Annotated in this window: 46 protein-coding genes (2 of these 46 cut by a window edge); 24 read left to right on the top strand and 22 right to left on the bottom strand. The window is 44.4% G+C overall.

Annotation, left to right across the window (positions count from 1 at the left end; all coding sequences use genetic code 11):
- Window positions 1-784 carry the 3' portion of a helix-turn-helix domain-containing protein gene (locus tag AB4482_RS06180; RefSeq protein WP_029235520.1) on the top strand. 5 nt of this gene lie to the left of the window's left edge, so 784 of the gene's 789 nt are visible here — the last part of the coding sequence; the start codon falls outside the window, past its left edge; it ends in the stop codon at window positions 782-784.
- Between the two features lie 100 nt (window positions 785-884).
- Here the strand turns inward: AB4482_RS06180 and AB4482_RS06185 are convergent, their stop codons facing one another.
- From AB4482_RS06185 to AB4482_RS06205, 5 genes are all read right to left on the bottom strand, one after another.
- On the bottom strand, window positions 885-1,067 hold the full coding sequence (locus tag AB4482_RS06185) for a hypothetical protein (protein WP_372180686.1): 183 nt from the start codon (window positions 1,065-1,067) through the stop codon (window positions 885-887).
- On the bottom strand, window positions 1,064-1,273 hold the full coding sequence (locus AB4482_RS06190; protein WP_048609786.1) for a hypothetical protein: 210 nt from the start codon (window positions 1,271-1,273) through the stop codon (window positions 1,064-1,066). The genes AB4482_RS06185 and AB4482_RS06190 overlap by 4 nt, the downstream gene beginning before the upstream one ends.
- A gap of 204 nt (window positions 1,274-1,477) precedes the next feature.
- The gene (locus tag AB4482_RS06195; RefSeq protein WP_371721032.1) at window positions 1,478-2,599 is read right to left on the bottom strand and encodes a lipocalin-like domain-containing protein; all 1,122 of its coding nucleotides are present in this window, start codon (window positions 2,597-2,599) and stop codon (window positions 1,478-1,480) included.
- Between the two features lie 11 nt (window positions 2,600-2,610).
- A complete protein-coding gene (locus tag AB4482_RS06200) occupies window positions 2,611-5,145 on the bottom strand; it encodes an ABC transporter permease (protein WP_372180708.1) in 2,535 nt (844 codons plus the stop codon).
- 8 nt (window positions 5,146-5,153) lie between these two features.
- Complete coding sequence (locus AB4482_RS06205; protein ID WP_372180688.1) at window positions 5,154-5,852, bottom strand: ABC transporter ATP-binding protein; 699 nt, start codon at window positions 5,850-5,852, stop codon at window positions 5,154-5,156.
- Between the two features lie 541 nt (window positions 5,853-6,393).
- Here AB4482_RS06205 and AB4482_RS06210 point away from each other — a divergent pair.
- Window positions 6,394-7,023, top strand: coding sequence for a hypothetical protein (locus tag AB4482_RS06210; protein ID WP_107898355.1), 630 nt, complete (start codon window positions 6,394-6,396; stop codon window positions 7,021-7,023).
- 190 nt (window positions 7,024-7,213) lie between these two features.
- On the opposite strand, the gene AB4482_RS06215 is transcribed toward AB4482_RS06210, so the two are convergent.
- The 3 genes from AB4482_RS06215 to AB4482_RS06225 form a co-directional block, all read right to left on the bottom strand.
- Window positions 7,214-9,118 carry a bifunctional UDP-sugar hydrolase/5'-nucleotidase gene (locus tag AB4482_RS06215; protein ID WP_372180690.1) on the bottom strand — a complete coding sequence of 635 codons (1,905 nt, stop codon included), beginning with the start codon at window positions 9,116-9,118 and terminating at the stop codon, window positions 7,214-7,216.
- 301 nt (window positions 9,119-9,419) lie between these two features.
- The gene (locus tag AB4482_RS06220) at window positions 9,420-10,409 is read right to left on the bottom strand and encodes a zinc-dependent alcohol dehydrogenase family protein (RefSeq protein WP_017059992.1); all 990 of its coding nucleotides are present in this window, start codon (window positions 10,407-10,409) and stop codon (window positions 9,420-9,422) included.
- A gap of 20 nt (window positions 10,410-10,429) precedes the next feature.
- Window positions 10,430-11,218 carry a phytanoyl-CoA dioxygenase family protein gene (locus AB4482_RS06225; RefSeq protein ID WP_102332708.1) on the bottom strand — a complete coding sequence of 263 codons (789 nt, stop codon included), beginning with the start codon at window positions 11,216-11,218 and terminating at the stop codon, window positions 10,430-10,432.
- 319 nt (window positions 11,219-11,537) lie between these two features.
- On the opposite strand from AB4482_RS06225, the gene AB4482_RS06230 reads away from it, so the two are divergent.
- On the top strand, window positions 11,538-12,728 hold the full coding sequence (locus tag AB4482_RS06230; RefSeq protein ID WP_372180692.1) for a GGDEF domain-containing protein: 1,191 nt from the start codon (window positions 11,538-11,540) through the stop codon (window positions 12,726-12,728).
- Here AB4482_RS06230 and AB4482_RS06235 read toward each other — a convergent pair.
- Both AB4482_RS06235 and AB4482_RS06240 read right to left on the bottom strand, forming a co-directional pair.
- A complete protein-coding gene (locus tag AB4482_RS06235) occupies window positions 12,715-13,596 on the bottom strand; it encodes a multidrug transporter (RefSeq protein ID WP_372099890.1) in 882 nt (293 codons plus the stop codon). The two genes, AB4482_RS06230 and AB4482_RS06235, sit on opposite strands and share 14 nt — an antisense overlap.
- A gap of 191 nt (window positions 13,597-13,787) precedes the next feature.
- Entirely contained in the window at window positions 13,788-15,119 is a 1,332-nt protein-coding gene (locus AB4482_RS06240; protein WP_017059988.1) for an MFS transporter, read from the bottom strand.
- 317 nt (window positions 15,120-15,436) lie between these two features.
- Between AB4482_RS06240 and kduD the strand changes: the two genes are divergently transcribed.
- Together kduD and AB4482_RS06250 are read left to right on the top strand one after the other, a co-directional pair.
- Window positions 15,437-16,198: a 2-dehydro-3-deoxy-D-gluconate 5-dehydrogenase KduD gene (gene kduD, locus AB4482_RS06245; RefSeq protein ID WP_017067926.1), complete on the top strand. Its 762-nt coding sequence runs from the start codon at window positions 15,437-15,439 to the stop codon at window positions 16,196-16,198.
- Between the two features lie 53 nt (window positions 16,199-16,251).
- Window positions 16,252-16,890, top strand: a complete 639-nt coding sequence (locus AB4482_RS06250; protein WP_017067927.1) for an RpiB/LacA/LacB family sugar-phosphate isomerase — start codon at window positions 16,252-16,254, stop codon at window positions 16,888-16,890.
- A 122-nt stretch (window positions 16,891-17,012) separates the two neighbouring features.
- On the opposite strand, the gene AB4482_RS06255 is transcribed toward AB4482_RS06250, so the two are convergent.
- Both AB4482_RS06255 and AB4482_RS06260 read right to left on the bottom strand, forming a co-directional pair.
- A complete protein-coding gene (locus AB4482_RS06255) occupies window positions 17,013-19,622 on the bottom strand; it encodes a response regulator (RefSeq protein WP_372180694.1) in 2,610 nt (869 codons plus the stop codon).
- The gene (locus AB4482_RS06260) at window positions 19,615-20,901 is read right to left on the bottom strand and encodes an acyl-homoserine-lactone synthase (RefSeq protein WP_372180696.1); all 1,287 of its coding nucleotides are present in this window, start codon (window positions 20,899-20,901) and stop codon (window positions 19,615-19,617) included. Before AB4482_RS06260 ends, AB4482_RS06255 begins: the two co-directional genes overlap by 8 nt.
- 668 nt (window positions 20,902-21,569) lie before the next feature.
- Between AB4482_RS06260 and AB4482_RS06265 the strand changes: the two genes are divergently transcribed.
- Window positions 21,570-21,962, top strand: a complete 393-nt coding sequence (locus tag AB4482_RS06265) for a cystatin domain-containing protein (protein WP_017059983.1) — start codon at window positions 21,570-21,572, stop codon at window positions 21,960-21,962.
- Between the two features lie 103 nt (window positions 21,963-22,065).
- Here the strand turns inward: AB4482_RS06265 and AB4482_RS06270 are convergent, their stop codons facing one another.
- Both AB4482_RS06270 and AB4482_RS06275 read right to left on the bottom strand, forming a co-directional pair.
- Window positions 22,066-22,644 (bottom strand): hypothetical protein, encoded by a 579-nt coding sequence (locus AB4482_RS06270; protein WP_017059982.1) that lies wholly within the window; start codon window positions 22,642-22,644, stop codon window positions 22,066-22,068.
- 196 nt (window positions 22,645-22,840) lie between these two features.
- On the bottom strand, window positions 22,841-24,439 hold the full coding sequence (locus AB4482_RS06275) for an isocitrate lyase (RefSeq protein ID WP_012600243.1): 1,599 nt from the start codon (window positions 24,437-24,439) through the stop codon (window positions 22,841-22,843).
- Window positions 24,440-24,580: 141 nt separating this feature from the next.
- Between AB4482_RS06275 and AB4482_RS06280 the strand changes: the two genes are divergently transcribed.
- Together AB4482_RS06280 and AB4482_RS06285 are read left to right on the top strand one after the other, a co-directional pair.
- A complete protein-coding gene (locus tag AB4482_RS06280; RefSeq protein ID WP_012600244.1) occupies window positions 24,581-25,534 on the top strand; it encodes a LysR family transcriptional regulator in 954 nt (317 codons plus the stop codon).
- A gap of 174 nt (window positions 25,535-25,708) precedes the next feature.
- On the top strand, window positions 25,709-27,892 hold the full coding sequence (locus tag AB4482_RS06285; protein WP_372132692.1) for a malate synthase G: 2,184 nt from the start codon (window positions 25,709-25,711) through the stop codon (window positions 27,890-27,892).
- A gap of 210 nt (window positions 27,893-28,102) precedes the next feature.
- Here the strand turns inward: AB4482_RS06285 and AB4482_RS06290 are convergent, their stop codons facing one another.
- Window positions 28,103-29,530: an NAD-dependent succinate-semialdehyde dehydrogenase gene (locus AB4482_RS06290; RefSeq protein ID WP_372132695.1), complete on the bottom strand. Its 1,428-nt coding sequence runs from the start codon at window positions 29,528-29,530 to the stop codon at window positions 28,103-28,105.
- Between the two features lie 230 nt (window positions 29,531-29,760).
- Window positions 29,761-30,549 carry an IclR family transcriptional regulator gene (locus AB4482_RS06295; RefSeq protein WP_017065657.1) on the bottom strand — a complete coding sequence of 263 codons (789 nt, stop codon included), beginning with the start codon at window positions 30,547-30,549 and terminating at the stop codon, window positions 29,761-29,763.
- A gap of 154 nt (window positions 30,550-30,703) precedes the next feature.
- On the opposite strand from AB4482_RS06295, the gene pta reads away from it, so the two are divergent.
- Entirely contained in the window at window positions 30,704-31,777 is a 1,074-nt protein-coding gene (gene pta / locus AB4482_RS06300) for a phosphate acetyltransferase (RefSeq protein ID WP_372180698.1), read from the top strand.
- Between the two features lie 73 nt (window positions 31,778-31,850).
- Window positions 31,851-32,615, top strand: a complete 765-nt coding sequence (locus AB4482_RS06305) for a TSUP family transporter (RefSeq protein WP_017081887.1) — start codon at window positions 31,851-31,853, stop codon at window positions 32,613-32,615.
- A gap of 84 nt (window positions 32,616-32,699) precedes the next feature.
- Here AB4482_RS06305 and AB4482_RS06310 read toward each other — a convergent pair whose 3' ends face one another.
- Window positions 32,700-34,418: a cobaltochelatase CobT-related protein gene (locus AB4482_RS06310; protein WP_372180699.1), complete on the bottom strand. Its 1,719-nt coding sequence runs from the start codon at window positions 34,416-34,418 to the stop codon at window positions 32,700-32,702.
- Between the two features lie 3 nt (window positions 34,419-34,421).
- Window positions 34,422-35,405 carry a MoxR family ATPase gene (locus AB4482_RS06315; protein ID WP_048614697.1) on the bottom strand — a complete coding sequence of 328 codons (984 nt, stop codon included), beginning with the start codon at window positions 35,403-35,405 and terminating at the stop codon, window positions 34,422-34,424.
- Window positions 35,406-35,667: 262 nt separating this feature from the next.
- Between AB4482_RS06315 and xsc the strand changes: the two genes are divergently transcribed.
- The 10 genes from xsc (at window position 35,668) to AB4482_RS06365 (ending at window position 47,910) form a co-directional block, all read left to right on the top strand.
- Complete coding sequence (xsc, locus tag AB4482_RS06320; RefSeq protein WP_372132704.1) at window positions 35,668-37,479, top strand: sulfoacetaldehyde acetyltransferase; 1,812 nt, start codon at window positions 35,668-35,670, stop codon at window positions 37,477-37,479.
- A 359-nt stretch (window positions 37,480-37,838) separates the two neighbouring features.
- The gene (locus AB4482_RS06325; protein ID WP_372132707.1) at window positions 37,839-38,654 is read left to right on the top strand and encodes an FRG domain-containing protein; all 816 of its coding nucleotides are present in this window, start codon (window positions 37,839-37,841) and stop codon (window positions 38,652-38,654) included.
- A gap of 264 nt (window positions 38,655-38,918) precedes the next feature.
- A complete protein-coding gene (locus tag AB4482_RS06330; RefSeq protein ID WP_102313822.1) occupies window positions 38,919-39,356 on the top strand; it encodes a nuclear transport factor 2 family protein in 438 nt (145 codons plus the stop codon).
- A gap of 48 nt (window positions 39,357-39,404) precedes the next feature.
- Window positions 39,405-40,871: an NAD(P)/FAD-dependent oxidoreductase gene (locus AB4482_RS06335; RefSeq protein WP_372180701.1), complete on the top strand. Its 1,467-nt coding sequence runs from the start codon at window positions 39,405-39,407 to the stop codon at window positions 40,869-40,871.
- 117 nt (window positions 40,872-40,988) lie between these two features.
- Window positions 40,989-41,990, top strand: a complete 1,002-nt coding sequence (locus AB4482_RS06340; RefSeq protein ID WP_017059971.1) for a TRAP transporter substrate-binding protein — start codon at window positions 40,989-40,991, stop codon at window positions 41,988-41,990.
- A gap of 164 nt (window positions 41,991-42,154) precedes the next feature.
- The gene (locus AB4482_RS06345; RefSeq protein ID WP_017059970.1) at window positions 42,155-42,697 is read left to right on the top strand and encodes a TRAP transporter small permease; all 543 of its coding nucleotides are present in this window, start codon (window positions 42,155-42,157) and stop codon (window positions 42,695-42,697) included.
- A gap of 37 nt (window positions 42,698-42,734) precedes the next feature.
- Window positions 42,735-44,075, top strand: a complete 1,341-nt coding sequence (locus tag AB4482_RS06350; protein ID WP_372180703.1) for a TRAP transporter large permease — start codon at window positions 42,735-42,737, stop codon at window positions 44,073-44,075.
- Between the two features lie 11 nt (window positions 44,076-44,086).
- The gene (locus AB4482_RS06355) at window positions 44,087-45,007 is read left to right on the top strand and encodes a cache domain-containing protein (RefSeq protein WP_372180704.1); all 921 of its coding nucleotides are present in this window, start codon (window positions 44,087-44,089) and stop codon (window positions 45,005-45,007) included.
- A 236-nt stretch (window positions 45,008-45,243) separates the two neighbouring features.
- Window positions 45,244-45,816: a malate synthase gene (locus tag AB4482_RS06360; RefSeq protein ID WP_017059967.1), complete on the top strand. Its 573-nt coding sequence runs from the start codon at window positions 45,244-45,246 to the stop codon at window positions 45,814-45,816.
- Window positions 45,817-46,302: 486 nt separating this feature from the next.
- Window positions 46,303-47,910, top strand: coding sequence for a BCCT family transporter (locus tag AB4482_RS06365; RefSeq protein WP_136980001.1), 1,608 nt, complete (start codon window positions 46,303-46,305; stop codon window positions 47,908-47,910).
- 203 nt (window positions 47,911-48,113) lie between these two features.
- On the opposite strand, the gene AB4482_RS06370 is transcribed toward AB4482_RS06365, so the two are convergent.
- Entirely contained in the window at window positions 48,114-49,040 is a 927-nt protein-coding gene (locus tag AB4482_RS06370; protein ID WP_372153024.1) for a M14 family metallocarboxypeptidase, read from the bottom strand.
- A gap of 175 nt (window positions 49,041-49,215) precedes the next feature.
- On the opposite strand from AB4482_RS06370, the gene AB4482_RS06375 reads away from it, so the two are divergent.
- Window positions 49,216-50,121 carry a DUF808 domain-containing protein gene (locus tag AB4482_RS06375; protein WP_372180705.1) on the top strand — a complete coding sequence of 302 codons (906 nt, stop codon included), beginning with the start codon at window positions 49,216-49,218 and terminating at the stop codon, window positions 50,119-50,121.
- 117 nt (window positions 50,122-50,238) lie between these two features.
- Here AB4482_RS06375 and pyrC read toward each other — a convergent pair whose 3' ends face one another.
- The 3 genes from pyrC to AB4482_RS06390 all read right to left on the bottom strand — a co-directional run bounded on the left by pyrC (window position 50,239) and on the right by AB4482_RS06390 (window position 53,869).
- The gene (gene pyrC, locus AB4482_RS06380; protein ID WP_372180706.1) at window positions 50,239-51,267 is read right to left on the bottom strand and encodes a dihydroorotase; all 1,029 of its coding nucleotides are present in this window, start codon (window positions 51,265-51,267) and stop codon (window positions 50,239-50,241) included.
- A gap of 192 nt (window positions 51,268-51,459) precedes the next feature.
- On the bottom strand, window positions 51,460-51,618 hold the full coding sequence (locus AB4482_RS06385) for a YqaE/Pmp3 family membrane protein (RefSeq protein WP_017059962.1): 159 nt from the start codon (window positions 51,616-51,618) through the stop codon (window positions 51,460-51,462).
- 286 nt (window positions 51,619-51,904) lie between these two features.
- Entirely contained in the window at window positions 51,905-53,869 is a 1,965-nt protein-coding gene (locus AB4482_RS06390; protein ID WP_372180707.1) for an adhesion domain-containing protein, read from the bottom strand.
- A gap of 467 nt (window positions 53,870-54,336) precedes the next feature.
- On the opposite strand from AB4482_RS06390, the gene AB4482_RS06395 reads away from it, so the two are divergent.
- The 3 genes from AB4482_RS06395 to AB4482_RS06405 all read left to right on the top strand — a co-directional run.
- Complete coding sequence (locus tag AB4482_RS06395; RefSeq protein WP_372102742.1) at window positions 54,337-54,867, top strand: hypothetical protein; 531 nt, start codon at window positions 54,337-54,339, stop codon at window positions 54,865-54,867.
- Between the two features lie 66 nt (window positions 54,868-54,933).
- Window positions 54,934-55,461: a hypothetical protein gene (locus AB4482_RS06400; protein ID WP_240800848.1), complete on the top strand. Its 528-nt coding sequence runs from the start codon at window positions 54,934-54,936 to the stop codon at window positions 55,459-55,461.
- Window positions 55,461-57,671, top strand: the 5' portion of a protein-coding gene (locus AB4482_RS06405; protein WP_102321324.1) for a CS1-pili formation C-terminal domain-containing protein. Its footprint extends 591 nt past the window's final position; 2,211 of the gene's 2,802 nt are visible here — the first part of the coding sequence; it begins with the start codon at window positions 55,461-55,463; its stop codon lies beyond the right edge, outside the window. The genes AB4482_RS06400 and AB4482_RS06405 overlap by 1 nt, the downstream gene beginning before the upstream one ends.

Below are 57,671 nucleotides of genomic sequence, written 5' to 3' on the forward strand. Positions count from 1 at the left end.
AAAACACTCCAGAAACCTTCATCCATCCTTATTAATTGATAAGGCACCATCCAACGTATTTATGAATTTTGAAGCGTTTCTTTCGAACACTGAAACCCGAGTTCATAGCCACTCATGGGGACAGGTTCAATTGATCAGTGGTGGTATATTAGAGATGGAAGCGGAAAGCACTCGATTTCTAGCGCCACCACATCTAGCGATTTGGGTACCGGCCGGGGTGATGCATTGCAGTTATAACCGTAAGCCTTTGGACTACTGTTCACTAAATATCGCCCCAGAACTCACGCAACACCTGCCAGATAAAACCAGCCTTATAAAGATCACGCCGATTGTGTCTTCTATTATCGATGATTTTCGCGATCGTGGGATCAATGTTGCGGAAACCGAGCAAGACCAAAGGCTCGTTCAGGTACTGCTTGACCAACTTGCGCAGCGTGAGGTTGAACACCACTTCTTGCCTTCAACCGATAATAAGTATCTAGCGCCTATATTGGCTTCTGTTGAAGAGAACCCAACCGATGAAGTGACGCTGAAAGATTGGGCTGAACGTGTCCACACCACGGAAAGAACCCTTTCTCGCCACTGCCAGACCGAGCTTGGAATGAGCTTTACCGAGTGGCGACTGCGAGTGCGCTACCTATACTCAATGGACTTGTTGAGAAACGGCCAATCGGTTAAAGAGGTCGCTCTTACATTGGGTTATAACCAAGCAAGCCCATTTATCACCATGTTCAAACGTTACGCGAACCAAACGCCAGAGCAGTATAAGAACCGTTTGTTGTAGCTCGGTCTTGTTGCCAAAAGAACGGATGTTTGCGCTAGTTAGTGCGTAGATAGACCACAAGTGAATAGATAGACCATAAGTGAATACGTGCAGTATGAGCTTATGGAATCGCCCCTAACAGCCCATATATTTCGCTCTGTTGTTCGGTGACATCCTCATAGTGTTGGTTAAATAGAGCACTGTTGCTGCCCACTTTGAACAGTATGTACGTTTCTCCGTCGACCTCGAACCAATTGAAGGTTCCATGCTGGTTATACGTGGTCATTGTTTTGTTTATCTTCATGAGATATACATTAGCAGCGCAAGACATGCAGACGTACATAAGCCAAAGAAAGAAAAGAAAAACCACGAGCCTAATACTGTTTTTTCTTTTCCTACCTCTTCATTACTTTGCTGCCAACCAAGTTCACGAACCTGATCCTTGGTAAGGTTTAAGTCTAGTTTCTCGATGTATCTGTTGAGTTCGTCATTGTGCACTGAGCTAAGCATGTTCTATCTCCTCTAACCATTTGATTGGTATTTTAGGGGAGCCCAGTGTTTGGTTAAATTAGATATTTTTCAACAGGCGTTAAGGTAAATAGAACATATGGAATAACAAAAAACCTCCGTGGTGGAGGTTTTGGTTGAAAGTGTTTTAGTTGATGGTTATCGCGATGTATTTGTTGTTAGATTCCACCTGTATTAATACACAATCTAATACCCAGTCAACTCCATATAGCCAGACCCAGAATGAGAACCTTTGATTTCAATTGGCCCTTCCCAATAAGGAACCGACAGCGGCATTTTGGCATTTGGATTGAGTGCCGAGACGGTCAGTTCTATTTGCTGGCTTGGAATCGAAACTTGCCACTCTGTTGGGTAGTCACGCCCGTCGATTTTAGTTTGCTTGATGGCGGTTAAGCTGATGTCTTGCTGCTTAATCGCGATGCCGGAGCCATCTTGATTCATCAACCTCGCATGAGAATAGCTGGCTTTGCCTGTAGTTGAGTTTCGAAGTTGAAATACCACCAAGCTGGTTTCATCACTCAGCCTTAGCGCAAACCAATCCCAACCTTGTTGCGAGTCGAGTAAAAACTGCGAGCTCCATTCTCTGTCTATCCAACCTTTGCCGGAAACTTGATGGGTGACGCCATCAATAGTTACCTCGCCCGATACATTGATGAATGGTTGGCTGTAGTAATAGGAAGCCACTTTGCCATCGCTACTTTTAGTGCTGTAGCCTTGTTCGCCTTGCTTTTGATATGGCGCGTTGTTGGTTAACTTAAGCGAATATCCAAATTGACCCGAGTTAGCGACCAATGTAGCTGGGAACAGGTCATCGGTCGTCGACGTCCATTGCCAATCATCGAGGTAAACACGAAACGGCGAATCGCTTACACCCGCCAGTTCAGCTTGGTCACGTGACCATTTTTCATCGGCATAGTGTTTATTTTTAGTGGTGACAGCGCTGTGCGCCATGTAAATCTGCTGACTTTGCCACGTAGTTTCCTTGGTGCTATTGCCACTTTCATGTGGTGCAGCCGCAAAGCGGAACTGTGTCCATTGCACACCTAACACATTGTCTTCTTCATCAATTAAGTTTGCGGTTAAATACCACCATTCATGACGAAAATCTGGATGTGCTTGATGGTCGGCAGGGAAGGCGATGTCGATACCTTTAACTACCGGTGTGAATTGATCAGTCTCTTTTTGTGTTTCATCGTCGGTTTGTTTTCCAGTGCCAAGTATTGAGCCCATATTTTGAGCTGATGGTTGAGTGGATTCATCGCACCCTAAAAGGAGCAAGATGCCAAGTGTGAGAACGAAAACTCTCATTGTTCGATTCATCACAACACCTCACTCTGTAAACTGGATACCACGGGTTTGCTGACCAAACGCCACAGTGGAATCAAGGTCGCAATCACTGCCACTAAAATGGTGATGGTTGCGATGCTGAGTGCATCACTCCAATTCCATACGTAATTTAAGCTCCAACCAAAGGCGCGTAGGGTAACGATGTCCGTCAACACATAACCGACCATAGCGCCGAGTGGTAAAGCGATAACCAGAGTGAAGGCGACCAGAACAACGATTTGCCCGACCACCATTGCCATCAATTTTTTCTGACTAACACCGAGTGCATACAGCCTTGCAATGGCGGCTTTACGTGCATCGAGCAACATGAAACAGGCGCAGAACAACCCAATCACCGCCACCATTAATGTGACGCCATTAAGCGCCCGCGTGATGGCAAAAGTTTGTGAGAATATATCCAACGCGATCGATTTGATCTGTGCTTGATTGTAAAGCTGACCTGGGTGCAGATTGAGTTGTTGGCGTAACTGTTCGTACACCACTTGTGTGTCGCCAGAGACTTTGATTCCCAAGCTGGTGGGTAAGTCAGTAAATCCGCTTTCGATCCACAAATTAGGTGCAAGTAACACTTCGCCATTCGGTGAGCCGTAATCGTGGAAAATCGCCCCGACGATGAGCGCTTTGTCTTGGATCGCGTCGAGCTTGAGTCGGCTTCCAAGCGGCAAGCCGAGCTTCACTGCCGTAGGTTCGCTGATCGCCACGAATTCACCTTGGTAAAAGCGCGTCCAGAAATCATCAAGGTGGGATTGAAATACCATGGTTTGCTCAAGTGTGTCTTTGTCTTTGGTGCCGAGCAAAGTAGGTAAGCCCTGCAAGTTATCATCGACATAATATTGCTTATAAACGGTTTCAACATTTTCAAACTGCTCTAACGCACGTTCCACATTCGCGATTTCACCTTGGGCAGGGCTAACGTAAATATCGGCATGTAAGCGCTGTTCAAGCCATTGCTTTAACGTGGATTCAAAGCTGCCGACTAAGGTATTCATTCCGATATTGGCGGTGACAGCGAGAAGCAACGCCATCATGGCAAGGGAGAGAGGGGAAATAAGTTCACGTAGCTCAGCAAACAGATATTGTATTAACCCCGATTGGGTGCGTTTTTCGCTCCAGTTCGCTAGCACGCTTAGCGTTTTGGGCAGGTACAAAGGAATCGATACCACTAACACACCGAGCCATGCCATGGTGAAGCGATGATGTTCGCTCATCCATAAACCTGCTAACGCGAGAATAGTTAATACTGACCCGATAACAAACAGCTGATTTTCGTTAGACGTTTCCGGCGCTTGATAGAAACCGCCATGGGAAGAGAGGGGTTGTCGCACCCGCTGTTTAAAGTGTTGCCAACAAGCGACAAGCGTTGCGGCCAGCGTGAGTAGCAGTGCCTGCACTAACCATTGCCACTGCCATGTACCGGGAAGCAGTGTTGCACCATAAAGTTGCTCAAGTGTTATCGCGACGGTTGGATGCAGCCAATGGCTGAGTTGGATGCCGAGAATGAAACCAAGCGACGCGCCTAGTGTGACTAAAAGAGTCAGCTCGACTAACAGAGCTGAAAACACGATGCTTGGCGCAATGCCGGCTTGTTGAATTTGCACCAATAGCCGATTACGCTTCAGTAAACTGTACTTCACACCATTGTAAGCGATGAATAGGCCAACCAAAAACGCCAACAGACTCATGGCGGTGAGATTGAGGTGAAAGCTATCGGTAATTGAACCGAGATCCGTGCTTTGGTTGTTGGAAATCCATTGCCCTTGCTCGCCGATAAGGATTCGCCACTTATCCTGAGTATTGCTGTTAGTGTCGCTCTTGGTGTCAAAAATAGCGATGTAGCTCAGTTGCCCTTGCTTGTTAAGCAGCTGCTGAGCGAACCCAATGTCCATCAACATTCGGCTTCCCAGTTGCCATTCATCTGGTAGCACTACTACTTGGGTGAGCACTTCATCCAAAGTGAGCGTGTCTACTTCTCCCAAGTTCTGGTGTTGTGATTGGCTCATCATCACAATGGGTTCACCCGCTAAGAGTTGCGGCAAAGGTAAGGCATTGTCGAACAGGGAAATGTTTGGTTCTTTGGTTTGAGTGTTGCTTTGTTCGTCGATGCGAGAGTGGCGAGCTCTTGAAGTGAGGGCGGCGATTAGCTCACTGCCTTGAACTGACCAGCGTCGGCCTTGTTCGTCTCTTACTCGCCCTTCAATCACAGGCAGTGCTGCGCTTAATCCACTTTGTCTTAAGTTGAAGTAGAGCGATTCCGGCAAATAGTTTTGCCCTGCTGGTGGAATGATAAGGTTCTTCGCTTGGGCGCTAAGTTGCTCGGTCGATTCTGCATAACTGCGCTTGGCATTGAGGTTGATGGCTTGCACTGCGACAAACAAGGTGACCGCTAGCACAATGCCGATCAGAATCGCTGCGGCTTGCAATGGTGATTGACGATAGTGCGCTGCGAATAGATTCAGAGTCAGTTTGGTATGGGTGAGCTGGTTCTGAGCAAAGCCAGTTTGCTTCATTGAATGACTCACAACGTTGCTGCTCTTGGGGTTAGATCTACGTTCCTTAAACAACCATCGTCTAACACCAATTTTGTCTGCATAAAGCTGGCGCATTCTGGGCTGTGCGTAACCAAAAGCACGGCAGTGTTGCCTTGTGTAGTGATTTCACTCAGCAGCTTCATAACCTCTAACCCTGCTTTGTGGTCGAGGTTGCCTGTGGGTTCATCGGCAAGCAGTAGTTTGGGTTTATGGGCAAGCGCACGCGCTATTGCCACCCGTTGTTGCTGACCGCCAGAGAGTGCGGATACGTGTCTTTCGAGTAGCTCACTGATGCCCAATGCATCAACTAAATAATCGCACCAGTCGCTCCATTTCTGTTGATTTAAATGAAGAGGGAAGGCGATGTTTTGTTTTACGTTGAGTGGGGTCAATAAGTTGAACTGTTGAAAGATAACGCCCAATTTTTGATGGCGGAATCGGCTCCACTGTGGATCTCTCCAATCTAATGAGTTCTCACCATCGAGCCACAACTCGCCACCAGATAGAGGTTCAAACCCTGCAATGATGTTCAGCAGAGTACTTTTTCCGCTGCCACTCGCTCCTGTCAAAGCCACGCTTGCCCCTGTCGCCAAAGCGAAGTCGACACTGTCTAACACGCTATGGGTGTCTTTGCCATCAACAAAGCTTTTGTTGGCCTGTGTGAGTGTGACAATTGGGCTTTCCATTTCCTTTCCTTATAACCAAAACTTACCATCAAAAGGTGTCGTTACTTGTGGCAATTACCGAAGCGACAAGCTCTATAAAACTGTAGACAACAATTTGAAAAAGAAAGCGATTTACGTCGAATTATTAATAACTTGTACTGCGAAAAGAGGGAAATAGATCAGTGTGAGGAGGAATACAGATGTTAGTGGGAGCTATGAGTCACCGAGGAGGCTTTGAATTTATCGTCAGACGGTTCGTGCTGTTTCTCTAGTTTGTTCCTGTTCCATTCTTCTAATGCTGTTCATTGTGAATCCTCGCGTTGTATCTCGGGGGAAATTATACCTATCTAGCAGCACTCAAATAACTCTGATCTAGTTGCAATCTTGCACGGTAGCTCTTGAACATATCACTATGTAGAAAAGTTTATACTGGAGGTGCTGAAAACTCGAAAATAGCATAAGAGATTTTAATGAAGTAAGAAATTTTAGTAGAATCAATCTACTACGAAGTGGGATGAAGATTTTACATTCGGTATGGAAATTATCTGTTAGGTAAATTTAGATGAATGAACATTATGTTATCGAGCTATTTCAACGAGTTTTAGATCAAGCAATATGGTGCGGAAGTGATGAATTAAGAAAGCAAGGTTGGTGTATTACTTCCGAAACTTTAGAAAATGAACTGTTTGATTACATACGGGAACATGAGCTAAGTGAAGTTCAAGCAATAGAAGAGCTATTGACTGAGCGCTTTGAATCATTATTACAAGTTGAGTTAGAAAGAGAAACTCGACTATTGATCCCACCTTACAGTGACATGTTAATCGAATCTATCAAATCGTTTAATTTAGGTTTTTATAATATTTGTATACCGAGTTTATTTAGTATCATCGAATCAGCGTTAATGCATCTTGCAAACAAAGGTGAATACAATAATATTCGCTACGTTTCTGGAATTAGAAAAAGAGAAAGTTCTGAAGCTTTACACTTAGGTCTAAAGAGTAAGCTTTTTCAGATCGCAAACACAACTGAGGAACTGTTTTCACCGATGCGGTTCGATGCTAGTGAATGCGACATTACTTTAAATAGACATGTTTCAGCCCATGGTCGCAGAGAGAGCTCGTACAATAAAACTGATTGCTTGAAATTATTTCTGCTTTTAGCATCCATAAAATCTTGTTACTCAAATTAAACATTTCTAAAAACAGTGACAGGCTGATTTTTAACTCATAGTACTTTACCAACTATGAGTTAGCCTTTGCAGCTCATTCATCCAATATCAACCGTTTTGCTCAGTACAGATGTGGTGTTGGAAGATGGGAACGACAACGACCTAACCACGCTCTAAGCGTCGTTAAGTCGTTATTGGTTGAGGTCAGGGGTTAATTGAGCGCTTCAATCAGAGTGATTTCGCGTTTGATTTGCTTACTCTCTTGCTCAGTCGCCTGCGCCAGTTTCTTTTCGCGTGTGGTTATGGCTGCTTGTTTGGCTTCGTCAGATTTGAACATCAGTTCTTTTACGTTGATAGAAGCGATGTTTGTGTAGCGGCCATCGTCACTGGTTGGGATTGATATGGTTTTATCATTAATCAATGATTTTACGATCTCACGCTGTTCATTGTAACGACTCTCTAAACCAGAAAGTGCCCATCGTTGTTGAGGCTTACCCTCATACTGGCCGTTCTTTTCTTCTTTAAGATACTTGATAGTCATGTTACGAATCGTGCCTGCTTCTTCTCCATACTCTGCTTCCGTATCAAAGAGTACAGGGAATGATTCACCTTCTAGCACGCCGCCTTTCTTGGTTAGATGACCCATTCGATAGCTATTCATACCAATACGGATCTCTGTTTGATCAGTAACCGGTGTGCCATCAGCAAACGCGAGGTTGGTGATGCGGGTACCTGCAGGTTGAGTGAGGTCGATGGTATAAGTCACGCCCGCGAAGAAGTCATTGGTCGAATATTTTGAAGCTCTACGTTCAGGGTTAAAGCTGTAGGTCACATCGCCAGGTTGTACTGAGTTGAAGTAGCCTGCAGACCATTCCATGTAGGTTCTTAACTCTTTGCCTGTCATCTGATAGACAGTGATTTCGCCACCTGCGTATTGGTAGTTGTACGCGATGTCTTTGGCTTTGATTGGGCCAACATCGAGCTCTGCATTGTCGTTGTCTATTTGAAGTGCAATGACATTGGCTTTGGGTGCATAGAAGAAGCTCGCTTCTTGGAATAGCGCACTGATGCCTGTGTCTTGAACATGGACTTGAGGGATACCGCGGATTTCGTTTTCTGGGACTAAATCAACGCCGGTAAGTTGAGCGACAGGTCTGTTCGCCATTTCTCGGAGTTGTTTGTGGTAAGGCTGGTATAACTCGTCCATATTCTCATCAGAGTCGATACCTTTAATTTTATAGGTGAAGCTGTCTTTGTTGACGAGAGTGAATGTGCCATCGCGCTCTTCAAATTGAAGATCGATACGAGATAGGGCGCGGCCATATCTGTCGGGTTCAGTAATAATAACGCCATTTACAACGGCTTTCTCGATGCGAGTGTGCATGTGGCCAGCGACGATGGCATCAAGCTCTGGGTTTGCATTGGCAATGTCGGTGACACCGGTGTCGGCAATGTCATTCTCGTTCTCAATTCCCATATGGGCAACCAATATGATGGCATCCACTTTATCATCAATCTCTTTGACGATTTTCTTCACTTCCAAGGTTGGATTAGTGAAAGTGACGCCTTCTAAACGGTTGGTACCTTGCGCAAAGACCTCCGTCATTGGGGTATCCATTCCGATCACGCCGATCTTAATGCTACCGCGTTCTAGGATGGTGTAACCAGGCAGGAATGGGTTTCCGTTTTTGTTCTTGATGTTGCCACCGAGAGACTGCCCTTTAAATTGGGTAACGGCCCTGTTGAGGGTTTTGAGGCCAAAGTCGAATTCGTGGTTACCTAAAACCCACACATCGTATTTCATGTGATTAAAGCCAAGCATCATTGGATCAACGGGCTCGTCTTTGAAGGTTTCTACGAAGTTGCCTTGGATGGTATCGCCAGCGTCGACAAGGATAATGTTAGATTGCTCTTTGCGGATCTCACCAACTTTGGTCGCGATTTGGCTCAAGCTACCACGAGTGTTGAGTTTATCTGCCGCGTAATCCCACGCCATAAAATGACCGTGGATATCTGAAGTACCCAGTATCGTGACATCGTGTATATCGCCATCAGCTGCAAAGGTGGGAAAGGCTAGAGAGAGTAGGATGGCGCTTGATAGTATGTGTCTTTTCATAAGTATGTTCACATCGTGGTTTTAAGTATGACGCTACCATATAGAATCGAGGTTATCTTATGGGTGATCAGTATCATATTTCTAATGATATAACTAATTGATGTTTCAAATAAATGTGATTCATGACCATCTCGTAACCACTTAAGTTATGGAGAAATGCACCACAACTCTTCGCTATCTTTTCAATCTTCGATTTCTTTAATCAAACTTCCTAAGCGATGGTGTATTAACAAGCACGCTTGTAAGCTGTTGAACGTCTTGCCTGTTGAAATAAACAAGGTATATATCGTCCAACTCTCACTTACTGTGGCAGTAAGATGATCTTGCCCTCTAGGCGTGTGGTTTTCGATTCAATGAGATCAATCGCGGTTTGCACTTCATCGAATGGTAGATAGCGGTCAACGTCGAGCTGAATGTCGTTTGTGATGAAGTGATCTAGCATGGTCGTGAACTTATCACGGCGAACATCTTTACCTTCTGCTTCCTCCCAATAACGCAAGAAGAAGGTGCTGAAATCGATGTGTTGGTTTTTCGCGTACTCAAAGAAGCGTGGCTCGTAAAAATCCAACGACAGCGTCCCATAGTTGATAAAGCGCCCGTTGTTGCCAAGGGTGTGAACAAGATCGGTTCCGGGTGAGCCGCCAATCGCATCAAAGGCAACGGTTGGCATAGGCAAGCCTAATGCCTTAATTTGAGAAACTAGATCAGCGTTCGCATCTATCACCCAACAGGAAGTGGCAGGGTATTGTGTCTGCTGTGATGTAACGACAATGATGTTGAAGCCGAGTGATGCTGATAACTGGGAGAAGATCTTACCGATGGCTGAACTGCCCGCGTTGATGATCAACACATCCTCTTGGGTCAGCTTGGCTATTTCTGTCGTTAGCACCCATGCGGTTAGCGCATTAATGTACAACTGACAGGCATAGCCATTGTCTAAATGTTGAGGAATTTGGAACAGATCATCTGGTGATACATCGACATAGTTCTGCCATGTTCCACTGGTTGCCACAAGCACTCGTTGATTCACTATAAACTCAGCACTGCTGGATTCTACAATCCTTCCTACCGCTTCAAATCCCGGTACTCTCGGCGGCTGATGGCTATGTTTGTATTGGCCCACACCATAAATCGACAACAGATCACTAGGGTTGATGTTAGTCGCTTCAATTTGTACGCGAACTTTATCTTTGTCTAGTACCCCTAAAGCGACATGTTCTAACTTGAGAGATTCTTTTGGCTGACCGAAACGGAACTGGCTAATTCGGGTATTTTGCTTAGTGTCAGTCATAGTTTGGGCACCTTTATGGATTATGAGTACTGCATTGATTTTAAGTGTAGCGTGTTCATAAACAACCTTGGGTCGCTAATATTGCTTAACATAGCTGGCGTCGGTAAACAGTCGTCATCAACGTAGTCGACATAGTCTGCCGCCGAATCGAAGATCAAAATATCCAAAGCCAAACGATCCAAGCCATATCGGCCTCGGTGGATCATATCCGCTGAAAACACCAATAAGTCACCTGCGGCTAACGGTATCTGCTTACCACCAGAGATGTCATCGCTGCTCACTTTGCCGTTTTCTTCTTGGCGAACATTGTACTCTTCTTCGTTGTCCCAACGCTTGTGTGTGCCAGGGATAAGTTCCATACCTGGCTCATCAAAAATGGGCACTCGCAGATGCAATACCTGGGTTTCCATGATGACTTTCATTTGGTCATCAACGTCGTAATCGTATTGACAGTCACGATGCCAGAAGTCTTTTTGTTGCGGATTTACTGGGTTGAAGAACAGCTGTGTATTCATGAATGCTGGTTTGTTCGGAATCACCGCATCAACCACGTTCATCACTTGTTTCGAGCTGATGAAGTCGAAAAGCACGCTTCTATCGTCGGCGAGCAAATACTCGCTTCCCGTAATTAAAGACGAGTTAAATGCTTCTTCTTTATAGAATTCTTCGTTGTCTGCTTTCCATGATTCATGAAATTTCAGCACGACTTTTCTAAGCGATGCAATTTGAGCTTCATTGAAATAATTTCTGATAACAAAGTAACCATGTTCGTCGTAACGGTCACTTAATTGTTGGCTGTTTTCTACCACTGACTACCTTCGTTCATTCTTTGCTGTATAATAACTAAGGTCAACAGCCCTAGAGATTTCTTGGGCGCATAATGCCAGACAGTCGTCATTCAACCAAGTAACGAGTGCAGAAGCCTGTAGATTCAGTGATGCGATAAAACTCTATAGGGGCGAGTGTTACATGCCTATCCATATCATGGACTCATGCGATAAAAATCTCCGCATATGTGATCTACCCCCTTTTTTTATAAAATAAAAAGATTCACATGGTGAATGTTTTTGTGGTTTGCATGATTATTGACCATGTTGAAATTTGGTTGCGTATGGAAGATAGAAAATCATGGATGGTTTTTCGCTGGATATGAGAACACTTAATTTTATTATTATTTTGTTCTCTTTCATTTACTGTATTGGCTTGTTGTTATTTCAATTCACTCAACAGTCCATTAAAGGGCTTTCAATCTTTTCCATTTCAATATTTGTTATCGGAACTGGGCCGTTGATGTTGAGCCTAAGAGGGGAGTTCCCTGATTGGGTCACCGTTATTGGTGCCAATATGGTCATTGCGCTTGGTTTTCATCTCGCCTTGTATAGCTTATGTCTGTTTCGAGAATACTCTCTCAAATGCACCTACCTCAGTAGTCTAATGATGTTGGCTCTTTTGCCATGTTTTATTTACTTCACGTTCTATGAGCCTTCCATAAAGGCTCGAATTATCCTCATTAGTTTATATCTGGCTTTTGTGACTCTTTGCACTGCCTTTGCGGTATTAAAGGGCCGGCGTGATGACTTGACTCTAGGTATTCGGATGATGGCCTTGTCATTTACGATATATGGCGGGTTTATGGTTTTTCGAGTTGTGGTGACACTATTTTCCGCTGAGCTCCAGGATTTCATGGCGGCCACTCTCATTCATCAACTTGCCTTTTTAGTGAGCATCGTTCTTATTGTGTCGATGAGCTTTACAATGCTTTGGCTGATTAACGCAAGGTTGCTTAGTTCTATTCACGAGCTGTCCTACAGCGATCCTCTAACGGTACTGGGAAACCGCAGAGCATTAGATGAGATGGTTCCAGTTATCATGAAGCAGGCGGAAACTGCACCTGTTAGTGCCATTATGATGGATATTGATAATTTTAAGTCGATCAATGACCAACACGGACACATTGTAGGTGACTTCGTGATCAAGTCTTTTGCTGAAATGGTTCAAAGTGCGATAAAAACATCGCCTAAAGCCAGTGCGTTTCGTTTTGGCGGAGACGAGATAATGATTTTATTGCCTAATGTCGATTTCCAACAAGCTCAGGTTATTGCCTGCAAGTTACGATTGTCTATTTCAGAGGTATCAGCAGTACAAGAACATGAGATGTTTCTGACATCGAGTTTTGGTGTTGCTCAGCTTCACCCGCATGAGAGTTGGAATGGGTTTATTAGCCGAGCCGACAAAGCGTTATATCAAGCGAAAACAAACGGTCGCAATATGACTTCAATTTGTCCTAGTCATATTAACGAGCTCGTCACTGCCACATAACCAATACTGCTGCGATAGAAAGCAAGATGAGCGCAAGAATGTCTTTGCGCGCGATGCTTTGCCCTAACCAGAAATAGGATATCAACACCATGAAGATCACTTCGACTTGCCCGAGTGTCTTTACGTACGGCACGGCTTGAAGCGACATCGCGCTAAACCAACCCAGAGAACCGATAACACTCGCTAAGCTTGTCATGATGACTAGTTTCGACTTCTTGAATATCAGGCGCAGCGTGTCGCGTTCTCTGAAAAAGAGATACGTACAGATAATCACTGTCTGAAGGGAAATGACGAGGAACAGCACCCAAGCAGCGCTATGAGGGAAGGGCAACCCTATGCTCAAACTTGCTTCCCGTACCCAAAGAGACGTTAAAGCAAAGGCGGTGCTACACGCCATACCTAATAAGAACACTTTCGGGGACAAGCTTCGCCAGCCAGAAGCGCTACTCATGATTAGCACGCCTAAAGTACCAATAAGTACGCCGACCCAACCTGTTAGTGTCAAAGCAGTACCAAAAAACAATACGGATAGCACAGCAGATACGGGGGCTTCACACTTGGCTAAGCCTGCGCCTATCGCATAGTTTTCGAGCTTGAACAGCATCACCATTAAGCCGGTCGCGAGGATCTGCATGATGGCGGCAGCAACAATATAGAAAACAAACTCACCCGAAAAATCCGGTGCGGATACGGGCTGCCATTGATAGAGGGCGCAGAGGTAAATAAGGGCGATAGGGCTAGCCCAAATAAATCGCGCTAACGTTACGCCAGCCACGCTCATGGTGCCACTTAATTTACTTTGAAAGGCATTGCGCCAAGATTGGCTAAAGGCAGCAAGGAGAGTAAAGGCTATCCAACTAAAAGACATGACGCGTCCATGTGTTATGTAATTTGCTGATTATATTAACAAATAAAACCAATATAAGAAGCGACTTGTTCTTTTAATAAGCAATAGTCAGTTGCGTGAATCGCTCGGTTTTGAAGAATATTCGGTCTTTAAAACTTGCGCTGTAAACCTTAACGGCTTCATTTACTTGTCACTCGACATCAATCGATTGTTTAGAAAATCGCTTCTTTTCTGTTCTTGAAGTAGAACAGCGCGCTGATCAAAACGAACAGTAAGGTGAAGTAATAGAAAAAAGAAGACAGTGAGGCCAAGAAGGCAAGGTTCTGTTCTATTTCTTGTTCGGTGTAGCCCTGAGACACCAACTTATAGTAGTAAGCGTACAAGATACCGATCAGACCGTATCCGAGGTTAAACATCAAACCTTTGAAACTAAGAACGGTGGCTCTGTTGTGTGATTCGGTTTTTTTATTCAGGTGGTAGCTGATGAAAATGTTCATCGTCATGATGATAAAGATTAATACTAGTGCCGGAATGACTCCGTAAATCGACCAACCTAAACTGATCCAGTAATAAGTCGCCATGCTTGCCAATCCCATAACCACAATGAAGGTTTTAGCCTCCATACTCTCTGCTAATCTTCGGCTTTGTCCTGCCAATATAATCTTAAGCAAGCTGATACCCGCACCAATAAAACCAAAGTAGATAATTGGAATATCAATGGCCAGATAGTATTGGCTGTTCATGGTTAGGAACATGCGTGAGGTGTGTTCGAATAGGCTGTAGTAGAGCAAGATGAACAGCACGTAAGGCGTAGCGAATACCCATTTACCCGCATCGATCGTCAATTTAAGACTTGAGATGGTGGTTGCCAATTTGGTTTGGTCGCTTGGCATCAGCTTTTTCTCTTCGCGCATATTAATCGCGGCATAGATGGCGATCATCGCTACAAATAGGGTGGCGAACACAGGAATACGCATCAGGTCTTTAGTGCTTTCTGGTTCGGCTAGTCCAAGGAAATGAAAGATGTTCGTCATAAAGTTCACGTCGTACATCGCCGCACCAATCAGCGTGACAAAGATACCGACCGTTGAGGCGACACGAAGCTGGATTTGCAGCACTCGCGGCCACAACTCTTCATTACCTTGTTCTTTTAAGGTGTCGTAAGCCAATGCCTCGTCGGCGCCGCTGGCCAGTGCCATCGCTAAGCCACTGAGAATCCGGTTAATCAGAAAGACTATGAACACCAAGTCGGGGTTTCCGGTTGGCACTAAGGCGATCATTGCGATCTCAACAAACATCACAATCGAAGACAGCACCACCAGTTTCTTGCGGCCTAAGGTATCGGCGAATGCACCCGACGGTACTTCAGCAAGCACAATGGTGGCCGCCCAAACTACATTGAGCATCGCGAATTGAGACAGGGTTAACCCGTAATCTAAATAAAGTAGTGTGAATATAGGGTAGTAAAAACGCGCAAAGTAGCTGCTTCTAAACATCAAGAAGTAGCGGACATTGGGAATTTTAAGGATCTCTTTGAGCGTCATGATAATTTCAGTAATTTAGATAACACATTATTATGTATAACCCTTTTACTCTTTTAAATCATGGAATTGTTGCCAAATCCCTAAAATATCTGGTTTGGGTGATCTTCGAACTCATTGTTCATAGTGGGTTATAGGTTTCTCGTCTTCAAATCACTTTCCCCTATTCATTTAGTTTGTGGTGCCGTTTCACTTGTTCGACTGATTTTGGTGCAAGATCGAACTTCTACAACGTCGCTCTCGTATTTACATCTTATTGTATGATTTAATTATTGGTAATAACGATACGCAATGAATCCAATGTAATTGAGGAAGCGAGCATGATCTTAGAGTCATTCAGTCTGGAAGGTAAAGTAGCGATAGTGACGGGCTGTAACACGGGGCTTGGGCAAGGTATTGCATTAGGCCTAGCGGAAGCCGGTTGTAAGGTTGTCGGTGTTAACCGAACAGAGCCTGAAGAGACTATTGAGAAAATGAGTGCAGCAGGTCATTCGTTCCTAAACGTGAGTGCTGATCTTCTCGAGCAAGCGTGCATTCCAGGGGTTATAGAGCGCACTTTGGCTGAGTTTGGCCAAGTCGACATTCTCGTGAACAATGCAGGAATTATTCGCCGCCAAGATGCTATTGAGTTCTCAGAGCAAGATTGGGATGACGTAATGAACGTGAACACCAAGACGGTGTTCTTTATGTCTCAGGCTGTTGCAAAGCAATTTAAGGCTCAAGGTACTGGCGGAAAGATCATTAACATTGCATCGATGCTCTCATTCCAAGGTGGCATTCGAGTTCCTTCCTATACGGCTTCAAAAAGTGCTGTGATGGGCGTGACACGTGCGATGGCGAACGAATGGGCGCGCGATAATATCAACGTGAATGCGATAGCCCCCGGTTATATGGAAACGAACAATACTCAAGCTCTGCGTGAAGATGCTGAGCGTAATCAAGCGATTCTTGAGCGTATTCCGGCTGAACGTTGGGGTAAACCGCAAGATATCGCAGGTCCTTGTGTGTTCTTAGCATCATCAGCATCGGATTACATTAATGGCTATACCATTGCTGTTGACGGTGGTTGGTTAGCACGCTAATTAGTTTTTTATTCTAAATTTTGAGTTTGCAGCAATCTTGCAGGAGAAGATAAATGAAAATCGCTTTAATGATGGAAAACAGTCAAGCAGGCAAAAATGCTATGGTATCAGCTGAACTAGAGTCAGTTGCTGGTGGTTTTGGTCACGATGTCTTCAACCTAGGAATGACAGACGAGAACGATCACCACTTAACGTATATTCATCTAGGTATTATGGCGAGCATTCTGATTAACTCAAAGGCTGTTGACTTTGTTGTGACAGGATGTGGCACTGGCCAAGGTGCTTTGATGTCACTGAACCTGCATCCGGGGGTGGTTTGTGGTTACTGCCTAGAGCCATCAGATGCTTTCTTGTTTAACCAAATTAACAACGGTAATGCTCTCGCTCTCGCTTTTGCTAAAGGCTTTGGCTGGGCAGGTGAACTCAACATTCGTTATATCTTTGAAAAAGCGTTCACAGGCGAGCGTGGTAATGGGTATCCACTAGAGCGTGCAGAACCACAGCAACGTAATGCAGCAATTTTGAATGAAGTGAAAGCGGCGGTGGTAAAAGATAACTTTATTGATTCTCTGAGAGCCATCGACCAAGATCTAGTGAAAACAGCGGTTGGCAGCGAACGTTTCCAACAATGCTTCTTTGAGCATTGCCAAAACCAAGAAATCGCTGATTATGTTCGTTCACTTTTAGATTAATTAGAGCGTTTAGTTCTGATAGAGCCAGCCTTGTTCGGCTGGCTTTTTGATGAATAATTAAAGGAAAGTTGTGAGGCAGACAGTAATCAACTGGAAAAATGGCGATTCGTGTTTTCCTGAATTTATTCTTCATCTTCGGTTTCTTTGGGAGCATTCGACGCCCAGTCTTTTTCAAGCCAGTTATCGAGCACGTGTTGCAGTGCCTTCAAAGAGGTTGGCTTCTCTAGGCGACCATCCATCAACTTGCTGATCATATCTAACTCGTGTTGTCCTGATTCGCCAGACAAAGCAATAATTGGCGTTTGAGGAGAGCGTGCCTTGATGATTTGGCTTGCGTCAAAACCATTCATTATCGGCATTTGTACGTCCATTAAGATCAAATCGACCTTGTGTGTTTTGAACAGTTCGACGGCATTCTCACCGTTTTTGGCTTGTAAGCTATTGACGCCAAGTCGGCTCAGGTACATCTGAACAAGCGTGCGTTGTACTTCTTTATCATCGACGATCAGTACGGTTGGAGCCAAATGATTCCCTGGGGTTAGCGTGCTTGTTGGTTCTGAATTTTGCGTTGCCGCTTGGTTGTCTGGCTTAGCGTCTACGTTGGTTTTGTTTTCAGTTGCGGCTTGGTTACTTTTCCAATCATTGAAGTAAGGTGTACGAAGTGCGTCTGCTTTGGGTGCATTGGGCACAACAGGGAAGTACAGATGGAACTCAGTAAACTCGCCAAGTTTGGAATGGCATTCAACTTTGCCACCAAATGAACGCATCACACGTTGGCAGTAGCCTAAACCTAATCCACTACCACCGCTTTTTTGGTAAGAGAAGAAGTCATCAAAGATCTTATGAACGATGGCTTCGTCAATGCCGGGGCCAGTATCACGGAATGTGAGGACGTTCTCGTAAGCCCCAGTTTTGGTGCTGATCTCAATTTGGCTGTCTGGATAAGAATCAAAGTAGTAGATCGCGTTACGTATCAGGTTGAAAATAACGAAGTTGAATAAGGTTTCATTGAGCTTTGCTACAAAATCAGCGTGTTGTGGTAAACGAATGCGTTCAATGATCTTTTCATTCTCAAAACCATAGTGGCTTACGGCTTGATCTACGGCTTTGTGGATAGAGGTCATGGCCACAGGGCCGTGTTCAGGCGTACTGTCACTGACTTCGCGCAGGATGATATCAATCAGTTGTCGCCCGCGTTGAATCGCCGCTTGGCCATTCTCAATATCCTTTAGGATTTGTTTAGCTGGGGCTTGGTTATCAATGTGCTGTTTTAACACCTCAAAATGCAGCTGCACTTGAGCCAGCGGGTTACGCATTTCGTGTGCGATAGAATTAGCAAGCGCGCGGCTTTGGCGGATGCGTCTATCGGCTTCGATAGTGCTTTGTACTCGAGTTAACAAGGTTTGCAGGGCAGAGATCTCTTCGTTAGAGAACATCTGTTCGTTGCTCTTGTGTGACGATACTAACAAGTGCGTGACCGATTTCCCCTGACCAAACAGAGGCATCACCAAAGCGGTATCGTTGGAGCTCATCTTGTCATACAGGGCTTTGATTGAGCGCTTGGCTGGTGCGGTGTAATCAAGCTCCTGAGACAACTCATCGAACACTAAAACGGACTTGTTAGTAGACAGATAATCTTCGTAGAAGGTTTCGTTGTAGTTGCTATTCACTAGACGTAGCTTATCTTCTGGAATTTGCAGTAGGCTACCCAAACGACGCATTGCATCATCAATTGATAGCTTGAAATCCTCTTCTAGCGCGAGGATCTGTTGTACTGGCGTTTTCTTGTTTCCGTAGATAAAGAAGGAGGCGTAGTCGCTCACACGTTTGTAGAGTAAATGCCAAGTGATGCCGATAACCGCGCAGATAGGGATAGCAATGAGCCATTGGTTATCGTCTGTCAGTGGGATAAATATCGCGCCAAAAGGTATCACCAAAATTGCACACACCAACAACGTATTTAGGCTCATATACGCAAGGTATTTCACGCTATAGAAGCGAGAGGTCAGTAGAGCATAGCCAACGAACAACATCTCACTGATCGACAAGGCTGGTGGTAGCCAAGTGAGTGAGAAGTCACGCAAGAAGTAGGTCATACCTAGATGGATCGTCGCAGTAGACAGCATGAACACTAAGATGCCCGCGATCATGTAGTTGGTTTTGGCTAAGGTAAGCTTGCTGCTGTTGGCGCGCATGGCCACGAGGTTGAATAGCGTCAGGACAACGAAGCTGATCATCCCGATAAAGAAGTACGGCGTGTGTGTGCCAAACTCGATCACGAACTGGCTTGGGCCAGCAATCGTGACATGTTCAACGGTTAACCCCGGACTTAAATTGATAAAGAAGGAGTAGACAGTCAGTGTGACAAAAATGGCTTGCTGCCATGCATGAACCTTACCATTACGTTGTTCGGCTGCGAGTTTGCACGAGAAGTAATAGGCAAAGGCAAATGCAAAGAAAGAGGCGAGGTTGGCAAACTTTGCCGCGAACACAGCGGCCGAGGCCCCAAGTTCTGGCAATAAATCGGTATGGAAGTAGGCGTTGCTGCTGATCCACGCAACAATACAGATCGAATAGGCGATGTACGGGGCATGGTGTGTCCCCGCAATGACTTCGTTCTTTTGTTTTAGGCGATAGCAATAATAGAGCAACCACATAACAACCACAGCCACGGTTGCAAGCAGCGTGATTGCTTTTGCATAGATGATCGCTTCTAGGCCGAAATCAAACATGTTCATCCTTTCTTACCGGACTCGGTTTTAATACCGCCCTTGCTTTATTTTCTGAGATCATTTTTGCTGAGATCGTTTTTTCCGCAGAACTCAATTGTTCTAGTGAGCTTAGCTTTCTGCTCTCACGCACTGCGCTTTTGTAGCTGCGAAAATCGATGTCATTGAATGCTTTTACCATCATCTCGAAATTCCAGACCCCACGATAAATTGTTGTGCCGTCATCATTTAATTCGCAATACCCTGAGTGGAAGTACGCATTGGGTTCAATAGTTTGATAAAACTGAAGCATGAAAGGTTGCTCGATAATAGTGAAGCCGATTTTGTACCCTATTTGGTGTAAGACACTCATCAGCTCTTTTTGAGCAAGATAGAGGAAATAGAGCTTTTGTTGAGTCTTGCCACTGACTGTCAGACGCAGTACTTCACATAGGGCGTGTTTAGCCGACAATTGTAACTGGAATTGCTGGTCAAATTCTGGCAGAGAGTAACACTTTGACAGTGTAGGCGGTGTGAAAAGTTGTAGCTTCGCCAGTTCGTCGTAACCGTGATTGGGTAAACAGTAGTGCCATTGCTCATTGCTGAACGGGGGCGCGTAACTTAACCACGTATCACTCTTAGACCAGTCTTGAATCAGCGCAGAGGAAGCCAGTGTCGGAAAGGCTTCATCGACTGGATGTTTGAGCAGAATAAAATGCTTGCCTGCCTGAGAAAGGTGTAATAAAGGCAGCATCTCAAACCATTTTTCACCCTTGATGAACACCTCAAGATTGCTTAAAGCAATGGCATCGCTGATTGGCATTCCTTGTGGGTGACTCGGTGTTTGTACCAAAAGTGGCTCATGTTCTATCTGTTCGATGATCGCACCGTAATAAGCACTGTCATTGATAGGGAGGTCGACATGAGAAATGGAGCTTGGATTTAATGGAGATTTTGCTTTGATCGCAGCAATTTCACACTCACACCAGAAATCTAGCCAATGCATATAGCACTGCCCTACAGCCTGCTCTAGAAGAGCAATCTCTGCAGATAGTGTATTTGGATAGCGCAGAATCAGATCGCGGTAGTCCATCACCTCAAACAATACAGAGTAGCTTTTGTTTTGATGCTCTGGGAAAAGCAATTCTAACTGGCTTCTACGATATTCAGTCACGTTTTGAAAAAGCTCAGTGCGCTCATGTGGCTGATAAGTGCTGATGACGAGCTCTATCAGCGCTCGCTGTTTTATTTCGATAGACAGACTGCTAGCCAACAGTGAGCCTAAAGATGACGTTAATTTCATGTTTAACCTAGCCTAGGTTTATATAATTATTTTTATTTGATCTGCACTATCTATAGGACACTGATTTTAGGTATGTGTTTGAAGTTACGTTACTTTGAGAGAGCCAATCGTAACTTTACTTGTGTCCATGGTGTGAGAGGTAAGTTGCATAATCGGGCGAGATTTTACTACTTGCACTCACCCTCAACAATAAAGATTTTCCATATTTGAATGAATTCAAAGATGAACAAAATACATTATTATCAACAACTTGTAGGGTTGGATCACAGTTCTAAAAACAGACATGATTAAGTCGAGCATAAACTTTTGGATTTATAAAATAATTTCAAATGTCTATTTTTTGAACCAATATCATAATCCACATCAAGATGAGCTCATCTTATTAATCGTGATGGGAATGTTTTTGGTGTGAAGCATGTAATTAACTGATTAATTATGTCTGTATTATTACTCGCTTATTCTCTCGCTACTCATTTTAATGATTTAAATATCAGGTGGATAAAAGCAGAGCTCCAGTGCTCGGCTTGTTTTCCTGACAATCTCCTGTGTTTATAGAGTAGTTACACCATAATCTCTGATGAAGTGATGACATTCGAGGTTTAAGCTTGCCTGCATATGAAACATTATTGCGAGTAATCCCTCGTAAATGATTGAGGTAGAGAGAATTTATGAAGAACGTACGATTAACATCATTACTTGGAACAGCAACCTTGTTTAGTGTCGTGGCGTTAGCTGGGTGTAGTCAGAAATCAGAGGTACCAACTCAACCGCAAGAGAATGCGAACCCCATCTGCAGCACTAAAAACCTGACGGGTGGTTGGTCGAAAAGTGAGATAACACCAGAAGCCAAGCAAGCTTTAAACGCAGTTCTTAGCCAAATGAACACTTCAGCTGATCTCAAGCAGATCTTGAGTGTTCGAACTCAGGTTGTCGCGGGTTTGAATTACGCTATTGAGTTTGAAATGGATAATGGTGAAGTGTGGAACACCATCGTTTACCGTTCTCTACAAGGTGACATCGAAATGACGCAACCTGCACAGAAAGGTCTTCTGTGCTCATAATCTAGATGCGTCTGTATCTTGTGAGATAGGCTGATAGCAAATAAAAATGGCTCCGTATTGGGAGCCATTTTTGTTTTTAAGAAGACTGATTCACTGAACGATTTCAGTCGGCCAGCTCGGGCTCGGCTAACTCCTGAACACAAGCTCGGCTGATGTCTTCATCAATGTAGGCCATACCGAGTTTATTGAGGTAGTCCATGCGATCGGCAGTGCGAAGCTCGATGTCGGGGCCTGCAATGTTGTTGGCTTGATAAATTTCAGTGAGATGAGACATGAATTGCTCGCCCACACTCATCATCAATAGACTCATTGCGCCTACGTCCGGTCTTACTTTGGTGCGTTGCTTTTCAGATAGGTTTACCGCTAGTACGATAGGTTGTTCTTCACCTTCGAATCGAACGCCTCGCTCACGAACGGTTTGTTGAGCCCAGTAGTACGCCAGTTCTTTACTCTGAGTGAGAAACACTGGCTCAACCGATTCGGTATAGTTGTTGCCGATGGTTGCCATAGTTTTTGAAGCTGCTTCGTTGAGCGCTTTGTCTCCAGAACGTTTTAAACCTTGGCCTTGAATCGAAGCCAATAAAGCTGAAGATGTGCCGTGATACCAAGTATCACCCGTCGCGAAACCATTCTCTGATAACAGTGTTTTTGCATCTTGTAGGTGTGTAGGTATTGAAGTCATAGGCACTCTCAACAAATAGGAATCTGAACAAATATGTATACAGTTAGCTTAAACAGAAGTTGTTCGGTTAACCGTGGTGTGGAACACAAATCTGAGGCTTTGAGATAAAGCTGGCAGTACAAGCTTTATCTCAAAGCCTTCCCCCGGATCTTACCTAAGTAAGAGAGAAGGACGGGGGAGGCTTTAGCGTTAGCGATTAATCAAATTGGTTCGATGTATTCGCTTCACCTGCAGCTTTTAGTGCGTTCTCACCAGCAAAGTACTCTTTGTGGTCATCACCCATGTCAGAACCAGACATGTTTTGGTGTTTAACACATGCGATGCCTTGGCGGATTTCTTTACGCTGAACATTCGCAACGTAACCTAACATGCCTTGGTCGCCGAAGTACTCTTTCGCTAGGTTGTCAGTAGACAGCGCAGCAGTGTGGTAAGTCGGTAGCGTAATCAAGTGGTGGAAAATACCCGCTTCACGTGATGCGTCTGCTTGGAATGTACGGATCTTCTCGTCAGCGCTTGCAGACAGTTCAGTTTCATCGTATTCCGCGCTCATTAGGCTTGCACGGTCGTAAGCTGAAACATCTTTACCTTCTGCTACCATCGCATCGTAAGCTTGCTGACGGAAGTTTAGCGTCCAGTTGAATGATGGAGAGTTGTTGTAAACCAGTTTCGCATTAGGGTGTACTTCACGTACGCCGTCCATCATCTCTTTGATTTGACCGATGTGTGGTTTCTCAGTCTCAATCCAAAGTAGGTCAGCACCTGCATTGATTGCTTCGATACAGTCAAATACACAACGATCTTCACCAGTACCTTGGCGGAATTGGTATAAACCTGAAGGTAGACGCTTAGGTCGAACTAGCTTGCCGTCACGGTTGAAACAAACATCGCCTTCAGCCATATCAGCAACATCAATCTCTTCAACATCTAGGTATGAGTTGTAGATGTCACCTTGGTCGCCCGGCTCTTTCACTACGGCGATTTCTTTTGTTAGGCCAGCACCTTGTGAATCGGTACGAGCAACGATGATGCCGTTGTCGATGCCTAGCTCAAGGAAAGCGTAACGAAGCGCACGAAGTTTTGCGTGGAAGTCAGCGTGTGGAACCGTTACTTTGCCGTCTTGGTGACCACATTGTTTCTCATCGGCTACTTGGTTTTCGATTTGTAGACAACAAGCTCCCGCTTCAATCATCTGCTTAGCCATTAGGTAAGTCGCTTCTGCGTTACCGAAACCAGCATCGATATCGGCAATGATTGGCACTACGTGTGTCACGTGGTTGTCGATTTTGTCTTGAATACGGTCTTGTAGGTTCACATCGCCTGCTTCACGCGCAGCGTCTAGCTCACGGAATAAACCACCCAGTTCACGAGCATCGGCTTGGCGTAGGAATGTGTATAGCTCTTCTACTAGGCCAGCAACGGATGTTTTCTCATGCATAGATTGGTCTGGAAGTGGACCAAAGTCAGAGCGAAGTGCAGCAACCATCCAACCAGAAAGGTATAGGTAACGACGGTCAGTCTTGCCATCAAAGTGCTTCTTAATAGAAATCAGCTTTTGTTGGCCGATGAAACCATGCCAGCAACCCAGAGACTGAGTGTATTGAGAGCTGTCTTCGTCGTAAGCCGCCATGTCTGCACGCATGATATCTGCCGTGTATTGCGCAATATCCAGACCTGTTTTGAATTTGTTTTGAGCTCGCATACGAGCAGCAGATTCAGGGTTAATTGCATCCCATGGAGCACCAGCAGCGCTTTTTGCAACTTCAATCATTTCGATATCTTGTGTAATTTGCGACATAACTATTCCTTAGTTTCACGTGGACATGTTGGCCAATTTGGCGAGGTCATTTGATTTGGATTAAATCTAACCATGGACAAATAATAATCATGTATGTGATAATTTTGTTAATTTATAGTTATTATATTCGGTATTTTTCTTATGAATATTGCTCGTATAGACCTTAATTTACTTGTGTATTTAGACATGTTGCTACGTGAAAGAAACGTTACACGAGCTGCAAATCAATTGGGTATTACTCAGCCAGCCATGAGTAATGGCCTTCGCCGATTGCGTGATCTGTTTGAAGATCCACTATTAGTGAGAACAAGTGAAGGTATGATACCGACCGAGCGCGCGCATAAGTTGCAGCCACTGATTCGAAACATCTTGGCGAATGTAGAGAAGACACTGCAGCCGACCACAGAGTTTAATGCAGAAGACAGCGAACGCGTGTTTCGTATCATGGCGAGTGACTATGCAGAGTCGACCATTATTCAACCTCTTCTTAAAAGGTTAAGTGAGATCGCACCGAAAATACGACTGGATATCATGACGCCAAGTGACGTGAGTTATCAGGATGTAGAGCAAGGTACCGTTGATATAATTATCAACCGATTTGACGATATTCCTCAGTCTTTTCACCAGATGAGCCTTTGGCACGACGGGTTTTCTTGTCTATTTAGTTGTGACAACCCGATAGCCGACAACTTCGATATTTTGTCTTATCTAAAGGCGCAACATATTTGGGTAAGTAAGACAGGTATGGGAACGGGAGTGGGGATCAACCCAAGCGAAGCACAAAAGCTTGGTTGGATAGATGAGGCATTAATGCGCATTGGTAAAACCCGTAACATCACGGTGTTTACGCGACACTATTTGTCGGCGATTCTCTTCGCTCAGCAGAAGAACCTTATCCTGACTATTCCTACCAAAGCAGCTCAACTGCAGCGCAATAACCCTAGATTGTTGATCAAGCCTGCGCCATTTGCGATTGAACCCTTTGAGGTGAAGATGGCGTGGAGTCCATTGTTACAAACCAATCCAGACCATCAGTGGATGCGTCGTTTGATTAAAAGTGTCGCTAACGAAATCGAGAGTGGAGTGACGGAATAACATAGTTTGTAGGGTATTTTTTATATGAATATCCAATATAACCGGCATAAATTAGCTAAATTCATGTCCGTTAAGTAAGTTTAAGTCAGTAAAGTAAATTTAAGCTAGTAACGTAAATTTGAGCTAGTCACGAAAATTTATTGAGTAGCCATCAATTAGTTTGAGAGAGATTTTATGAGCAGTCGTATTCAACAGGGAAGCTTGAACATTGATAGCACCCTCTACCAATTAATTAATGAGCAGGTGATTCCTGGAACAGGCATTGTCGCTGAAGACTTTTGGCAATCATTTGCAACCATTCTTGAAGATTTGGCGCCAAAAAATCGCGCATTGCTTATCAAGCGTGAAGATCTTCAACATCAAATTGACGTTTGGCACCAAGAGCGTGCCGGGCAAACGCTAGATCCTGTAGAGTACAAACAGTTCTTACAGCAGATCGGTTATTTGGTTCCTGAAGGCGATGACTTTCAAGTGACGACAGCCAGCGTAGAACCTGAGATCGCAACACAAGCAGGGCCGCAGCTTGTGGTGCCAATCATGAACGCACGCTTTGCACTTAACGCAGCCAATGCGCGTTGGGGCAGTCTATATGATGCGCTCTACGGAACGGACGTGATCAGTGAAAGTGATGGCGCGGAAAAGGGCGGAAGCTTTAACCCTGCTCGTGGCGCTAAAGTAGTGACTTATGCTCGTGAGTTCCTTGATGATGCAGCGCCATTAAACGGTGTCTCTCATAAAGACGTGACCAAATACAGCATCAGTAACGCTAGCATCGGCAATAAGCTCATAGCGACACTCGATAACGGCGAAGAAGTCACTCTCATTGATAGCGACCAGTTCATTGGCTATCAAGGTGACGCAAGTTCCCCTTCGTGCATTCTTCTTAAACACAATAATCTGCACATCGAAATTCAAATTGACCCAAGCGCACCGATTGGTAGCGTTGATGTGGCGGGTATTAAAGATGTGTTGGTCGAAGCTGCCCTAACAACCATTATGGATTGCGAAGACTCGGTTGCTGCAGTTGATGGTGAAGACAAAGCATTGGCTTACCGTAACTGGTTAGGCTTGATGAAAGGTGATCTGCAAGAATTACTAGAGAAAAACGGCAAAACTATTGTTCGTAACCTTAATCCCGATCGCCAATACACCAGCGTGACGGGTGGTGAGATTTCACTAAAAGGCCGCAGCATGTTGTTCATCCGTAATGTCGGCCACTTGATGACTAACCCTGCGATTATTGATGCCGAAGGTAATGAAGTGCCTGAAGGCATTATGGATGGCATGATCACTTCGTTAATTGCGATGCATGATTTAAAAGGCAACAGCGCGTACCAAAACTCGACTGCGAACAGTATCAACATCGTAAAACCTAAGATGCATGGCCCTGAAGAAGTCGCCTTTACTAATGAATTGTTTGGCCGTATTGAAGATGCATTAGGGCTAGATCGATTCACGATAAAAGTCGGCATCATGGACGAAGAGCGTCGTACTTCGGTTAACCTTAAAGAATGTATTCGTGCAGCTAAAGATCGTGTTGTGTTTATCAACACAGGTTTCTTAGACCGAACGGGTGATGAGATTCACACCAGTATGGAAGCGGGGCCTTTTGCTCCTAAAACACAGCTGAAAACCATGACTTGGATTGGCGCATACGAAGATCAAAACGTTGATCTTGGCTTAGCTTGTGGCCTGCAAGGTAAAGCCCAGATTGGTAAAGGTATGTGGCCAGAGCCGGATAATATGGCGAAGATGATGGACGCGAAAATCGGACATCCACAAGCGGGTGCCAATACCGCTTGGGTTCCTTCTCCAACCGCCGCGACTTTGCACGCGCTGCACTATCATAAGGTGAGTGTACCAAGCCGTCAGAAAGAGCTTCGTGAGCGAGTGAGAGCCAATGTCGATGATATTCTTACTATCCCGTTACTGGGCGATCAAAAGCTTACCGCGCAAGATATTCAAAGTGAACTGGATAACAACACCCAAGGTATTTTGGGTTATGTGGTTCGTTGGATTGACCAAGGCGTTGGTTGTTCGAAGGTACCTGATATTAACGATGTAGGGTTAATGGAAGACCGAGCGACGCTGCGTATTTCAAGCCAGCATATTGCGAACTGGTTACGTCACGGCATTTGCGAGGAAGCTCAGGTAATGAAAACCATGAAGCGTATGGCCGCAGTGGTGGATGAGCAAAACGCTGGCGACCCGAGTTACCGTAACATGGCGCCTGATTTTGAAAACAGCATTGCATTTTCAGCGGCGTGTCAGTTGGTATTCGAAGGCTGTGCTCAGCCGAGCGGTTACACCGAGCCAGTGCTGCACGCGATGCGTCTAAAACTGAAAGCGCAGGGATAGTGAAGCAACCGAATAACAAAAACAGAGAATGTAAAATACTAAAAAAAGAAACCCCCTTTAACCGAGCCCAAGGTGCCGCGCTTTTATAGCGCGGCTTTTTTTTGATTCATTTTTGTGGTGGGAAGGGGGGAGAATGGGGCAGGTTAGTGCTCACTAAGACTTAATTATTTCCGAGCCCTAATCACTGCCAGAACTTAGTTACTACCAACCTTATTTTCCGCCAAAGCAAAGATACTTAATGTCCATGTACTCATCGATGCCTTCTTTCGCACCTTCACGGCCAATACCTGATTGTTTCACACCACCGAAAGGCGCGACTTCGGTTGAGATTAGACCATCATTAATGCCGACCATACCGTACTCAAGCGCTTCTGCAATGTTCCACACTCGGTGGATGTTCTGACTGTAGAAGTAAGACGCCAAACCATAAATCGTATCGTTGGCCATCTCGATAAGCTCTTCGTCCGTGTCGAATTTCATCACGGGCGCGACTGGGCCAAAGATCTCTTGTTGAACGATGTCCATGCTGTGTTTTACATCTTTAAGAACAACAGGTTGAATGAAAAGCCCATTAAGTTCCTGAGTTGGCGTGACAGGCGTGGCACCTTGTTCAATCGCTCGGTTTACCAAAGCTTGGATGTTGTTCTTTGCGTTCAGGCTGACAACAGGGCCAATCGTGACACCTTCATCTAAGCCGTTACCAATCTTAAGCTGCTGAACCGCTTGATCGAATTTAGCCACAAACTCATCGTACACTTTACTGTGAACGTAGAATCGGTTTGCACAGACACATGTTTGACCTGCATTACGGAACTTCGACGCCATTGCCCCTTGAACGGCTGCATCGATGTCGGCATCGTCAAACACAATAAATGGTGCGTTACCGCCAAGTTCCATTGAGGTGCGTTTGATGCCTTTTGCTGCTTGAGCCATCAAAATACTGCCCACACGGGTCGACCCAGTGAAAGAGATTTTTTTGATAAGCGGATGCGAAGTGAATAGGTTGCCCACTTGTTCAGGGCTTTCACCAAGCACCACTTGAAGTAGATCTTTAGGGATACCCGCTTGATAAGCCAGTTCAACCACAGCAAACGCGGAAAGCGGTGTCTCATCCGAAGGTTTCACGACAAAGCTACAACCCGCAGCTAAGGCAGGAGCCGCTTTACGAGTGATCATTGCAATAGGGAAGTTCCATGGCGTAATCGCGCTCGCCACTCCGATCGGTTGCTTGATGGTCACCAAACGTTTGCCTGCGACTGTGCTAGGAATGGAATCACCATAAGTGCGCTTTGCTTCTTCTGCAAACCACTCAATGAAGCTCGCGCCATACACCACTTCGCCTGCCGCTTCGGCTAACGGTTTACCTTGTTCAATCGTCATGATTCGAGCAAGGTCATTCTTGTTTTCGAGGATCAACTGGTGCCAGCGATGAAGCAGTGCTGCACGAGATTTAGCAGGAATTTTTGCCCACTCTTTCTGCGCTACATGAGCTCGTTCAATCGCGCTCGCTAGCTCTGTTTCTGATGATATCGGTGCGTGCCCGATGAGTTCACCCGTTGCTGGGTTTGTGACTGCAACTGCGTTGTTCGCTTCTGTCACCATAAAAGAGAGTAAGTGCTGGTTATCAATGTTTAGCATCGTGATTCCTTTGTCGTGATTACTTTAGACGTGTTGCTGATGTGCGGGTTGGCGAGTGTTCAGATCACTTCGACCAAATGTTGATTAGTCGCAGATTGTGGTCGTTAATTCGATAGTTTTGAAGCCCTTGTTTGCGCAAGCATTGTTTACCAAATCATGTCTATCAAAGTAGGTTTTTCGAAATCCATGATCAGCTAAGTCATGGACTTCGAAATTCTCTAAGAAAGTGTTTACTGCTGACTCCAATTATCAGCTTCGATTTTCGCCAGCGCTTTTGCTGCTTTTTGAAGTGCGGGCAAGAATTTTATTGCTTCATCCGGTTTCACTCGAATCACAGGCGCTTGTATCGCTAGGCCTAGGTTTGATTGACCTGTTGGTGATGGGATCAGCACTGCGATACAGACTAAGCCTGGTAAAAACTCTTCGTCATCAATAGCAAAACCTTGGATTTTCGCTTCTTCAATGTCTTTCTCTAGAGTCGAATAGTCGGTAATCGTGTTTACTGTGTATTGAGTCAGCGGCACGTTTTCAATCAGTCTTCTGCGCTGCGACTTAGACATATGAGCTAAAAACAGTTTTCCAGTAGCCGAGCAGTGCACGGGAACGCGAGAGCCGGGGTGCAGGTGAAAGCGAAGGGGAGCTTCAGTTTCGGCACGATCGAGATAGATGATTTCACCACTTGAAAGAGCCGTCAGGTTACAACTCTCACCGACTTCTGCTCTTAGATTTTCAAGGATGGTGCGTCGCGCGCTGTGCATGGTGCTATTCAAAAGTAGGTTTTCGGCAAGTTTTCTTAGTCGAATGCCTGAGCTGTAGTGCTTTTCGTCGCCATCTCTTTGAATGATGCCCGCGGCTTCTAATTGCTGAAGCATTCGGTGCAGCGTGGGTTTTGGTAATCCGGTCTCTTCGACTAAACCTTGAAGAGAAATAAACTCGTCTTTTTGCGCTATCACCTCTAATAGTGCAAAAAGTCGGAGGGTCGGTGTATCCCCTTGAACTTGCGGTGTTTCTGTTTGCATACAGTGATTCATCCTTGCGATATGTCTATGCCTAAGAGTGTACATACCAAATCATTATTCTTCAATTATCTGAATAAAATTTGATCTTTTTTATTATTCCAATAATATAAATGTAAATTATGGAATAATTAATCTCAATAAATGGAATTTAAAGATGAAGGCGATTGAACGGATTATTGATAAAGCTCATTTAGATCGTAAGCGTGTTGTTTTGAGTGAAGCGGAGGACCCGCGAGTGCTAGCTGCTGCAAGAATGGCAATCGACAAACAGCTCGCTCACATCACACTCGTGGGCGATGAATCGGCGATCATCGCTGCTGCAGAACTGCATCACATTAACCTGGCTGGCATTCATATTGTTTCTCCTCAGGCGTCGTCACTCAAAGAGGTGCTCGCTGAGCGGCTGTATACATTAAGAAAAGCCAAAGGCATGACTTATGATGACGCTCTAGAGCTGGTTCAAGATCCACTTGTTTTTGCCAATCTGATGGTCAGAGAGGGGCTGGTGGATGGCACAGTTAATGGTGCGGTTTATACCACGTCTGATGTGGTGCGAGCTGCGCTTCAGATTATCGGCCCCGCGCCAGACAGTGAATTGGTATCCAGTTTCTTTCTGATGATGTTGTGTGAGCCTTTCCATAATCTTAAAGGCGGCATGATTTTCAGTGACTGTGGTTTGGTGATTAACCCCAATGAAACCGAGCTAGCATCGATTGCCGTAGCCGCATCAATCAGTGCTCAAACGCTACTGATGGAAGAACCTAAAGTCGCAATGCTGTCTTTTTCGACCAACGGCAGTGCCAAACACGAATCGGTCGATAAGGTTCGTAACGCGGCTCAACTCGTGAAACAACGTTGTCCCGGAATCGCCGTCGATCAGGATGTTCAACTCGATGCCGCGATTGTGACTGAGATTGCCGCGAAGAAGCTGCCAGATTCAGAGGTGAAAGGTCAATCGAACGTGTTGATATTCCCCAATTTAGAAGCCGGTAATATTGGTTATAAGCTTGCGGAAAGATTAGGCGGGGCAGTTGCGATTGGTCCACTGTTACAAGGGTTGAATCAACCTGCGAATGACTTATCAAGAGGGTGTAGCGCACAAGACATCTTTAATGTGATCGCGGTGACCGCGGTACAAGCGCAGCAAGGGAAAGTGTCTGACTCTAAGGCTGATACTGAAGCTGAGGTTGAAGAAAGACAAGAGTCGACGTTTGATTTTAGGTATTAACATCTCGCTCCTGAATCTAGCACTCAAATTCGCACTCATATCCAACCCCCAAACAACCTAATTAGGATAGCTAATGGAGTTACCTGTTTTACTCGCTATTCTTGCCACCATCGCGGTGGGTACCTATTTTCAAACTGTCACCGGATTTGGCCTCGGTATCATCGTGATTGGTTTAACGGTTAGCCTTAATCTGGTTTCCTTACCCGTTATAGCCGCTGTGGTCAGTATTGTGACCTTGTTCAATTGCTTGGTCGCATTGATGGGTAAGCCACTGCTTGGGGAACTCAAGATTCTGGTGGTGTTGGTCATCGGTATTATTCCCGGCGTTTCGATGGGGGTGTACTTACTGGATGAGTTGAGCGATTCGGCAACGCATATTCTCCGAGGACTATTGGGTGCGATGGTGCTATTCGCAGGTTTGAGTTTTATGTTCAAACCTAAAACCAGAAAGGATCGCTCGGCAACCGTATCTTTCCTTGTCTCAGGCTTTAGCTCTGGGTTAGCGGGTGGGTTGTTTGGGATGGCAGGTCCACCGATTGTTTATCATCTTTATCGGCAACCTTTTACGCTTGATCTGGTGCGAAGCACACTGTTGATGGTTTTCGCTTGTACGTCGATGTCGCGTACTGTCAATGTCTACGCTGCAGGCGACATGGAACAGAGCATACTGTGGTTATCTGCTATTGCTGTTCCCTTGGTAGCGCTTGTCACGATGTTTGCTCGGCGCTTTCCACCGCCGCTGTCTAATGATCAACTCAGAAAGTTAGTGTTTATTGTGTTGATGTTGATTGGTGGGTACTTGATGGCGGTCTCTGCATGGTCGTTGTTTTTGGCTTAGAACGTTTTCTTTATCAAAATTATCTTTGAAGGAGGAGGGCTTGATTCTCGTTTAATGCTTGATGACACCCTCCTCACTGACACGTCAGCGCTTTAGCATCTCAAAGATGTTCCTACATAGGCCGAACAAGCAGCTCTCTTGTACGTCCAAGGTAATGTTGTTGCGGTAATATGGGCTCAAATCCACTCCCATCCCCACACCATGAATCTCAATTCCGTTTTTTATCGACTCACGTTCAATCACTTGTTTGAGGTGGTTATCCAAATAGAACTGATCGTTGGCGGTGCTGGTGGCGGTATCCATTGGGCAGCCGTCTGAGAACACGATCAAAACCTTTCGCTGAGCAGTGTGCTGTTGCAACCGCTGGCTAGCGAACTGCACCGCTTCGCCATCAATCCCTTCTTTAAAGATGTCTGCTTTACGAAGACTCGCAATGCCAAGGCGAGATCGTCTCCAATGCGTATCAAAATCCTTAAACACGATGTGCCGAACTTCGTTCAAGCGCCCTGGGTGCTTTGGTTGGCCTTGTTTAAGCCACTGTCGATAGACCTTGCCACCGTTCCAGTTGTTGGTAGTGAAGCCAATGATCTCAAATGGGATATCAGCCAATCCAACGGATTTGAGAATGGTGTCCATCAGCAGACTTAGCTTGTGACTGTGCTTTTGCATTGAGCCTGAGCAGTCCATCAAAAACGTGATGGCACATTGATGAGATGCACCGATATCAGGTTGATAAAAGACAGTGCGATCCAATGGCGACGTGACGAGCTTGGTGATGGTGGTGGCGTTAACAATGCCTTCTTCTAAATGGTCCTGACGTCGGTTCCTCTGTGGCGTGGCAACAAAGCTAGTGAGCATAGCGGCCAAACGGCGAGTGTTTACTTGTCTCGCCATGATGTCATCGGTGAGTTTCTGTCTCAGTTCGAGTAATAGGGCGCGCCTGACGAGTTTGTCTGCGGCGATGACTTGATCAAATTCTGAATTAAAGACCTGATAATTCGCGCCCGAAAGCTCGAAGACCTTGCTACTGCCCGTGATGTCAGTATCGACGTCTTGATCTTGAATGTCTCCATCAACGATAAGGGCAAGCTGCGCAAGGATTTTTATGTCTTCTTCAATGGTTGGCGTAGCCGAGCTATCGCTCTCTTGCTCTTGGTCGATGAGCTCTTGTGCAAGGGCTGCCAACTCGTTGGCGCAGTGTGCAAACTGTTGTTGGTCGGTTCTATGTTGTTTTAAGCGCTTCAGGCTATGCCCAAAAGTAGGCACGATGCCGGCGCGAGTCGATTCAATGGTCTCAGCAATGGGTTCCGAAACCGGAACACCGGTTAAGCGTGTGTGGATGACTTGCATTAGTGTAAACAGCAACATGCTTATTCGTGATTCGGTGAAGCCATTCTGATGATATTGGTCGCTCCAATACGCAAAGTTGAACTGAATGCTGGTGGTAACGCCTTTTAGATAAGATGGAACTTGCGATTCAATTCGCACCTGCTCGCAGAAGTCATATAACAGACGTTCGACCTCGTTTTTCGGTCGCAATGAGTAGTGAAGATCAGCATCTGAAAGCAAGAGTCGTAATGCCGATGAATCGATCTTGCCTTGCATCGAAAGCTTACTGTTTTTCAGCTCGTGGCGAGATACAAAGGTGAGATCGTTGGTGTGGGCAGACTGGTAATAACAGGGCTTATTGCCTTTATAGAGTCGTTCTCCCCGATAGTTCAGATCGAGTTCACCACTGATTGCTCTGGCGACAGACACACCAATATCGAGGATCTTTTTCTGCTGAGAAGAAATATTGGCCATGGTTTACGACTCCGAGTGCGAATAATTTTGAGTATGCGCTTCCAAGGCTTCACCAAAGCAACGGAAATAGTATTCGCTAACCAGTTCTTTCTCTTCGTCTTCGCAGCGATTTAAGAATGAAAGCCTAAATGCCGTCGCTACATCGTCGAATATTTGGATGTTTTCAGCCCAAGTGAGCACTGTACGCGGAGACATCACAGTCGAAAGGTCGCCAGCCCGAAACCCGTTACGCGTTAACCCTGCGGTCGCGATCATTTTCTCTACTAACTGCTGGCCACTTTCATTATTCAGCTCTGGAAGTTTGGATAACACTATCTTGGTTTCATGTTGTGGGTCTAAATAGTTGAGCGTAGCGATGATGTTCCATCTATCTAACTGACTGTGGTTAAGCACTTGAGTACCCGAATACAAACCTGAAAAATTACCCAAGCCAAGCGTGTTGCACGTAGCAAACAGGCGGAAAGAAGGGTGGGGAGTGATCACGCGGTTTTGCTCGAGAGAAGTGTATTTGCCGTCTTGCTCTAAGAGTTGCTGAATCACAAACATCACATCAGGTCGACCCGCGTCGTATTCGTCCAATACCAATGCGATGGGTTGCTGGATACTTTGTGGAAGAATGCCTTCCTTAAACTCTGTCACCTGCATTCCATCTTTAATGACGATGCTATCTTTGCCAATGAAATCCAATCGGCTTAAGTGCCCATCTAGGTTGATCCTCAAGCATGGCCAGTTCAATCTCGCGGCAATTTGTTCAATGTGAGAAGACTTGCCCGTCCCGTGCGTACCTTGTATCAAGGTGCGACGATTGGAAGTGAACCCCGCCAATATGGCCAGCGTCACTTCAGGATCAAAACAGTAGTTAGGATCGATTTTTGGCACATACTCTCCCGCATGTTCAAACGCCATCACCGTTAGGTTGCTGTCGATGCCAAAGCACTCTCTTACACTTACTTGTCGCGTTGGTATCAATTCCGACTCTTTCATCATTCTTCCCTCTATATAACCCATTACTTGTCGCAGCTATTGCGCTATGTCGTCGATTATTAACAGCTCAACCTAAGTTAACGGCACTTTTTGTACGAAAAACTACCAATAATGTGATCTAGTTTTATTAATTAGAATGAATTGTTCCAATTTAATATAAAAAGTTGACGCGCAAAAATTCTACTACTAAGGTGAAATTGAATTCGAAAAAGAGACAATTCATTCCGAAAAATGAAATTTTGATTAACTCAAGGAGAATGGAAGAATGAGCGAGCAAGAAAAACGTACGGTTGTTTCCGGCACAGTAACAATGACACCATCAGAAGCGTTCGTTGAAACTATGGTTGCTAATGATGTTACCGACATGTTCGGCATCATGGGGTCAGCATTTATGGACGCAATGGATATCTTTGCTCCTGCTGGCATTCGATTGGTCCCAGTAGTACACGAGCAAGGCGCTGCCCACATGGCAGATGGTTACTCTCGTGTATCTGGTCGCCACGGTGTGGTTATCGGGCAGAATGGCCCAGGTATCAGTAACTGTGTAACAGCAATTGCAGCTGCGTTCTGGGCACATAGCCCGGTCGTCATTGTGACGCCAGAGACAGGCACTAAAACAATGGGCTTAGGTGGTTTCCAAGAATGTAACCAGCTTCCAATGTTCCAAGAGTTTACTAAGTATCAAGGACACGTAACGCACCCAGATCGTATGGCGGAATTCACAGGTCGATGCTTCGACCGTGCGATGAGTGAAATGGGGCCTACTCAACTTAATATTCCACGTGATTACTTTTACGGTGAGACTCAAACTGAGATCCCTCAACCAGCACGTTTAGACCGTGGCCCAGGTGGTGAAAAATCTCTGAACGAAGCGGCAGACTTGATTGCTGAAGCGAAATTCCCAGTCATCATTTCTGGTGGCGGCGTGGTAATGGCTGATGCCGTTCAAGAGTGTGCGGCATTAGCAGAAAGATTAGGCGCACCCGTAGTGAACAGCTACCTGCACAATGACTCGTTCCCTGCTAGTCACCCATTATGGTGTGGTCCTTTAGGCTACCAAGGTTCGAAAGCAGCAATGAAGTTGATGGCTCAAGCGGATGTGGTTATCGCTTTGGGTACACGCCTTGGTCCATTTGGTACGTTGCCTCAACATGGTATGGACTACTGGCCGAAGAACGCGAAAATCATTCAGATTGATGCCGACAACAAGATGCTAGGTCTGGTTAAGAAGATTTCAGTTGGTATCTGTGGTGATGCGAAAGCAGCTGCGGTTGCTCTATCTGAAAGATTGGAAGGCCGTGCATTGTTGTGTGATGACAATAAAGGCGCTCGTCAAGACACGGTCGCAACAGAGAAAGCACTTTGGGAAAAAGAGCTTGATGAGTGGACACACGAACGTGACTCGTTCAGCTTAGATATGATTGAGGAAAACTCACACGAGACTCCGTTCTCTGGTGGTGAATACCTTCACCCGCGCCAAGTATTGCGTGAGCTAGAAAAAGCGATGCCAGAAGACGTAATGGTCTCAACCGATATCGGTAACATCAACTCGGTGGCAAACAGCTACTTACGCTTTGAAAAACCACGTAGTTTCTTTGCGGCAATGAGTTTTGGTAACTGTGGTTACGCGTTCCCGACCATCATTGGCGCGAAAGCAGCAGCACCTCATCGCCCAGCTATCTCTTATGCAGGCGACGGTGCGTGGGGCATGAGCCTGATGGAAACCATGACATGTGTTCGTCATAACATTCCAGTGACAGCCGTGGTATTCCACAACCGTCAATGGGGTGCAGAGAAGAAGAACCAAGTCGACTTCTACAACCGACGCTTTGTTGCCGGTGAGCTAGATAACCAAAGCTTTGCTGAAATCGCACGAGCAATGGGCGCTGAAGGTATCACGGTTGATAAGCTAGAAGATGTAGGTCCAACCTTGCAAAAAGCCATCGACATGCAGATGAACGAAGGCAAAACAACCATCATTGAAATCATGTGTACTCAGGAGTTGGGCGACCCGTTCCGCCGAGATGCACTATCAACACCGGTTCGTTTCCTAGATAAATACAAAGATTACGTATAAGTCATAGGAAGTTTGCCCGGCCAGCGCATCATCGAGAAGGTTATCGAGCGCATGGTCGGGTAATATTAACGGGTATTGGCAAGTGCTTAGGTGAAGAACATAAACGCTTAGTTCAATAATCTCTAGTTAAACATTAGAACACTAATTAAATGGCTCATAAGTATATAAGTGGTTTTAGATATATACACTTTGTCACTCGTTATTATTAATCGATCCTTAACTAATGGATCCAAAAATAGTTCTTTGACGAAGATGTATACCTATTATTATTTTGGGAAGTTATAGCTGACGATGTTAATTTTATAATCGTAAATGTTGATGCTTGGATTGTACCGAATTTAAATTAAGTGACCTATTACATGCATGTTGTGAAAAATAAACGTTATATAAGTTCAATAGAAGAACTGTATGAAATAATCGATTCGCTAATTGCTGAATGTAGTGGGTATCGTGGTTTAATTTATAACGTGTGTGATTATGAAAACAGTAATCTGATGCCAAGCTTAGGTCGCTCAAATCGAAAGAATATTCGCCGTGTCGAACAAGAGATTCTCTCGACCGTGAGAGTTTATGGCGGGCATTCGTTGAGTGCACACGAGATAAACGATTGGTTATTGATGTGTTTAGCCAAGAAACAGGGGTTTCCTACCCGTTTACTTGAGTGGACAGATAACCTGGTCAATGCGTTGTGGTCTGTGTGTCATAGCCAAAGTAAAGACTGTATCAATATTATAAAAGCTATTGATTATCAAAATGTTAGTGTTTTTAGCTCGCCGTGTGATCTCAACAAAACTCAGATATTTAATGTGGCGGACTGCGATCAGCAAGAGCCACGCAAGGAGAAGTGGTATTCCATTCACCCATTTAAGGAAGGTGGCAATGATGCCATTCAGCCTTTGTATGATGAGAAAGAGTATTCAAACGGTCTAGTGTCCGTTCATATTCTTCCATCAGTGAAAGTAAACCTGATAAAGGAGTTAATATCCATGAATGTTTTAAATGAACCGACAGAGTATGTCGAAGAGAAACTAACGGATTTAAAAAACGAAGCACATGCAGATAACAACCAAGTCATAAATAAAGGTGAGGGTAATATTGAATTACAAGTGAATACTCATGATCGCCAGCTTGAGCAGTATGGCCGAAAGTACCATCAAGATTTTGATTTCGACTAAAGTCTAATATTTCTACTGATTTTATTTAGAGCTCATATAGATCTAGTGATTACGAGATAAATAAAATTAGAACACCAATTAATTTATAAAAAGATGAAATCTGTGAGCTTAAAGATTGTTTATAAAGTAACTCGAAGTTAGAGTGATGAATCTTGTTATCAAGTTGTTAAATTTTTACAGATCTAGTTTAAACACTCTAATAAAAAAGTGGCGCAAAGCTACTGAAATTTAAACCAATAACGAAAACATAAAGGATTCTGGAATATGAATATGCAAACCAATGCAGCGACATTCGTGCTGGAAAACCAAGTCGACACCGCCTTTTTACAGTCTTTTAGTGATGCATGGAATAACCATGATATTGAAGCGCTAATGTCGTTTATGACCGAAGACTGTGTCTTCCACACCGTGGCAGGAGAAGGCGAACTTGGAAACACTATCGAAGGGTACGAAGCCGTTCGCAATAGCTTTGAATTGGTTTGGCAGAACTTTCCAGATGCAGCCTGGAGCGACCCTGTCCACTTTGTGTGTGGCGACCGCGCGGTAAGCGAATCAACGTTCTCTGCGACTAACCCTGATGGCACTGTCATCGAAGCTCGTATGGTTGATGTGTTTACCCTGAAAGATGGAAAAATCAGCGTAAAAAATGCCTTCCGTAAAACACGACCTCTTTTGACTCCCAGCAATACTCCCAAGAGCTAGACACGAAATCGCAACCCGTTCACGTGTTATGACTAGGAGAGTCGAATTATGAGTTTAGTAATGGAACAACCGGCAGCCGATGTGCCGCCAAAGGTGAAAAGCACCCAAGCAAAAGAAAGCACCCAAGCACAAGATAAATACGATCCAAAATACGATCCACTTAAAGACAAGAGCCCAGGTCACGGTAAGGAATACGCCCCGACTTATTGGGTAGATACCGCAGGTGCACCACCTGAAGATGATGGCCCAATTACATCGGATATGGATGTCGATGTGGCGATAATCGGTTCAGGCTACACAGGCCTAAGTACCGCGATACACCTTGCTGAAATGTACGGTATTAAAGCGATTGTGATTGAAGCTAACCGTATGAGTTGGGGCTGCAGTACCCGAAATGGTGGTCAGGCTCAGTGTGCGTCAGGACGTTTGAAGCGTTCTCAGTGGATTGACCGCTGGGGACTAGAAACCGCGCTAAAAATGCACCGCGAATGCATCGATGGCATGAACACGTTTAAGTCTCTGATCAAAGACATTGATTGTGACCCACAGTCGGGCGGCCACTTATACGTTGCCCATCGTCCCAAAGTGATGGCAACACTTGAAAAAGAAGCCAAGTTGCTGCGCGACACGTTCGATTACGATGCGCAGATCTTAGATGCGGAAACCGTAAAGCGTGATTACGTTGGTGATCAAGAAGCGGCAGGCGCAATGCATGAGCCAGAGGGTATTGGTATCCATGCAGGGAAACTGGCGTTTGGTTATCTAAGAAAGGCGAGAGCACTCGGCGTTAAAGTTCACCCATCGAGTCCCGTTATGGGCTGGGAAACTCGCAACGGTGTGCATTACCTGAAAACGCCAGGTGGTGTGGTTAAGGCTCGCTCTGTCGGTGTTTGTACTGGCGGGTATACCAGCCAAGGTTTGCATTCAGAGCTTAAAAATCGCCTATTACCCGTACTTTCTAACTCGATGGTGACACGACCGTTAACTCAAGACGAAATCGCCGCGTGTAACTTCAAAACTAACCAAGTGATTACTGATACTCGAATTCTGCGCCATTACTACCGTTTGTTACCGGATAACCGAGTTCAGATTGGTACACGCAGTGCCATCAGTGGCAAGAACGCACCTGAAAAGAAATATGAAGACATGTTGCGAGCGGATTTAACCCGAAAATTCCCGTCTCTTGATCAGATCAAAATTGATTATTCATGGTGGGGCTGGGTGGATGTTAGCCACGACATGATGCCGAGAATTTATCAGCCGAATCCGAAACAATCCATCTTCTACGCACTGGGTTATGGCGGCAATGGTGTGATGTATTCCGCTCAAGCAGGTAAGCGCCTTGCTCAGTGGATAGCAGGTGAAGGTCACAAGCTCGACCTACCAATATTTGAATCAAAACTTCCGTTCCCCAACGTGAGGGAAGTGGTGGAATCAGAGATGTTTGCACCGTTTCGAAGAATGGGGCAGCGGTTCCTTTATCAGTGGTATTCGTTAAAGGATGAAAGGCTGTAACTACCCGAACATTGTTTCCAAAATAGGGAAATAGAATTACGACCGGGAAAGTTGTACCAGGTCACCTTGTGAGCAAAGTACAGGCAGGACGTCTGTATGATAGGAAAGGTTAAGACTATGAAATTGATTAAAAATAAAATTATTGCTGGTGTCACTATTGTAGCAACAGCTGTGTTATCTCATACCGCGGCAGCAGCGAATTTTAAAATGGCTATCGGCGATGCTGCTGGTGGTACGCAGTGGGAATTAGCGACCTCATTCTCTGAACTGATGGAGCAAAAAACAGACGGTAAAGTGAAAATCGACCTGTTCCCGAATGGCCAATTAGGCAATGAGCAAGACACCGTAAACGACGCAGCAATCGGTCTTCTCGACTTCTCTGTACTGGCGATCAACAACGTGACGCCTTTCTCTCCAACCGTTGGTCTATTGACCATGCCTTACGTGATTCAAAGCGCAGAAGAAGCAGTGCTACTGACTCAAGGTCAAGTAGGCCAAGATTTAGTTGATAACACGATTCGTGACGCTGGTGTTCGTATTGTCGGTTGGGCTTATTCTGGCTTTAGGGTTTTGACCAACTCGAAAAAGCCTGTTGCTTCACCAGAAGATTTGAAAGGGCTAGTGATTCGTGTTCCTCGTAACGAAATCATGATCGCGTCTTATCAAGCATGGGGTGTAAACCCAACGCCAATGGCGTGGTCTGAGACTTTCACTGGCCTGCAACAAGGCGTGGTAGATGGACAAGATAACCCTTACATCACAGTCCACGCGATGAAATTCAACGAAGTACAAAAGTACGTGACCAACATTCGCTACATTTTCTCTTTGGAACCTCTAATTGTGAGTGAAACGGTCTTCCAACAACAGACTCCTGAAATGCAAAAAATCATTCTTGAAGCAGGTCAGGAAGCGACAGAGCACAGTTTTGCTTATCTAGAAAATACGGAAAACAAGATCCGTGAAGAGCTACAAGCGAAAGGCATGGTATTCACAGACCCAGCAGACAACGAGCAAGAGTGGATCAGCAAGGTGACTAAGTCAGTTTGGCCTAAGTTCTACTCAAGCATTGGAGGCAAAGACAAGCTAGACGACGTTCTTGAGTTACTAGGTAGAAAGTAACGATTAGATTCGCCCTATCTGCTGTTCTGCGCTACTTAATCACCTAGCGATAGAACAGTGAGATAGGGCATTTACATGGCTGTACTCGTTGATCTGTTCTGTACCTGATCTTTTTAGGACCGTGAGCGACTGGTTGTCATGTGGAAATCAACATTGGAGGTTATATGTCAGTCGCTAAAACAATAAAAACGCACCTAAACAACATTGAGGAATATACCTGTTGTCTGCTGCTCGCAAGCTTTGTCCTATTGCTGTTTACACAAATCCTTACTCGTCAGTTCTTTGATTACTCTATCCCTTGGGGGGATGAGGTCGCTACTTACATGTTCGTTTGGTTTGCCTATCTAGGGGCTGTTGTTGCGGCCAAGATGTCGGCGCACAACCGAGTGAGCTTTCACTTTAAATTCTTTCCGCCAATCGTGCAGACCGTGAGTGAAACCATCGCTGACTTCTTATGGCTCTGTTTCAACGGCTACTTCGTTTACCTCAGCTACGACTTCGTGTTCAACAAAATGAATCTGTTTTGGAAGTCTCAGACTACAGGTATCCCGATGAAGTACTTCTACATGATTTTACCTATCGCGTTTTCACTGATGATGATTCGAATTATCTGGAACAACTATGAGCGTTTATTCAAAGGCGCAACCAACGAAGATCCAGAAGTCAAAGAGCTGCGCAAAATGACGGCACAAAAGTCAGCGCAATAGTCATCACAGAGAATAGTCGTAATAGAGAGATGTAATAATGGAATCCTATTTAACTCTAATTTTATTTGGTGGCTTTTTAACGCTGTTAATTCTGGGCGCACCAATCACAGTATCACTGGCTGGCGCTTCGATGGCGGCCTATATGTTGCTCGACAAAAATCCCATCGCTTTAGTACAAATCGCGTTTACCTCGGTGGGTAACTTCCCGCTAATGGCCCTGCCAGCCTTTGTTCTTGCGGGTGCATTAATGGAGGCGGCGGGTATCTCCAAACGTCTGGTGGATATCGCCGAAAGCTTAGCGGGTCCCGTAACAGGTGGCCTTGGCGCAGCAACGGTAATGGCGTGTCTTTTCTTTGGTGCTATCTCGGGTTCAGGCCCTGCAACCACCGCTGCGGTAGGCATGCTAATGGTGCCTGCGATGGTCAAGCGTGACTACGATAAGAGCTACGCATCGGCAGTTACTGCTGCATCTGGTGGCTTGGGCATTATCATCCCACCATCCATTCCCTTGGTTATCTTTGGTATCTCCGCAATGGGCTTAATGGCGCCACCGGAAGCCATTGCTCAACACGGCCAGTTTGCTTCTTTGTCTATTCCAAAACTGTTTGTTGCTGGGGTTGTACCGGGCTTCATCATGGCTTCGACGCTGGTGGTAACCAACTACTTCATTGCTAAGCGAGAAGGCTATAAAGGGTTGACTGAAACCTGGTCGTTTGGCGATGTAAGGCACTACTTGCACCGCGGTTTATGGTCGATATTAGCGCCGTTCTTGATTCTTGGCGGTATCTACAGCGGCATGTTCACACCAACAGAATCTGCGGTTGTAGCGATATTCTATTCGTTGTTTGTGGGTGTATTTATTCACCGCGAATTGTCGTTCAAAAGTGTGATGAAATCTCTATCGACCACGACATGGATCACCGGACGTGTGTTGTTGATCCTCTTTGCAGCAACAGTATTTGGACGCTTGTTGATCGAGCAAAAGATCCCGGTTGTCGTGGCTGAATCATTACTCAGTTTTACCGACAACATGTACATGGTGTGGGCGCTAACCATTACCTTGTTGTTGTTCATCGGCATGTTTATGGAAACCTTAGCGGCGATCATGATCATCGTGCCAGTGTTACTGCCAATCATGTACATGCTGGGCGCTGATCCAACTCACGTGGGCATCGTGGTGGTGTGTACCTTATCGATAGGTTTTGCAACGCCGCCGCTTGGGGAAAATATCTTTGTCGCCTCGGGAATAGGGGGTTCCACGGTTGAACAAATCACCGCGAAGATCCATCCCTTTGTTCTTGCTTCTGTTGTGGGCGTTTTCGTTATCGCTTTCTTCCCACAAATTACGCTTTGGCTACCGTCCTTAGTCGGCTATTAGGAGAGATAACCATGAATTTATCCAGAATCATCCTCATTGGTTGTGCCGTGTTTGCAGTGGTGAGTGGTATTAGTTTACGTGCGGAACACTCTGAAATAGAGAAAGAAGCCAAGCCTGTCAATGTGCTCGATATTTCTGAACCACATGTTGTCAGTCAGGCTGAAAGAAGAGCCAAAACCTTGCTTGCCAAGGCAGTGATACACGTTCAAAAAGAGGGCGACGATAGCGTCAAAGACTTCATGAGTGATGCCGAATATATAGACGGTGAGCTTTATGTGTTTGCGTTGGGCATTGATGGCCAATTCCTTGCCAGCGGCGGCTCGTCAATGGTGTTAGTGGGTGACAGTGTTTTAGATACGCAAGACGTCTACGGTAATCCTTTTTTCCGTGAAATGATCACTAAGGCTGTGCACAACGGGTTTGGCGAAGTTCAGTACCATTGGACTAATCCGACTGACCGCATGGGCGAGCCTAAAACCACTTTCTTTGAACGTGTGGGTGATGTGATTGTTGCCGTGGGGTATTACCCAGAACGCTCTAGTGCAACAGAAGCTAAGCGATTATTGGCGAGAGCGATGGCCGCGATAGTGGAATCAGAGCAGGACAGTCTCGCCGAGTTCAATGATACCGAAGGCAGCTTTGTTGAGGGAGACTTGTATGTGTTCGTGATGGATATGAGCTCTGGAAAGCTGCTCGCGCACGGTGTATCCCCTGAGCTTGTTGGGCGTTCACACAACGAAATCCTAAGCCCTGACGATAAGCCAATTCTTACTGAGATGTTAAATCGAGCCAAAGAAAATGGTCGTGGCGTTTACACCTATCGATGGTTAAATCCGCTGTCGAGCAAAGTGGAAACTAAGCACACTTACTATCGAGTTATCGACAATAAGTTGGTTGGGGTGGGTTATTACACAAATTCAAACAACACGTAAACGCGTTTCTACGGAACCCTCAACCCAGTTAAATAAAGGGCTGGGGGCTCGAAATGCCGGTTTGTGTAAAAAAGCAATTTAGTAAAATTCACACTGTGTAATTTTTGTTGTGAAATTGTTTCAAAAATAACAGTAGTATGAAAAACATGGAAACCACACAGTAAAGAACAATTTTGAAAAGGGTCAATTGGGATGTTTGACCTTAATGAAATTTAAAGCCGTACGAGGGATAGACTATGAATATGCTGACACTAGACAAAACAGAACTTCACAGAAACCATTCAACTTTTATTGCTGAAGCTGTCTTTGCCGTCGAAATGGTGAAAGCAGACAAGCAACTCGAAAAGCAGAAAATGGCGAAACAGTTGCTTGATACTCTATTCCCTCTCGAGTCTGGTTCTCACGAAGATGTAGTGAGCTACGAGATTGACTACCGACACGTTCAGGTTTATTTCAAAAACGGTGAACACACAGGTTTGAAACGCGCTAAACACTTTGTGGCTTACACAGGTGATAAATCTAAGCCTTCAGCAATCCTATTCCGTGATGAAAGCGGTACGCACGTTGAAGTGACAATCGGTGCTCGTAAAGGCACTGGCCGCCTGGAGTTGGTTGATATTCAAGATATCCAATTAGAGACGTGCACCACGTTTGGTCAAACTGAGGCGAGCCGTTCTTCTGGCATCCGTCACTGGGTGAGCTTAGTAAAAGGCGATGAAAGTGGCCGCCCGAATGCATCAAGTGAAGACAAAGAGTTCACGGCGAAAAATGGTGAAGACTATAACCTAGGTTTTTGCTTCGCAATCTAACTAACTGTCTTTGAAATGTGCAGTGCTGATCTGTGAGACGCAGCACTGACATTTGAGCACTGATTTCTCTTTTACCTTTGGTAACTTTCCCCGCCCCTATAGCGGGGCTTTTTTATTAGAGCTATAAGTAAATTGGGCGATTATCAAAATTATATGCAGAAATTTTGGATGTGACGTTACAGTGTGTGGTTTTGATTTAAGTTGTTGTATTTAAATAATTTTGTTCTTTTGTTTTATTCTGTTTTTATTAGGTTAACTATCATTGTCAACGGTGGTTTGGGCGACTATTGAGCGAAATCTCAGTCAAAATGCTTTGAGCTGTGCTATAATACGCGCCTTGGGATTGAGCCAGTAAGTCCATTTATCACTAACTATTGTGATTTTTATTGCCTTTTATTTAGGCGATGCGGCGAGCCAATCAAGTAGTAGTTGGATATGGAGAGCGTCCTTATATTCGTTGAATCGGATATGCGAACATCATAATTTATGAGTTTTAAATCAAAAAAGTACAGTATTGATTCTACTGACTATCAAGTTGGTCAAGACAACGTCAGTAAATGGGGCATGGATGTCCATAACACAGTTTTCGTAGCCTCAGTTGGCTTATCTCTTCTCTTCATCATCACTCTTCTTGCTCTTCCTCCTGCAGATGCTAAAGCTGCAATTGATTCTATTAAGGGTGCTGTTCTATCAAAGTTTGACTTCCTGTTTATGTGGGGAGCTAACATCATGCTAGCGTTTGCTGTTGTTCTTGCTTTTTCACCGTTGGGTAAAATCCGTTTAGGTGGCGAAGACGCGACGGCGGACTATTCAATGTCATCTTGGATTGCGATGTTATTCGCAGCAGGTATGGGTATTGGACTTATCTTCTGGGGTGTTGCAGAGCCAACTGCGTTCTTCACTAACTGGTTCGGAACGCCATTAGACGCAGAACCTTTCACAGCCGCTGGTCGTGAACTGGCGCTAGGCGCAACCGTATTCCACTGGGGTTTTCATGCATGGGCTATCTATGGCATGACGGCGCTTTGTCTGGCGTACTTTGTTTATAACAAAGGCTTACCGCTATCAATGCGTTCTGTGTTTTACCCAATTCTGGGTGAGCGTGTGTGGGGCAAAACTGGTGATGTAATCGATGTACTAACCGTACTGGTTACTCTGTTTGGCCTTGCGACTTCATTGGGCTTAGGTGGTACACAAGCAGCAAGTGGTATTAGCCACGTGTTCGGCTTGGAAAACAACATCTTCCTTCAGCAATCTATCATCGTTCTGATCATGGGCTTGGCGATCATCTCTGTACTACGTGGTATGGACGGTGGTGTTAAGTTCCTAAGTAACCTGAACATGGTTATTGCATTCATATTCCTTGGTCTTATCGCTGTATTGAACTTCACAACTGTGCTTGATTCAATGGCAACGGCGGCAACGGGCTATGTGAAAAATATCGTAGCTTTGAGCCAAAGTGCGGGTCGTGAAGACACAACATGGCTGCATGGTTGGACTGTGTTCTACTGGGCATGGTGGGTAGCGTATGCACCTTTCTTCGGTATGTTCGTAGCGCGTATTTCTAAAGGCCGTACGGTTCGTGAATTCCTACTTTGCGTATTGATTATCCCAACATTGGTAACGTCGGCTTGGATGTCGATCTTCGGTGGCGTAGCTATCGAGCAAGTAATTAACCATGTGGGGCAACTTGGCCTCGACCAAGGCATTACAGACGTATCTCTAAGCTTGTTTTACATGCTAGATGCTTATTCGTTCGGTAGCATTCTGTCTGTTCTCGCAGTCGCGCTGATCATCGTGTTCTTCGTTACAACGTTGGACTCAGGTTCTATCGTTATCGATGGCATGACGGCGGGTGGTAAATTAGAAGTGCCAGTGAAACAGAAAGTCGTTTGGGCGGTTATCTCAGGTGCTATCGCGATGGTGATGCTGTGGATTGGTGGTACTCAATCAATCCAAGCTCTGCAATCTATTACGATTATTGCAGCACTGCCGTTTACGATCATTCTTTTGATTGGTTGTGTGAGCTTGTTGAAAGGCCTACTGACAGAAGTCGGTAAAGGGCAAGAAACCGTAACTCAAACTACAAAATAAATCGTGAATTAAGTAAGTCGCTAGATAGAGATTTACTTTACTCAGCATGATTCAAAGCTCTCTTGTACTTGGTGCAAGAGAGTTTTTTATGCCTAGGAAGAAATCAGAGACCAGATAAAAAAGAGCCACAAGTGAATCATCACTTGTGGCTCTTTTCGTTCTTAGTTCTAGGTGCTCGGTTCTAGTTATTAGCGGGTATGAGCTTATGCGTTCAATTCGTGCTGAATAACGTAATCCAAAGCACCAACAACAGCAGCAACTTGAGCATCATTACACTCTTCGTCTGTTACTTTGTCACTGTCTGGGTAAACCTCTGTGGTTGTACCGTACTTACAGTCAGTCACGCCGCCACATAAGCCAAGCTTCTTCATTGGGTAGTTGATCACGCCGTGTTGAGTGACGTCTGAACCAATGATCTTGCCTTCGTCATCCGCAGGCGCAATGTGGGTTACTTTTTCAACTGAAGCGATGACAGCAGCTTGGAATTCAGGTTGTGGGTTTTCAGTATCGCCAACAGTGTAGAAACCGTCTGGGATCATACCTTCGATGTACTCAATGCCATCACGAGCTGCGAGTGAAGGTCGGAATTCAGTTTCATCAGAGTCAGTCGTCTCATGCAGGTCAACGTGAACCAATACTTCTGGCAGAGACGCTACTAGAGCTCGTAGGTTTGCTGATTCTTCTGCTGGCGTACCGTCGTAGAAAGAGCGGTTTGGATCAACAGCATTTGGATTCCAGCGGTTGATCACTTCGTAGCCCCAAGGGCTCACACAAGGTGCGACAACAATGTTGAAGTGCGCCGTGTATTTTTCTGCTTGAGTCGCAGCGAATTTGATCGCGCCATGCACGCCACTGGTTTCGTAACCGTGAACACCACCTGTTACCAGAATCGTCGGCTTTGACTCGTCCCAGTTTTTGCTCTTGATAGCGAAGAGTGGGAAGCGAGCTTCGTCGTAGCTCAGTGCGCCGTATTGTTCGATGTCAAAGCGGTCTGCAAGTGCTTTAATCTTTGGTACAACTTCTTGCTGGTATTCGCGCTTAACCGTTCGTTGAGCTAACCATGCTTCACGTTCTGCTTGTTGCCATTTTTGCCCTGGCTTACCAATCGGGTAGGTAGATTCACTTTTCATCAATACTTTTTCTTTTATGTTCGTGAAAGATTAAGACAGATTATTCCCGTCTAACAGAGACAGCAATAGAAAACACAACTTGTGACTTTATTTTTTACAGACTCATAACTTTGATGAGTGAATTGATGGTGTTACATTTTATTGATGGTTCAATTCTTTATAAAGAGACAACAAAATGGCTGGAGCAAGTTTACTAACACTGTTAGATGACATTGCAACCGTGTTGGATGATGTCGCATTGATGTCTAAGGTAGCCGCTAAAAAAACCGCTGGTGTGTTGGGGGATGATTTAGCGCTGAACGCTCAGCAGGTATCCGGTGTTTCTGCTGAAAGAGAAATCCCAGTGGTATGGGCGGTTGCCAAAGGCTCATTTAAAAACAAGCTGATTTTGGTGCCTGCGGCATTATTGATCAGTGCTTTTATTCCTTGGCTGATCATGCCTTTGCTTTTGATTGGTGGTTTGTTTCTTTGTTTTGAAGGCGCAGAGAAAATCTTAGAGAAGCTCTTTCCTCATTCTCATCAAGATGACGAAAAGGGAGAGGATACGAGTACTGGTGAATCCATAGAGGAATATGAGAAGAGAAAGGTCGCAGGCGCGATTCGTACTGATTTCATATTATCTGCGGAAATCATCGTGATAGCTCTGGGTACCGTGACGGGTACAAGTATCGTTACTCAGATTCTTGTGGTGAGTTTGATTGCAGTTGTGATGACGATTGGTGTTTATGGCTTAGTTGCTGGGATCGTGAAGTTGGACGATTTAGGTTTCTATCTCCAGCGAACATCGAATGGGAGTGCCATTAAAACCCAATTGGGTAACGGGCTAGTCGCATTTGCGCCCAAGTTAATGAAGACGCTTGCGGTGGTTGGAACGGCTGCGATGTTCTTGGTTGGTGGCGGTATTGTGGTTCACAACGTCCCTGCGATTCATCATTTAATTGAACCGATTATTATGGACTTCAGTGGGCATACGATTGCGACTGCGGTGGTACCAACGCTATTAAATGGTGTGATTGGGGTTTTATCTGGATTGATTGTCGTTGCTATTTGGACTGCTATCGGAAAAATTCGCGGTAAGTAATCGTTAAATTACTGCTGGGAATAAGACAGTCTTTCATCGAAACAAAAAAGGGTCACCATAATTACTATGGTGACCCTTTTCGCTAAATGGAGGGTGTTTATTTAACAGCCCAAGTGCTTATTTTACAGACCAAGCAATCGCCTCGCCGCCACGGATGGGCACAACAATGTCTGAACCGAAAGGCATCGTTTCAGCAACATTCCACTCTTCTTTAACGAGCGTAATTGTATCTGAGTTACGTGGCATGCCGTAGAAGTCAGGGCCATTGTGGCTCGCGAAACCTTCTAGGTTCTCAAGCTTACCTTCTAGCTCGAATACTTCTGTGTACAGCTCTACTGCAGCGTGCGCAGTGTAAGAACCTGCACAACCACATGCTGATTCTTTAGCGCCTTTCGCGTGTGGTGCAGAGTCTGTACCCAAGAAGAACTTCTTGCTACCGCTTGTTGCAGCTTCGATAAGCGCTAATTGGTGAGTGTTGCGCTTTAGGATAGGAAGGCAGTAGAAGTGTGGCTTAATGCCGCCAACCAACATGTGGTTGCGGTTGTAAAGCAGGTGGTGAGCGGTGATAGTCGCAGCAACGTTGTCGTTCGCGTTCTTCACGAAAGTCGCAGCATCTGCAGTTGTGATGTGCTCTAGAACAATCTTCAGGTTAGGGAAGTCGTTCACAATCGGTGCAAGTACTGTGTCCAGGAACTGCTTCTCACGGTCAAAGATATCAACATCGTGAGCCGTTACTTCACCGTGTACCAGCAGCAACATACCCACTTCTTGCATTGCTTCGAGTACGTGGTAAATCTTTTGAGCTGAAGTTACACCTGAATCAGAGTTAGTCGTCGCGCCAGCAGGGTATAGCTTCGCTGCTACAACAGCGCCAGATTCTTTCGCTTTACGAATTTCATCAGGTGTTGTGTTGTCTGTCAGGTAAAGTGCCATTAGAGGCTGGAACTGTTCACTTGGCTGCTCTGCCATGATGCGTTCACGGTAAGCAAGAGCCATTTCGGTATCGGTTACCGGTGGGATGGTGTTTGGCATGATTAACGCTCGACCATTGTAGCGGCTGATATCGCGGACTGTATCTTTTAATACTTCGCCATCGCGTAGATGAACGTGCCAGTCGTCAGGACGAGTAATCGTAAGTTGTGTCATTGAAGGCTCCCACCATTTGAAGTGTTATGTAGTTGGAGCCTAAACTCAGCGAAATCTGTGAAAGCAATCGCTTACGTTTAGGCGACAGGATGATAGTGGAAAAGTACTTTCATTTCATCCTATTTTTAACTCTTCATGGCTAGGAGCTTGTTTTTATGGATATTTTATTCAGTATCTATTTGTTAATAAGGGTTAGCGGGTGGCTACCCACAGACCATGGATCATTCCTGGAACCCAGAAGAAGAAAGTAAGAATGATATTAATCACCAAATCTTTCCCGGCGCCGCGAGCGAAGAACACGCCAACAGGCGGAAGCAGTACACATAAGATGATAATGACGAGTTTGTTCATGATAAATCCTTTTTATTCAATGAAAGTTCAATGCGGTAAACGTGTTCATATTATAGAACGTCTCGAGAGTGTTACTGCATTGCTGCCTTAATGTATCAAGATAGAAAGCTAAACATCTCAAGATACTAGCCTAGTATCAAGTGTTTAATGCCTGCCAGTTCGACTAAAGTTAGATTGGATGTAATAGTGAGGTTTGAGTTGAAATTGTTTAAATTGAAACATAAATAGTGTGCAGTCTAGCGTTAAACTAGTTACGAATAACTAGTTTAACGCTAGCGTCTTAGGATTATTCGGTATCAACCCAAAGCACTAATCCATTTAGGTAGCTGTCTCCTGTGGCCTTAAAGCCTGTTAACTGCTCATCTGCGGTTAGAGTATATTCATCGCTATAGTGACCTGAGTAAGATTTGCTACCACAGGTTAACAGTAAGCCACCAGATTTATTATATAGATAGAGTCGAGACATATCGTTTCCAGACCCAAACTCTGTGGGTCCCCAGAGAGCTCTAACTCTACCTATGTCAGCAACGTTTATTGTATGTTTGGCTCCGCCAGTGCCTCCAATATGAGCACCTCCTACCTGCGAGATAGAATCTACAATAAACCCACAGCCAAACGTCACTTGAGCATTGATACGAGTATCAAATAGATAATCATTACCAATGTCATCACCAAAGAATTTAACTGGATACCCTGGAGGTGTTGCATCGACGCAAGCAGCAAATCGAACACTCGAATTGGCATCATATGTACTAACAACTCTATCTGCCATGTTTACGGAATGATGATAGCTAGTTCCACTTGCTCCTTGGTTACTAGCCCAGTAGCTAACGTCAATTGGCCAGTTGTGATTAGTAAACAAACGGCCACTAGTATTGCCATCATCATATAGGCTTCGAAGTTCCGTCACCGTTGGCAATCGTGCTCCTCTAGCTTGGCACAAGTGATTAGCAGTGTGCCAATCGTGAGAAGCCGTGGTGATACCATTTAAAGCGGTAGTACCGTTACCAACTTGAGGTGTGGCGATGATTTCAGCATCTTTAGCATCTGCGTACATCAACGGTGGTAGGTAGATATTCCCTGAGACGATTGGCTCATATGGGTTACCGACGTAACCTTGCAAAATTCCTGTGGCATAGCCCCCTTTTCCATCAGACACAACATAGGACACAGATGTTTCTCCAGGTTGGGTACTAGTGAAATCAAACTCAGTATCATTGAAAAGATTACCATCGTTGTTGGCATCGTTTGGAATTAAGATGGTTGCACCAAAGCTGTATATGTCAACGAGATGAAGAGTATCACCGTCAGGGTCACTTATAAGATCCGCAACATTGAACCTTAATTGTTTACCATAAGGAATTTTAGCTACCTCGTCACCAGAGTCTGGATCTATATAACTGATTTTCCTACGAGATTCTGCTGTTGGTGCACTGTTTGTGTCTGTTGAGACCGCGATATCAATACTACCAGCTAACACACTTGAACCATCACTATAGCTATATAGGATGCGTTCTACGCCGCTTGGTATGCCATCTCCTGGGGTGTAATCAATCGTATTAGTTGATGTGTTTGCAATAGCAGTTGAATTTGTCGCATCACCATTAGGCAATGTAACCGTGGTTGCTAATGCATATGTGCTTGTGTCTAGAGAGTACCCCGCGTTCCCAAGCTCTTTAGCGATATCTATTTGTACAGATGTGAAAGAGGAGGTTAGTCCTGAAATCGGTGTAAGTTGCTCAGTTGACTCACCGACAGCCGCACGAACTGTCGCTTCAGCAAAACCATCTCCTGATGTTGCTGAAGTAGCGCTAATACGCGCCTCTCCATAGTTACTATGGGAGCTCATAGCGATGTCAGAAGGTAGCGCAGCGCCAACTCGATAGCGGTAGTCGCACACTTTTGCACTTTGAGCGCTAATGGTGAAGCCATTGGCATTTTGGGATACAACATTACAATCATAGCTATTATTCAAAGACGTAACTGTCGTTAATGTAACTGACGAATCATCAGATGACTCCATATTATTCGACAAATCAACAAAAAAGGTATTTGTGGGAGTGCTTTGACGAATTACATCCTGAGCATAGTAAAGGGTATCTCCTGATGTTGGAGATTCGGGTTTGGAGTTAGTAGTCGCTTCGTCGCTAGATGCACCACACCCAAACAGCGCCAATGATATCGCTACTGACAGGGATAATTTATGAAAAGGTGCGTATGTACTTATTCTCATCATGTATTTAATACTCATTAGTGAATGTTATGGGAATTAAGCAAAGAGAGCACAGCCCATTATTTATTTGCGTATTCTAACAAGGCTAAATCACTTTAAATTAGCACGAGCTAGTATCTGGCACTGGTGAGTGCCTAGTTGACAGCTGGCACTATTAGCAATGATATAAGTTAAAACTCAAACTGTTATACGTCTCTAGTATTTATATTGAAGTGGGGTTGTTCATGTGAATAACTACTTTTATAAGATAAGACCGAAGGTGGGATCTAATACCAGTTACTAAATTAGCGAATGAGTAACCTAAGGAATTAAATGCCTAGGTTATTTTTTAGGTGAATGGTTTTCTTGCTCAAATATCCACTAGGCATATCGGAAGGTCACTTTTCTTTACTTGCTAACCAAAACGTTTATTCATTGCATATCATACACCCGAAGTTAGCAAGGGGCTAACTAATAATATTATGAATATATCGAAGGAAATAAAAGTGAAAAAACTAACACTTATTACACTGCTATCTGCAATTACATCTGTTCCAGCTTTTTCTGCACCTGGCGATACCGCTACTGGTTCTGCAGTATTCAGCGGCTTTGTTCCTGGTTTTGTATCCAACGGTGACATCCTTGTTACTGGTGCGGGCGGTAGTGAAGACTCTGCTTCTTTTGTTGGTACGTTACAGGTGAACGCTGACGGTACGTTCGAAACAACTAAACCTGTTGTTTTGGAAGCGCATGACTACACGGGGGCTGTGCTTGGGGCTTTAACTCCAGCTAACTGGACGGTATCACAAGTAAATGTGCTTCCAGCTTTAATGGGTGAAGTACAGCCTAACATTGTCGTCGGCGATAACCTTTCAGCGACGGAACTTACTGCAGCTGAATACTTAGCTTCAACTCAACTTTCAGCAGGCGATACGATTCAACTGTATGTTGCTAACGATACAGCACACTCAACTCCAGATGATATTGCTGGTACAGAAGTTATCGTTAACGTTGATATGATTGCAACTTTGCCATAAGAAAAAATCTCATTATTTGATAGGCACTTAATTAATTAAGTGCCTTGTTTTTCGAGGCTGATGAAAATGAATATCTATATAAATTATTTCTTTCTATTATTGCTTGTTATTTTTAGTTTCAATAGCTTTGGCTATGAAAGCTATTCATTTCCAGTAAATACACAAATAAATAGAGCGAATTTGTATGACTATTCTATAAATGTAGATTTATCTGATGAGTTTATTGCACTGAAGTATGATGGTGAGAACGAAACCTTTCTAAATGGGCGTTTTTATTCTTATATTAGAACGAATATACCAACAAGCTCTGGGGATTCGTTTGAATACAGTTATAACATATCAGAGTTCACTTCTAAATGTGTTTTCAACGATAGCGGTGAGACTATGTATGATGATTTTGTCGATCTCTATATCGATAGAAAACATTACTCTGATATTTCAGATATACCAAACTTTGAATTTAATAATATTAAAAATACTGAATATGAAAACTCTACCAATGAATTTGAATTAGTGACAAATAAAAATATACCGAGTGATGAGCCATTAGATTGCAATGGTCGTATTACGTTCAATGTGGAGCTTCAACTATAATGTTTATTAGACTTTGGTTTGGTTTAAACTTAATTATCATATTTTTCTTGGCCATAATATATAGTTCAAAATCCGTCGCAAATATTCCAGATGGATTTGAAGATATGTTTGAAGAGAAGTTGATAAGAATGCCACTAATTCTCTCGGCTGATAACAACAAATTATTCTATTCGGAAGCTTTCATCTCGGGTGATGAAGTAAGAATTCCCACTTCACAAAAACAACTTGTAGCACAAGCATTGGCGAATGAACTTGGTATTGAGAAAGATGTTAGCGATGCGATGGCAACAACACTGGTAAATGGGGTTGAATCGAGCCTAGATTGTAAAGGTTATCGAAGTGAATGTGGTCTACTACCTGATTTATATGATTTTGTTTATGTGCCAGATAGCCAATCATTGATTATTCATGTTAACTCACAATTCTTAACTGAGATAATAGAAGAGTCAGAAATAAAATTTGTAAAAGAAGAGATCGATCAAAACGCGATCATTATGTCACATGGTTTGAATCTATCTGGTTCTTATAGCGACAACACTGATTATACATCGTCTTATTCTTATCAACATGAAAATTATGCAGGTTTTGGCAAGTATGGCTATTTGCATAATGATCTAAACTTTAGTGATGTCAATGGTTTCAGTTCGGATGACTCATCGTATAACTATGTTGGTGGTAATACTCGTTTCTCTGTCGGGTATAAATACCAAGAACGCCCTTGGAATAGTACTCAGTTTTTAGAAAATGGCAGCAAAACTTCTGGTTACATGTTGTCGATTGGATCGACGAGAGAGCTAGTAAAAAAATCATCTTCTAATTCTAGACGAGTATATTTGAACATTTCAAGAGCTGGTCGACTAGAAATTAATGATGATAGAGGCCGTGTTCTATTAAGTCGTAATGTGGATGCAGGGCAAGAATACTTTGACTATAACGAGCTACCATTTGGTACTTATACTGCGACAATTCGAATATTTGATGGCAGTGAAGAGTTTTACACAGAAGATAGGTTGATAGTCAATACAAGCTCTTCGTCGATTAAAACCGGCGAACTAGATTATCATATTACAGCCGGTTATTTATCAAGAGACCTGACGAATACGGGACTAGAGGACGATTTTGACCAGAAATCCATCAACTTTGCTTATGATAATTATGAAAGTCCAATGTTCACCAATGGGAAATTGAGCTATCAAGTTACGGATTTTTTTGCACTGGGTGCAGGTTCGTTTATTACAGGGGAAGATAATTATAATTATGTTGGTGGTCACTTATCTTTAGGGGAAGTGTCCAGAATATCGGCAGTAACAGGATTATTTGACGATGGATCTAGTTTTTATAATTTTGATGTGGGGATTTATAACTTAAGTGTATCTTACACAAAATTTGATAGTGAAAATGATAATAGTATTGGAGATATTAGTTTGTCTCAACTTTTATTCAGTAACTCGAACTATACGTCATTATCAGTAAATTACAACAAGTACTTAACGAGAAATATATCATCATATATATCGGGTATATTAACAAAAAACCAATATAAAGATTTTAGTAATGGTTATAATAATGAATCAGAAAGTTGGTCTGCAAGAAGTGGCGTGCAGATATCATCATTACCACTTGACTCAAAGGTGAACTTAGAGTTATCAGCAAGTGAATCGAGCGATATAAATTATGGTGTTATGGCCTCAATAATTATTCCAATAGGCCAGGAAAACACATACACACATAGTACACAAGCACAAATAGATGATAGTGGTGATGTTGCGCTATCGCATAGAGATACAGTCTCAAGTAGTCTAATTAACAGAAACAATCTAAATGTATCAAGCTCTGCGGGACTTTATTATCAAGATTCTACTGAAGACCAAAGCAGTGCCGATTTATCATTGTCTGCAAATTATAAGAATAAATATATTGACTCAAACTCTTATACCTATATCAATTCAAGTAGCAATACAAGTGTTTCTGCATATATTGGTACAAGTAATATCGTAACTTCTCAAGGAATAGAGTTTACGAGTGAAAAGTCATCTTCTTATTTTATTTCGAATAATGATACAGGGGAACTGTCTTCGGATGGAAAATTCTTGGCGGTAGTTAACTCCGAGCAGAATGGAAAACAAAGCAATGCTTATGTTAGTGGAGATGCTTTGACGGTATATCCATTAAAAGAGTTCTATGAATATGAATTCAAGCTTGATACGGAA

Origin of the sequence: Vibrio sp. 10N.222.55.C7 (genome assembly GCF_041473335.1) — a bacterium.
GTDB classification, from domain to species: domain Bacteria; phylum Pseudomonadota; class Gammaproteobacteria; order Enterobacterales; family Vibrionaceae; genus Vibrio; species Vibrio crassostreae_C.

Coding starts and splice junctions, on each gene's coding strand:
- AB4482_RS06335 (WP_372180701.1), top strand. CDS start 39,405: ATGAGTTTAGTAATGGAACAACCGGCAGCCGATGTGCCGCCAAAGGTG.
- AB4482_RS06305 (WP_017081887.1), top strand. CDS start 31,851: ATGGAGTTACCTGTTTTACTCGCTATTCTTGCCACCATCGCGGTGGGT.
- AB4482_RS06295 (WP_017065657.1), bottom strand. CDS start 30,549: ATGCAAACAGAAACACCGCAAGTTCAAGGGGATACACCGACCCTCCGA.
- AB4482_RS06290 (WP_372132695.1), bottom strand. CDS start 29,530: ATGCTAAACATTGATAACCAGCACTTACTCTCTTTTATGGTGACAGAA.
- AB4482_RS06370 (WP_372153024.1), bottom strand. CDS start 49,040: ATGAAAAGTGAATCTACCTACCCGATTGGTAAGCCAGGGCAAAAATGG.
- AB4482_RS06385 (WP_017059962.1), bottom strand. CDS start 51,618: ATGAACAAACTCGTCATTATCATCTTATGTGTACTGCTTCCGCCTGTT.
- AB4482_RS06240 (WP_017059988.1), bottom strand. CDS start 15,119: ATGACGCTCAAAGAGATCCTTAAAATTCCCAATGTCCGCTACTTCTTG.
- AB4482_RS06195 (WP_371721032.1), bottom strand. CDS start 2,599: ATGAGAGTTTTCGTTCTCACACTTGGCATCTTGCTCCTTTTAGGGTGC.
- AB4482_RS06355 (WP_372180704.1), top strand. CDS start 44,087: ATGAATTTATCCAGAATCATCCTCATTGGTTGTGCCGTGTTTGCAGTG.
- kduD (WP_017067926.1), top strand. CDS start 15,437: ATGATCTTAGAGTCATTCAGTCTGGAAGGTAAAGTAGCGATAGTGACG.
- AB4482_RS06275 (WP_012600243.1), bottom strand. CDS start 24,439: ATGTCGCAAATTACACAAGATATCGAAATGATTGAAGTTGCAAAAAGC.
- AB4482_RS06400 (WP_240800848.1), top strand. CDS start 54,934: ATGAATATCTATATAAATTATTTCTTTCTATTATTGCTTGTTATTTTT.
- AB4482_RS06350 (WP_372180703.1), top strand. CDS start 42,735: ATGGAATCCTATTTAACTCTAATTTTATTTGGTGGCTTTTTAACGCTG.
- AB4482_RS06310 (WP_372180699.1), bottom strand. CDS start 34,418: ATGGCCAATATTTCTTCTCAGCAGAAAAAGATCCTCGATATTGGTGTG.
- AB4482_RS06265 (WP_017059983.1), top strand. CDS start 21,570: ATGAAGAACGTACGATTAACATCATTACTTGGAACAGCAACCTTGTTT.
- AB4482_RS06220 (WP_017059992.1), bottom strand. CDS start 10,409: ATGACTGACACTAAGCAAAATACCCGAATTAGCCAGTTCCGTTTCGGT.
- AB4482_RS06285 (WP_372132692.1), top strand. CDS start 25,709: ATGAGCAGTCGTATTCAACAGGGAAGCTTGAACATTGATAGCACCCTC.
- AB4482_RS06345 (WP_017059970.1), top strand. CDS start 42,155: ATGTCAGTCGCTAAAACAATAAAAACGCACCTAAACAACATTGAGGAA.
- AB4482_RS06390 (WP_372180707.1), bottom strand. CDS start 53,869: ATGAGTATTAAATACATGATGAGAATAAGTACATACGCACCTTTTCAT.
- AB4482_RS06205 (WP_372180688.1), bottom strand. CDS start 5,852: ATGGAAAGCCCAATTGTCACACTCACACAGGCCAACAAAAGCTTTGTT.
- AB4482_RS06315 (WP_048614697.1), bottom strand. CDS start 35,405: ATGATGAAAGAGTCGGAATTGATACCAACGCGACAAGTAAGTGTAAGA.
- AB4482_RS06280 (WP_012600244.1), top strand. CDS start 24,581: ATGAATATTGCTCGTATAGACCTTAATTTACTTGTGTATTTAGACATG.
- AB4482_RS06255 (WP_372180694.1), bottom strand. CDS start 19,622: ATGTTTGATTTCGGCCTAGAAGCGATCATCTATGCAAAAGCAATCACG.
- AB4482_RS06190 (WP_048609786.1), bottom strand. CDS start 1,273: ATGCTTAGCTCAGTGCACAATGACGAACTCAACAGATACATCGAGAAA.
- AB4482_RS06230 (WP_372180692.1), top strand. CDS start 11,538: ATGGATGGTTTTTCGCTGGATATGAGAACACTTAATTTTATTATTATT.
- AB4482_RS06270 (WP_017059982.1), bottom strand. CDS start 22,644: ATGACTTCAATACCTACACACCTACAAGATGCAAAAACACTGTTATCA.
- AB4482_RS06185 (WP_372180686.1), bottom strand. CDS start 1,067: ATGAAGATAAACAAAACAATGACCACGTATAACCAGCATGGAACCTTC.
- AB4482_RS06340 (WP_017059971.1), top strand. CDS start 40,989: ATGAAATTGATTAAAAATAAAATTATTGCTGGTGTCACTATTGTAGCA.
- AB4482_RS06360 (WP_017059967.1), top strand. CDS start 45,244: ATGAATATGCTGACACTAGACAAAACAGAACTTCACAGAAACCATTCA.
- AB4482_RS06250 (WP_017067927.1), top strand. CDS start 16,252: ATGAAAATCGCTTTAATGATGGAAAACAGTCAAGCAGGCAAAAATGCT.
- AB4482_RS06260 (WP_372180696.1), bottom strand. CDS start 20,901: ATGAAATTAACGTCATCTTTAGGCTCACTGTTGGCTAGCAGTCTGTCT.
- xsc (WP_372132704.1), top strand. CDS start 35,668: ATGAGCGAGCAAGAAAAACGTACGGTTGTTTCCGGCACAGTAACAATG.
- AB4482_RS06325 (WP_372132707.1), top strand. CDS start 37,839: ATGCATGTTGTGAAAAATAAACGTTATATAAGTTCAATAGAAGAACTG.
- pyrC (WP_372180706.1), bottom strand. CDS start 51,267: ATGACACAACTTACGATTACTCGTCCTGACGACTGGCACGTTCATCTA.
- pta (WP_372180698.1), top strand. CDS start 30,704: ATGAAGGCGATTGAACGGATTATTGATAAAGCTCATTTAGATCGTAAG.
- AB4482_RS06330 (WP_102313822.1), top strand. CDS start 38,919: ATGAATATGCAAACCAATGCAGCGACATTCGTGCTGGAAAACCAAGTC.
- AB4482_RS06200 (WP_372180708.1), bottom strand. CDS start 5,145: ATGAAGCAAACTGGCTTTGCTCAGAACCAGCTCACCCATACCAAACTG.
- AB4482_RS06215 (WP_372180690.1), bottom strand. CDS start 9,118: ATGAAAAGACACATACTATCAAGCGCCATCCTACTCTCTCTAGCCTTT.
- AB4482_RS06365 (WP_136980001.1), top strand. CDS start 46,303: ATGAGTTTTAAATCAAAAAAGTACAGTATTGATTCTACTGACTATCAA.
- AB4482_RS06235 (WP_372099890.1), bottom strand. CDS start 13,596: ATGTCTTTTAGTTGGATAGCCTTTACTCTCCTTGCTGCCTTTAGCCAA.
- AB4482_RS06375 (WP_372180705.1), top strand. CDS start 49,216: ATGGCTGGAGCAAGTTTACTAACACTGTTAGATGACATTGCAACCGTG.
- AB4482_RS06210 (WP_107898355.1), top strand. CDS start 6,394: ATGAATGAACATTATGTTATCGAGCTATTTCAACGAGTTTTAGATCAA.